Origin of the sequence: Clostridium sp. YIM B02500 (assembly GCF_022324665.1) — a bacterium.
Taxonomy (GTDB): Bacteria; Bacillota; Clostridia; order Clostridiales; family Clostridiaceae; genus Clostridium; species Clostridium beijerinckii.
On the sequence record NZ_JAKGTE010000021.1, the window covers coordinates 1 to 57671 of the forward strand.

The window sequence follows — 57671 nt, forward strand, 5'->3', positions numbered from 1 at the left end:
AACGATGGGACTCGAACCCACGACAACCAGTGCCACAAACTGGCGCTCTACCAACTGAACTACGTTCACCATATTTGACTACAAAAATTAAAATTCAACTTTTAATTTTTAAAGATTAAAGTATTACCAATATAGGTAAAAAATTTTTATTTGCTTGTTTATTATAAGTTACATATTGTTAATTGTCAACTATATAAATATAATTAATGTTAAGTACAGTACCAATCATATGTTAAAAACCATTATATTCAAAGCCTAAAGCCTCTTTATTCCACTGACATCTCAACATTTCTAGCTAAAAATACTCTTATCTAAAATAAATAGAATTATTCATTTAAATCATAATCTCATTATTTTCTGATTTTAAATAAGTTTAGAATCAGTTAAATAATTTTTAGGGGTGATAAAATCACCCCTATTATATGAAAATAATCATTGAAATATTTCTTTATTTAAATATCTTTACACGTTCTTCTAATGGTTTAAATTCTTTTGGGCCTGGATCCGCTGTTGGCTTTCCAAAAGGCATTTGCCCAATGAGTTTCCAATCATCAGATATTCCCCATTCTTTCTTTATGTCATTTTCAATAAGCTCATTATAATGTTGAAGCGATGCTCCAAATCCTTCAATTTCTAATGCAGTCCAAATAACAAACTGGTGCATTCCACTTGCTTGTTGAGACCAAATTGGGAAATTGTCTTTATAAAGTGAAAATTGTTGTTGAAGAGATTCTATCACGCTATTATCTTCAAAAAATAAAACTGTACCATAACCGCTTCTAAACGAATTTATTTTTTCTTGAGTTGGCTCAAATTTATCTTCAGGAACAATCTTTCTTAAAGCATTCTCTGTGATATCCCATAATCTATCATGATGATCTCCTAACAATAGTACTACTCTTGCACTTTGTGAATTGAATGATGATGGTGTATGCTTTACAGCATGTTCTATAATTTCCTTGATTCTATCATCAGAAACCACCTTTTCTTTACTAATTCCATAAAATGAACGTCTATCTGCTACAGCAGTAAAAAAATCTTTTGACATATAATCATTCCTCCTATCATATCTAAATTTATTTAAGTATTTATATTCTTTTCTTTTTAAATAATTACTTACAGTAATTTAAAATTATATCTAACTATAACTAGTACATCTTTTATATAAAAACAGTGAAGCCTAATAAATTCACTTCAATATTTTTAATTAGTTACTTACATTTAGTAAGTAACTTTAGATTAATTATTACATACTTATAACACTTAGTCAATAGTATTTTAAATATAAATTCATAATTTTTTTAATTTTCAAACAATAAAAAAATATAAAGAATCTCCATTGTAATTAAGAAAATTCTCTATATTTTTTGAATTGTCTTAGTTAATTCCATTTTTCTGCCCATTTTTGGATCTCATCCATGGCACTTTGAAGATCATGGCCTTTTTCTGTCAATTCATATTCTATGCGCACTGGAGTTTCCGGATAAACTTTTCTAATAATTATTCCTTCCTTTTCCAGCTCCTTAAATCGTTCTGTAAGCATACGAGCACTCATATTAGGAATAGCTTCTTCTATATCTGAAAATCGATTTTGTCCATTCAATAATGTTCTTATAATCAATCCGGTCCATCTTTTTCCTAGTAATTCAAAAGCATTTTCAAACCTTGGGCACATATGAAATTTTTCCATATTTAATCACCACCTGTTACTATTCTATCATAATCACTTAATTAAGATAAGCAACTTATGATATTATACTAAATATAATAATATTCATTGAATAAGTCAATATTCCGTAAAACTTATGTATTAACTTTGATCTTTATGGTAATATCTAATATTAATTAATTATTGAATCTAAAGGAGGATTTTATTATATGGTTAAACCTTTATTTTTAGCACACGGCTCTCCAATGATGGCCATTGAAGAAGATAATTATACTGAATTTCTAAATAATCTTGGAAAGAAATTAAACCCTAAAGCTATTGTTATCTTTACAGCACACTGGGATAGTGAAACACTAACTATATCATCTTCTGATTCCACATACGAAACAGTATATGATTTTTATGGATTTCCAGAAGAACTTTACAATGTAAAATATGAGGCGCAAGGTTCTAGTACAGTTGCAGCAAAAGTCGAAGAAAAACTTTCACACGAAGGCATAAAAGTTAAAAAAGACTTAAATAGGGGTCTAGATCACGGAGCTTGGACTCTTTTAAAACACCTTTATCCAGAAGTCAACATCCCCGTTGTTCAAGTTTCAATAGACCCCAAATTATCCATTGAAGAACAAATAAAAATAGGTAGCGCTCTAAAAACTTTAGGTGATGAAGATATCTTAGTTATCGGAAGCGGAAATACAGTTCATAATCTAAATTTAGTTGATTTTGAAGCTGTAAGCAATGATTCTTGGGCTGAAGAGTTTGATGACTGGTTAATTAACAGGTTAAAAGAAAATGATTTTAATTCACTTTACAATTATAGAGATCAAGCTCCAAATGCCGATTTGGCTGTTCCAAGCCCTGAGCATTTTGTTCCGCTATTTATAGCATTAGGCAGCAGTTCGCTACTAATTCCTAGAGTTATTTTTCGAGAGTATGAATTAGGAAATTTAAGCCGTCTTTGCCTTGAATTTTAGTAATCTAATATTTTAGCAGGATATGATATACTCAATCCTGCTTTAGTAAAAAATTTAATAGTATTTTTCCTTTACTTCTCTTGTGAATCCATAATCAATAATTACTGGCCTGCCATTAATTACTCCCCAACTACTTTGTCTATTCAAATCACTTAATAGTAAATTATAATTTTGAGAAATACTTTTTATCTGTTTTAAATCAAACATTTCTTTTTTACTTTTAACATCAAAATATCTCCATATTTCCGTAATATTATATACCTTATCCGCTCTCTCCATAATTAAGAACTCAAAGTTTTTTGAAACGTCTATAACCTTCGCAAACATGTTAGAATTGTCATAACGAGAAATATAATACTCTGTTTTATTTTGTGCAATTCCAGCTGCATTCTTTGCTATTTTTACTACATATCCATTCCCAAGATCAAATACTTCTCTACAAGAACCGGAACCAATATATCTGCAATATCCTCGTGTTATACTAAATATAATTCGATTAATATCCATTTAAACACCTGCTTTATGCTCATCTCTTTATATTCATTAGTAAAATTCTACATATTATATTATTCGCTCGATATAAAATTGGTTCGCTATGCTTTTACAACTTAATTAATTTCAAATAAAAATGTAGCTGAGGAATTTTATTTTTTCCTCAGCTACATTTATACTTTCTACTTATCCGGCTCAACATGAACCATTACCTGCGTTATATCTAGATCTTCTTTCAATTTATCTTCTATTTTTTCGGTAATGGAATGTCCTTCAACTAAAGACAACTCAGAACTGACACTAACTACCAAATCAAGTAAAATATTATTTCCATGAACGCGCGCTCTTATATTCTTAATTTGTTTAACACCAGGAACTTGGTTAATAGATTTAGTTATACCATCAAGCTTCTCTCTACTAAAACCATCTGATAGATTATGAGTTGCCTCCCTAAATATATCCCATCCTGTCTTTAATATTAAAGCACTTACAACTACAGCTGCAAGAGGATCTATCCAAGGAAAACCAAACTGAGAAGCAACAATACCTATGGTCGTACCAATACTTACCCATGCATCAGAAAGATTATCTTTTGCAGCAGCCATTAGCCCAGAGCTTTTTATCTTAACAGCAATCCTCATATTATAACGATATACCATGTAAATAGCCGCAGCACAAAAAATTGCAACTACAGCAGATACTAAATCAGGAGCCTTAGGGTTAAAAAAGATAACTGATTTAATCGCATTATAGAGCACATCAAGACCAACAGCCAGCATAATTAAAGATGCTATTAATGATGCTATTGTTTCTGCTCTAAGATGACCATAAGGATGATCATCATCAGCTGGCTTTCCCGATATTTTTAGCCCAATTAAAACTGCCACTGAAGCTATTATATCGGTAGTATTATTGATTCCGTCAGCTAATAATGCCTTAGATTGAGCAAAAAAGCCAACTCCGAGTTTTAATAATGATAATGTTATATACGCTATAATACTCACTCTAGCTCCACGTTCTGCTATTTTTAAATTATTATAACTGTTTTCCATACTTTCCACCCCTGACTATACTATTTTTCAATGCTATCTTAATAATTATCATTCTTAAATATATTTATGCAAAACATACTCTTCATTGAAGTAATTAACTTACAAGTACTTTACTATAAGGCAATTACAGCATATGGTTTGCTATAAAAATGTATTTTTCAATTAAAGATTACATAAAGTTAATTTTCCAAATAACATAAGTATTATTCGTTATTATATCTACATATTATATGCCACTAAATTTTATAGACATTATAATGCTTATAGATATATAGATTAAACTTAACAGCATTTAGCATTTGGGTAGTAGTCTCAGGTTAGCTAGTATAGCCATAAATTAAATATTATTATCAAACAGAAAGTAATTAAAGCGTTCATTTACAGATAAATTATTTTACTATGGAATTTTCTATATATTTATCAAGGTACCTTTCTAAGTCATCAATCTCTTCATTTTTAGGCAAACAGCTAATTAATGTTTTTAAAACTTCTCTCTCCTTTATATAGTTAAGAGAAAATGAAAAATTTAAATCAATTATCCAACTTAATTCATATATTTTTCTATCATTATAATTTTCCAGTGAATTATTACTAATTTTTTTGTTTGAACGAATGTCCTTAATAAGCTCTGAATTATAGCCTGATGTAAAAGGTAAATTATCAAGCGCCGGATTAGGATGATTTTTTCTTTCTCTCTCATATCCCATAATGATTCTGAAAATATCAAGTTTATCGGCATCTCTAATCAATTTGCAAAACAATGATTCTTCCTTATTCAAATCCATCGGAAGATCTTTTGCATTATGAAGATTTACAGCTTTAATAATAATCTTTCTTCTACTGTCATCTAAGTTTTTTAATGTTCCATTCTCTTCTAATATTTTAACGCCTAAAGCAGCATGATTTTCTGAAAAAGCATCCCTAAATGTCTTATACTTTTTAAATTGTTCAAACCTTCCTATATCATGGAATAATCCTATTATCTCCGCTGTATCAACTTCTTCTTGGGTGAAATTTAAAGATTTTGCAATATTTACAGCATGCTCTGCGACTTTTAGCGTATGTATTTCCTTAAGTTCAATATTCTGATTTATTAAGCTATCTTCCCCATAAAATTTTTTTACATAAGAGCTAAACCAATCATAATATTCTTTAACTAATATATTTTCCATTTTTATCTCCTTACTATATCTAAATATATATCTATTATACTCCTTTAGCATAAATTACTTAACTATAAAACTTCCTTCTATATGAGCATAGGTTTTAATTCACATTCATTACGAATCCTTAAAGAATAAAAATACCTTGACAATACTCATTTAATATTGCCAAGGCTTTATAATTTAGGATTTAATCATAAAAATTATATTTATTTTATGTTTATATTTTATTTTTCTTGTAAATAGTCATCTATTGCTTTTGCTGCTTTTTTACCAGCGCCCATAGCAAGTATTACTGTTGCTGCCCCTGTAACTGCGTCTCCACCAGCATAAACTGCTTCTTTAGTAGTAAGACCTGTTTCTTCTTCAGCTACGATACATCTTCTCTTATTAATTTCTAACCCTTGAGTTGTTGATGAAATTAATGGATTTGGTGATGTTCCAAGTGACATTATTACAGTGTCTACATCCATAACAAATTCTGAACCAAGAACTTCAACTGGACTTCTTCTTCCTGATGCATCTGGTTCTCCAAGTTCCATTCTTACACATTTCATTCCTTTAACCCATCCATTTTCATCTACTAAGATTTCTGTTGGATTAGTTAATACATCAAAGATTACTCCTTCTTCCTTAGCATGATGTACTTCTTCTACTCTTGCTGGAAGTTCTGATTCACCTCTTCTATAAACAATATGACTTTCAGATCCAAGTCTTAAGGCAGTTCTTGCTGCATCCATAGCAACATTTCCTCCACCTACTACTGCAACTTTTTTACCAGATCTAACTGGAGTGTCATATCCTTCTACCGCTGCTTTCATTAAGTTTACTCTTGTTAAAAATTCATTTGCTGAACATACTCCGTTTGCATTTTCTCCTGGTATTCCCATGAATCTTGGAAGTCCTGCACCTGAACCTATAAATACAGCTTTGAATCCTTCATCTTCAAACAATTGATCTATAGTTATAGTTCTGCCAACTATAACATTAGTTTCTATTTTAACACCAAGTTTCTTAATGTTTTCAACTTCATTTTTAACTACTTTTTCTTTTGGAAGTCTGAATTCTGGAATTCCATATTCTAAAACTCCGCCTGCTTTATGAAGTGCCTCAAATATAGTTACTTCATATCCTTTTTTAGCCAAATCTCCAGCACAAGTAAGTCCTGCAGGTCCACTTCCTATAACTGCAACTTTAATTCCATTCTTAGGTTCTGTTGCACTTAAATCAACATTATGTGATGCTGCCCAGTCTGCTGTAAATCTTTCAAGTTTACCAATAGATACTGAGTCACCCTTTATTCCTAAAACACATCTTCCTTCACATTGTCTTTCTTGTGGACATACTCTTCCACAAACTGCTGGAAGTGAGCTGTATTTTGAAATTTCTTTTGCAGCTTCTTCAAATTTTTCATCTTTAACATAAGAAATGAATCCAGGTATATTGATTGATACTGGACATCCTTCTACACACTTAGGATTCTTACAGTTTAAACATCTAGAAGCTTCTTTAGTTGCTTCTTCCTCGTTATATCCAAGACAAACTTCTTCAAAGTTTGCTGCTCTAACCTTTGGATCTTGCTCTCTTACTGGTATTCTAACTAATCTCTCATTCATGTCCATTATTTATCACCTCTGCAACCACAGCCACCGTGACTATGAGTATTTCCTTCTTCAACTTCTAACTGTGCTTTTCCTTCTTCTGTTTTATACATAGCTTGTCTTCTCATTGATTCATCGTAATTTACTAAATGTCCATCAAATTCTGGCCCGTCAACACAAGCAAACTTAACTTCTCCTCCAACGGTAACTCTACAAGCACCACACATACCTGTACCATCAACCATTATTGGGTTTAAGCTTACTGTTGTTGGAATTCCTAATTCCTTAGTTAGCATAGAAGTAAATTTCATCATTATCATTGGTCCAATAATAATTGCATGATCATATTTCTTACCTTTATTATTAACTAGCTCTTTAAGCATATCTGATCCAGTTCCCTTAAATTCATATGAACCATCATCAGTTGTTACATAAAGATTTCCAGCAGCATTCTTTAATTTTTCTTCATATATTAATAAATCTTTGTTTCTGCTTCCTAAAATAACATCCACTGCTATTCCATGTTCATGCATCCATTTTACTTGTGGGTAAACTGGTGCTGCACCAACTCCACCTGCTACAAAGATGAAATTCTTTTTCTTTAATTCTTCTATATCCTCATGTATAAATTCACTTGGTACACCTAATGGTCCAACAAAGTCAGCTACATGATCCCCTTCATTAAAAGCAGCTAACTGTTTTGTTCCTTTTCCTACAGTTTGAAAAACTATAGTTACTGTTCCTTTTTCCTGATCATAATCTGCTATAGTCAAAGGTATTCTTTCACCTTTTTCATCATTTTTTATGATAATAAATTGTCCAGGCTTTGCAGATTTTGCTACTCTTGGAGCTTCTATATCCATTGAGAATATATTATTTGTTAGCTCCTTTTTATTCACTATTTTATACATTTACGTTCCTCCTAATTTAACCAAGTAAACTTGATTCAGATGATTTTTTCTATTCATCTGAATCTTAGTATAATTTTTGTTCTTGCGAGAATATACTTTATCTATAAGTACTATTTAATATCTTTATTGCTAATTGCAAATTCTATATAGATTAAGATTTAGATACAAGTTCTTTGTCTGGAGATACTAATATCTTAACATGTTTCTTCTTTTCTGGACCTGTTAATGCTCCAAACCCTTCTTCAACTATATCATCTAAATGTATTTTCTTTGTTACATATCCTTCTGCTTTTATTCTTCCATCTTTCATTTGAGCCATAGTTGCTGGGAATTCATGTCTGTATGCTAATGTTCCAATGATTTTCTTCTCAGTGAATACTAATACATTAGGATTAAATTTAATATCATTTTCCCATATGCTAGTTACAACTAAAGTTCCTTCAAACTTTAAGCTATCTATACCTGTATCAAAACCTATTTGAGCTCCTGTAGTTTCAAACGCCACGTCAACTCCTAATCCGTTAGTAAGCTTCTTAACTTCCTCTGCTATATTTACTTCATTAGGATCTAATACTACATCTGCCCCTGCTCTTTTAGCATACTCTTGTCTTATAGATTTTCTTTGTAATACTATTATTAATTTTGCACCGGCTGCTTTTAAGCACTCAATAGTTGCTAGTCCTATTGGACCAGATCCTAGTACTAACGCAGTATCCCCTGTTCTAAAATTACCAATTCTAATTGAATGTAATGCTACTGCCATTGGCTCAACTAAAGCAGCTTGTTCGTAAGACATTTCATCTGGAATCTTATGTACGAATTCTTCTGGGAAAACTGTATATTCAGCAAGTCCTCCACCACTTCCGCAAAGTCCATGGAAACCTAATGATGAACATAAATTATATTTTCCTTCTAAGCATGCTGGACATTTTCCACATGCAACTATAGGTTCAACTATTACTCTATCTCCTGGTTTAAAATTCTTTACATTAGGACCAACTTCAACGACATCTCCTGAAAATTCATGTCCTAGAACTACTGGAGCAGTTGTACCACTTAATGGGTGAGGTTGTCCTACTGGTATAAATATAGGTCCTCCTAAATATTCATGTAAATCTGATCCACATATTCCACACCATTTTACTTTAATCTTTACACCATTAACTGTAACTTTAGGTTCTTCAATTTCCTCTACTCTAACGTCTTTCTTTGCATACCATAATGCTGCTTTCATCTTAAAACTCCTCCTTGGATAAATTGTTAATTAATTCACATATATTTATTAAGCAATTTTCATGCCAAGTTATGACTAAGATTATATTTTTTTGCGTTATTTAGGTTGTTTGCTTGATATAATTTTATTTTACCTATTATTTATATATGATTTTATATATAAACTATTGAACTACAAAAGAAAAATGTATCAAAACGATACATTTTATTTTCTCATTCTGATACACAGATTTTTCTTTTCTCATTTTGATACATCTATATGATATTTTTTTATCTTTCTATATAAAGTTGCTCTACCTATACTTAATAATTTAGATGTTAGTTGAAGATTTCCATCACATTTTTTTATAGCATCCCTTATAGCATTCTCTTCTAATAAATCAAGAGGAATTATTTCAATCTCCTCTTGATTTATAGGCTCTTGATGCAAAGTTTGTGTCATATTATTGTAATCTAAATTGTTTATATCTATATTCATCATTTCATCTTCACTCAAGTAATAATCTCGCTCAACAACATTCTTAAGTTCTCTTATATTTCCGTCCCAATCGTATTTCTTTAACTTATCAATATATTCCTTACTTACAGTTATAATCTTATTTTTGTTTTTTATGTTTAGCCTTTGAACAAAATCATTTACAAGTACATCTATATCATCTTTTCTTTCTCGTAATGGAATAGTCTTTATTTCCATTACACTTAACCTATAATATAAATCCTCCCTAAAATTTTTCCTTCTTATTTCATTTTTCAATATTCTATTAGTAGCACCAATAACTCTAACATTTAGCTGCTTCTCATAAGTCCCACCGACTCTAACGATCTTTCCATTATCTAAAACCCTAAGAAGCTTACTTTGAATATCTAATGGCAGCTCACCAATTTCATCGAGGAAAATTGTCCCTCCGTCTGCTAATTCAAACTTACCTGGATGCCCTTCTTTTGATGCTCCAGTAAAAGCACCCTTTTCGTATCCAAATAATTCACTTTCAACTAATTCGCTAGGTATTGATGCACAATTTACAGCGACAAACGGACCTCTAGCCCTATCACTATAATTGTGTATTGACTGAGAAATCAACTCTTTACCAGTACCGCTTTCTCCTTGTATTAGTATATTGCAGTCACTTTTTGAAGCCTTTTTAGCGAAGGCTATCATATTTGCCATCTCTTTGCTTGTTGTCATAATGTCTTTAAATTCATATTGTGCTTTATATCCCACAAACTTATTTACTAGTTTATGTACAATCTTAACTTCTGTAAAAGTTATTACCATACCACTACTCTTACCATTTTTATTTAATGGCAAGACATTTATAACACATTTTATTATGTCATTATTTATAGAAAAATCCCATTCTATATTATTTAAAGATTTATTTTTTTCTTGCAATAATTTGTGAAAGTCGACGCCATTTAGCACTTCATTAATATTCATATTCATTGCTTCTTCCAATGATATGTTTAAAATTTTTAAAGCTCGTCCATTTATTCTTTTAACTTTCATATACTCATTAATAACTATCATGCCTTCTGATATAGAATCAAATGTTACATTAAGTAACTTATACGAAATAGCGAGTGCCATTTGCTTCTGTATTGATTGTGCCGCAGCAGTTACTATACCTAACGTATGAGAATGTGCATTATAATAATTTCCAGACATATTTATACATCCAATTAAATTATCATCTTCATCATAAATAGGAGATGCAGAACAAGTCCAAGAGTGTTGATTTACCCCATAATGTTCTGCTCCTATAGTCTGCACTGGTTTACCAAGGTATAAGGCAGTCCCTATAGCATTAGTTCCAACTACATTTTCTGACCATAATTCACCCTTAAGAAAGTTTAATTCCTCAATTCTCTTCATTATATCGTTATCGCCTATTACATCTACTATATATCCATCTTTATCCGTTAAAAATAATGCAAATCCTGATCCTCGAACCATGCTATAAATACTTTCCATAACAGGCCTAGCTACAGATATGAGTTCATTATTTTTATTAATTAATTCATTTATATTAGAATGTTTAACATGACCCTTACCATCATAAGGATTAACACCATAGTTCATGCATCTTATCCATGAATCACCAATTTCACTTCTAACCTTAGGATTGACATTTCCTGTAGAAATAAAGTCTTTCCAAGCCTTATTAATAAAATCCACATAATTCTCCATATATTTCTCCTATGCTTACACAAAGATAAATTTATCATTTATTATATCTTATATGATAAACTTATTAAATATATATGTCGAATTTAATAATATTTAAATTTGATGTTAGTTTTTGAACAATATAAATATATCACTCTCAACTTACTCTAAAATTTGAAAATCATTTAATATCCATCCATAATTCTAATCCAAAATAACGCTTATGCTCATCATCAATAAATTTTAAAGGTCCATTATAAAGTATTGTTCCTGCATATTTTCCCTTCGTTATAACAATAAAATTATTCAAATTATGGTCTGATGATCTTAAATTAAATTGAAATTCCCTAAGTTCTTTTTGAATAGTTTTAGTATCCAATTTCATCATCCCAAGTTCTGTAATTTCATCATCTGATAACTTTTTATCGTTATCCATATCCCCGATTTTAATTAAAGCTGTCGCTAAGTCTGTTCTAATTTCACTAGCATCAACTATTTTGCCATCAGATCCAAAATGATTTATTTGAAGATTCTCATTTGATGTTCTTTCCGTCTCAATAATATTCACCGTTTCACTCAGCATACTGATATCACTTTTAAAGTTATCAACTGCGAGGCTACTACTATTTGTACATTCAATAGAATTATAGAACCTTACTATACTTGTCAAAAAAATAATTAACAATAACAGGAGAAAAAGCATTTTTATTAGATTAATTTTTCTTATAACCATGCTATCTATATTAGACTTATAATTATAAGACAGTAAATTTCTAGTATACATTCTTTCACCTATCCTTTAAAATCTATTTATTTACATTATTAAGTGTAATACTCTATTATTAATTAAAACTTGTTTACGTGTAAAAAGCATGTTAAAAATCCTTCTATTCTTACTGATTTTATATAGATAATTCAACTAAGACCTTAACTTATGCATATAGCTCGCCGAAATGAATAATAAGGCTTAGAAATGCAATTTAATAACATTTCTAAGCCTTATTTTAAAATAAATATTATTCACTAATCTATTCCTATTAATTTAACTATTTTTTTGTTTATGTACTTTATATTATATATATTCTATTTATCTGATTTTTTATTCTTTTTTTCCGTATCTTTGTTGTGTACCTTATGGTTCAACTTATTATCATCACTATCTATCTTAATTTTCACCTCTTCGGTTTCAGAAGCTTCTACTTTATCATTAGCATCTATATCTTCTTTGCTTAATTTTATTTTATCACTATCCTTAACTTTTAAAGTACCACACTTAGTATCCTTTTTAGCTTTTATATCTTCGCTATCTATTATTTCTATCACTGAATCCTCAAGTATACGGGTTTGGCATGCCAATCTATATCCATCATCAATTTTTTCTTTTCCTAAAACTTTTAATTCTTCTTTAGTTGGTTCAGAAAGTTTTCCCTCTATAACTTTAATAACACACTTTCCACATTTTCCTTTTCCTTCACATGAGTCATTAATTTTTACCTTAGCATTTTTAGCAGCTTTTAAAACCTTTTTCTCATCTTTAACTTCTACTTCACTTATAAACTTAACCCTTACTGACATTCTTTCCCTCTCCTTTAAATCTTATATTGATAATTTTAAATTGACAGTTGTAACTTTAGTAAATCTACCCTCTAAAAATTCTATGATTGTTTAGATCTACAACTTCCCAATTAAAACTAAAATCCAAAATTATTACTCTAAATACTTATCTTTATTAAAATTATATACTTTAAATCATGATACTATACAAAACCTACTGGGTTCTATGCCTCAATAGCGCAATATTACTATTTTCAAGTTTCCCTCTATATTTCTTTGCACTAACAATGACATAAATAGCAAACCAAGGTACTTATTTTAAATGACATATAAATGACAAATAGAGTCACCTTTTGTTGGTAACTCTATTTATTATATAATCCATATACTCGATCTATATTTAAATCATTACCATCTACATCCTCCAACTCTAACACTCCAGTTCCTCATTTTCTTTGCAGTTTGATCACTTTGATAAGCCTTAATCTCATTCTCAGCTTTCTTTCTTCTTTTAATTATATCCTTAACTGTTTTTTGAGTTAGTTCTTTTGGAGTCATATTATCCCACCATCCTTTTTATTTTTGAAATCAAATTTCATCATTACATAAAGTCAATGGTAAATATATTAAGGTTGTACACATTAATTAATTTGTATAGTATTAAAATCACATCATTTATTCTATAAAACGCTGTACTTAAAATTTATTTATCTTTTACTGTAATTATACATCACATTTCTAATTTTTCACCATAATGCGTATAAATTATATTTAATATAAGCATTAAATTAGTAAATTGTTTTAAATACAACCTTTCTAAATCTATATGCTCATATCATACAACAAAATTGTTAAATTTCTGCACGTAAAATTTTAAGATAATGTTAAAAATTCCATATTAATAACTATCATAAACTAACATTATTTTATTATTCATAAAAGTAACACAACATTAACATACCTTTAATGCTATCTTAGCTTTTTATAAATATACTATATCTATAAAGAATTTAACCATTCTTTGCTTCCTCAATTAAGAATAACCCTGTGGAAGTTTTCTAATATCAATAATTAATAAAGGAGATGTAAATAAAATGAATACTTTAAATATCTGTATTGATATCGACGGAACGATAACTAAGGCTTATGACTGGCTAGATATGGCGAATAAATATTTTAAGAAGAATATAACGGAAGATCAGGTAACAGAATATGAAATTCATGAAGTTATGGGTATAAAAAGGCAAGAATATGACGATTTCTATAATAGAAATAAATTCAAACTCCACTCAGATCAAAAACTAAGAGATGGTGCTAAACTTGTTATAACTGCATTGCATCAATTTCATAATATATATTTTGTGACAGCTAGAGATTTAGAGCTAAAAACACTGACTCATCTATTTTTAAGAAACAATGAAATACCTTATGATAACTTATTTGTTTTAGGTAGCCACTACAAGGTTGACAAAGCACACGAATTAGATTGTAATGTTTTTATTGAAGATAACTACAATAATGCAATTCAGTTATCGGAGGCAGGATTCAACGTTCTTCTTATGGATACAAATTATAACAGGAAACCTATAAATGATAAAATAACTAGAGTTAATAACTGGAATGAAATATTCTTAATTATAACAGAACTATCTTCACAAATTAAAGCTGTTTAAAAAAAAGCCTCTCCTTAAAAGAATTAGGATAAGCTTTTATCTTAATAACTAATCATCTATCAGCCTGTATCCAACACCAACTTCTGTATAAATATATTGTGGCTGTGCTGGATTCTTCTCTATTTTCCTTCTAAGGCTTGCCATAAAAACTCTAAGTGATTGAGTTTCATTACCTAAAGCTGCACCCCAAATTTCATTAATTATGAAATTATGGGTTAATACTTTTCCTGCATATTTACAAAGTAGTGCCATTATTTTATATTCTATAGGGGTTAGATGTATATCCTCGTCATCTATACTAACTTTTCTTTTATTAAAATCAACAACCAATCCCTTGACCTTAAATATTTCTGTATTTTTATTTTCAGATGTATTTATTACACTGTGCCTTAAAGAAACTCTAATCCTCGCTAATAATTCTCCAATTCCAAAAGGCTTAGTCAAATAATCATCTGCTCCTTTGTCTAAAGCCTCTATTTTCTGTCTTTCATTTTCTCTTGCTGAAACTATTATTATAGGTATTTTAGACCATTCTCTTACCTTTGCGATAACATTGATTCCATCAATATCTGGAAGCCCTAAATCCAATATTATCAAGTCTGGCTTATGAGACATAGAAAGCGCAATGGCTTCAATTCCTTTCTCTGTTTCTATATAATTAAATCCTTGTGCTTTTAATGATGCTGTTATGAAATTTCTTATGGGCCTGTCATCTTCCACTACAAGAATATATGGCTTATTATCCATCTATCTTTCCCTCCTTTGGAATGTTAAATCTAAAAATTGCGCCTCCTTCATCTTTGTTCTGGGCGCTGATTTTCCCACCATGTCCTTCAACTATAGATTTACAAATTGCGAGCCCAAGCCCAACACCTCTTCTTGAATCAGATATTTTATCTCCATTTGTAAAAAATCTATCAAATATATGTGGTAATATTTCTTCTAATATTCCTATCCCATCATCTATTACCTCAAATATAACATCGCCTACTTCCTCATATACTTTAACCTCAATTAAAGCTTCCTTAGGAGTAAACTTAATAGCATTATCAAAAAGATTTATAAGAACTTGCTCAATTAAATTTCCATCCATAGATAACATTATAACATCTTCTGGAACTGTCACCTTTATCTCATGATCTTTCAAGCGTTTTGAAGTTCTTTGAACTGCTTCATATACAACTTCTTCTACGAGTTCAAGGTTCTTTTTAATTTTCATGTTCCCCCCTTCAAATCTAGTCATGCTGAGTAAATTTTCTACCAATCTTATAAGCCATTCAGTATCATCATAAATTCCTTGGAAAAGTTCATCTTTAGTATCTTTAGATAGAAGTTCTCCTGTTTCAATGATAGTACTTATTGCTCCTTTTATCCCTGCAAGTGGACTTCTTAAATCATGGGAAATTGATCTTAAAAGATTACTTCTTAATCTCTCACTTTCAATTTCTAACTTTGAATTCTTCTGAGTTTCAGCGAGAATTTCTCTATCTAAAGCAATATATATTTGACTAGCTACAGTCTCGAAAATGAATTTTTGTTCTGGTTTTAAGTTTCCAGTGATACAAGAGACACCTAACACGCCTAATACTTTATTATGACTTTTAAGAGGCATATAATATCCTTTTGCTCCATAGAAAGTATTAGTTCCCGCACCTGACTCTTTATCATTTAATAATGTCCAATATGCAACAGCTTCTTCCTCTTTATTTAGCAATGTCCGATCTTTCTCACCTTTAGTAGCCGTATAAATAAAAGGTGTTGTTAATTTATTTTCTTGAACTAAGTAGCAAATAACTGTTCTTTCTAGTAATCTAGATAAATATTTTATCCCTATTCCCACAACATCAGCTGTACCTGTTGCACTTAGTAACTTTCTACTTACTCTATATAAAATTTGTGTTGTATTCTCTCTTGCTAAAGAATTTTGTGCCTCCCTTTGTATCTTGCTTGTGAGAGTACCAATTGTAAATGTCACTATTAACATTATTGGGAAAGTAACTAAGTAGCTTTTATCATAAACTTCAAGAGAATATCTTGGATCAGTAAAAAGAAAATTAAATAAGAATATACTTATGATTGAACATATAAATCCTAAAAGATACCCTCTAGTTTTCATATTTACTATAATTACACCCAGAATAAAAATCATGATGACATTTGCTTCACGAAATCCTATGTAGTCTATAAATAATGAAATCATTGTAGATATAATCATTATTAAACTAGCTGTTAAAATTTCTTTCCATGAAATACTGACCCTTACTTTTTTTCTTTTTATAATGTTTTCTTTTTCTTTATTAAAAGTTGAATTCGGTATAACATAAACGTCTATATATGAATTAGACTCCATTAATTTATCAACTATATCTCTAGCATAAATTCTAAAAAAATTATTTGGTTTTTTATGATTTTTTCCTATTATAATCTTTGTGACATTTCTAAATTTTGCATATTGAATTATTTGTTCAACTATATCATCGCTATATACAGTTACTATCTCTCCACCCAACTCTTCTGCCAACTTAAAATTTGCACTCAAACTCTCCTTATCTTTTTTACTTAAGTTTCTCGACTTTGTTGTTTCCACATAAAATGCTATCCATTTTGAATGATGTGCTTCTGCCATTCTCCTTGCTGTTCTTATAACCCTTGAAGAAGATGGTGATGAAGAAATGCAGGCTAATATTGCATCTACTGTTGGCATTACGGTAATTTGCCCTTTTGACAACCTTACGCTTTCCACTTCATAATTTACTCTATCAGCAGTTCTTCTTAATGCAATTTCTCTAAGTGCAAATAAATTATTTTTAGTAAAAAAATTATTAAATGCTTTTGTCGCTTGTTCCTTATCATACACTTTTCCATCACTAAATCTTTTCAAAAGTTCATCTGGTTCAATATCAATTAATTCTACTTTATCAGCCTCATCAAATATTTTGTCCGGAATTCTTTCTCTAACTGAAATATGGGTTATACTTTCAACTATATCATTTAAACTTTCTATATGCTGAACATTTAAAGTGGTATAAACATTTATTCCTGCTTCTAAAAGTTCCTGAATATCCTGCCATCTCTTTCTGTGCCTTTGCTCACTAGCATTTGTATGAGCTAGTTCGTCTACTAGCATAATTTCAGGTTTTCTAATAAGAGCCATATCCAGGTCAAATTCTTTTAAGGTTATCCCCTTATACTCAATAATCCTATTTTCTATACTCTCAAGTCCATTTAGCAATGCCATAGTTTCTGGCCTTGCATGTGGTTCTATATAACCTATCACTACATCGTAGCCCAATTTCTTCATATCATGTGCTTCCATAAGCATTGCATAACTCTTACCAACACCAGCAGCATAGCCAAAAAATATTTTCAATTTTCCTCTTGAGGACACATTTTCTTCTTTTTTTATTTGATTTAAAAGATACTGTGGATCTGGCCTTTCATTTATATCTATTTAAATCACTCCTAACATTTCTTTAATTTTATCTTAGGCACATAAAAGAAACTAATAGTAAGACATACTGTTTTATTATTTCTTTGATTGCGCCTTCTGTCTAATGAAATTATATATCCTCTAATAATAATATAAAAGTACTTTCACCACTCTACTTTAGAATAAGTAGACTTTTTTCCTAAGTAATCATAAAATTCTATATCACTTCCTTTAACTTCTCCATTTAAAGATTTAACTCTCATATAGTTTTGTTTATCCTCATCAAAAGTTATTTCTATTTTATTATCATTTATAGTATACTTACCATACGTATAAAATACATCCTTATAAGAATTGTTTATTACCTTGCATTTACCATTCGAATTAAGCTCTAAAATAGTATTATCAGATGTTTTATATTCTCCAGCATATGGATTATTATTACACCCCGCTATGGAAATGATTATGATAATAGCTAAAAGCCCTAAAAATACTCTTTTCATAGTAATCCCTCTCATTCTATAAAAGTAAAATGAACTAGAATCCCAAATTACTTTATATTTAAAAGTGAAGCTATTTCCATATTGACTTTTAGAACATTTACTCTTGGTTCACCAAATACCCCAAGTGTTCTACCTTCAGTATATTTATCAACTATTTTTTGAAGATCTGCTTCACTTATTCCTGATGCTTTTGAAACTGCTGGAATTTGAATTTCTGCCGCCTTTGGACTTATATCAGGATCTAACCCGGAACCAGAACTTGTAAGCAAGTCTGTTGGTATATCTTCTTTCTTAACTCCAGGATTAGCAGCTAAAAATTCATTTATATCTTTTTCAACTCTTTCTCTAAGGATTTCATTGGAAGGCGCTAAATTTTGTGACCCTGAGCCCACTCCACTATATACTGCCTTTCCGCTTTCATCTGGTACAGTATCTGCTTCTGTATAAGTGTTATAATTTACAGCTGAAATTCTTCCTCTAAAGAACCTTGGATCTGTGAAATTTTGTCCTATAAGTTCTGATCCAACTTCATTTCCATTAACAGTTATCATACTTCCATTAGCTTTTTTATTAAAAACCAGCTGGCTTATTCCAGTCATTAAAAGAGGATATATAAGCCCACAAAGTACCATAAAAGTAATACTTAACAGAATAGATTTTTTGATTATTTTCATATAAAAATCTCCTTTTCTTATTGAGGTGCATAATTTTTTCTTAGCCAATAATCTTCATTATCTAAGTTAGCCAATATTAAGAATTCTGACTAACGGAGTAATAATCATGTCAATTACCTTTATTCCTATGAATGGAACAATTACTCCACCGCCTCCATAAATAAGCATATTTCTAAGCAACATCATCTCTGCTTTCATCGGTTTATATTTTACGCCTCTCATTGCTACTGGAATAAGTAGTGGTATTATTATTGCATTAAATATAAGAGCCGATAGTATAGCACTATATGGTGTTGAAAGTCTCATTATATTCATAATCTGCATTTCAGGTATAGCTACTGTAAATATTGCAGGTATAATAGCAAAATACTTTGCTACATCGTTAGCAATACTGAAAGTAGTTAAAGCCCCCCTTGTAATCAATAATTGTTTTCCTATTTCAACTACCTCAAGAATTTTTGTTGGATCCGAATCTAAATCTACCATATTAGCTGCTTCTTTAGCCGCTGTGGTTCCACTATTCATGGCAAGCCCTACATCTGCCTGTGCTAGAGCTGGTGCATCATTGGTTCCATCTCCAGTCATGGCTACAAGTTTACCTTGTTCTTGCTCTCTTTTAATTGCATCAATTTTATCTTCTGGTTTACATTCAGCTATAAATTCATCTACACCAGCTTCTTTAGCAATAGTTGCAGCAGTTAATGGATTATCACCAGTACACATAACTGTTTTAATCCCGATTTCTCTGAGTCTTTGAAATCTTTCAACAAGACCTGGCTTAACAGTATCTTTAAGATATATAACTCCGTATATTTTATTGTTTACGCAAACTACAAGAGGTGTTCCTCCAAGTTTCGATACTCTGTTAACAGCTTCATCTAAATCATCTGGAATAATTCCTCCCATTTCTTTTATTCTGTTTCTTATAGAATCAGAAGCTCCCTTTCTTATATCAGTACCATCAGGCAAGTCCACTCCACTCATTCTTGTTTGAGCTGTAAACTCAATAAAATCTAAATTTTTATACTCTTCTTCATTAACTGTTGCTTCGCTTCTTCTAGCAAGATCAACTATTGATTTTCCTTCTGGTGTATCATCTTTTATTGAACAGATTACTGAATAATTTATTAAATCTAATTTCCTTACGTTGTCAACTGGTATAAAATCCGAAGCTAATCTATTACCAAATGTTATAGTACCTGTCTTATCAAGAAGCATTGTATCAATATCACCGCAGGCTTCTACAGCTTTTCCTGACATAGCTATAACATTGAATTTAGTAACTCTATCCATACCCGCAATCCCAATAGCTGATAATAGACCACCAATTGTTGTTGGTATTAAACAAACAAGAAGTGCTATTAAAGTTGAAATATAAATTGAAACACCCGAGTAATTAGCCATTGGATAAAGTGCAACTATAACTATAAGAAATATAATTGTTAAGCTAACAAGTACAGTATTAAGCGCAATTTCATTTGGAGTTTTTTGTCTTGATGCTCCCTCTACAAGAGATATCATTTTATCCAAAAATGACTCACCTGGTGTTGCTGTTATCTCGATCTTTAGCCAGTCACTTACAACCTTTGTTCCTCCTGTAACTGATGCAAAATCTCCTCCACGTTCTTTCATAACAGGTGCTGACTCACCAGTTATTGCAGATTCATCAACAGAGGCTATTCCTTCTACAACTTCACCATCATTAGGAATTATATCTCCTTTTTCAACTAAAACTATATCTCCTTTTTTTAATTCATTTGCATTTATGACTTTAGTTGTTCCATCAGGATTCAACAATTTTGCTACAGTATCTTTACGCATTTTCTTTAAATTCTCAGCTTGAGCCTTTCCTCTACCCTCAGCTACGGCTTCCGCAAAATTTGCAAAAAGTACTGTTATAAACAATATTAGAGCTACAATAAAATTATATATTCTTAAATTACTTCCTTTATCTCCAAATAAGCTTGGATAAAATGTAAGCAATAAAGTTATAACAAAACCCACTTCAACAACAAACATAACTGGATTCTTTATCATATATTTAGGGTTTAATTTCTTAAATGACTCTATAATCGATTCTCTTAATATATCTCTTGTAATAAATTTAGACTTTTTTCTTTTATCACTCATATTATTTTTCTCCTTGCTTTCTACTTCATAATAATCAATTCCACAATGTTAAATGTTCTGCTATTGGTCCAAGCGCCAAAGCAGGTAAAAATGTTAATGCTCCAATTATTAAAACAATTGCAATTAGAGTTAATGCAAACATTGTATTATCTGTTCTAAAAGTTCCTATTGTTGTTGGAATTGTTCTTTTGGCGGCTAAAGAGCCAGCTACTGAAAGAAGAATTATAATTGATAAATATCTTCCATAAAACATCACTATACCTGTCGTAGTATTCCAAAACAGAGTATTATCTCCTAACCCTTCAAATCCAGAACCATTATTTGCTGCTGAGGATGTAAATTGATAAACTATTTGAGTTAACCCATGAAATCCTGAATTTGATATTCCTGCAATTCCCTCTGGCGATATTAATGCCAAAGTTGAAAACATCAATATTAGTAATGGGTGAATTATTATAGCTAATGCTATAAGCTTAATTTCTTTACCTTCAATTTTCTTTGATAAAAATTCTGGTGTTCTTCCAACCATAAGTCCACATAAAAAGACAGTAAGAATAGCATACATCATCATATTCATAAAGCCTACGCCCTTACCTCCGAATACAACATTAAGCATCATATTCATAAGAGCAACTGCTCCACCTATAGGTGTTAAGGAATCATGCATATTATTAACTGTTCCTGTTGTGAAGGACGTAGTTACTGTCGTAAATAATGCAGATTGTCCTACTCCAAATCTCACTTCTTTCCCTTCCATATTCCCCATAAGTTGATTTAGTCCCACATGTGCTAATGCTGGATTTCCAGCCTTTTCTGCATAATAACATATTGGAAGTGCTATTATAAATATTCCAGCCATTGCTCCAAATATGGTCCAGCCTTGTTTTTTATTTCTAAGCATTAACCCAAAAGTATAAACTAGTGCTCCTGGAAGTATCATCATAGATAGTATTTCAATTAAATTTGATATAGGTGTTGGATTTTCAAATGGGTGAGCCGAATTTGCCCCGAAGAAACCTCCGCCGTTTGTACCTATATGCTTAATTGATTCAAGAGCTGCTACCGGGCCAATTGCTATATCTTGCATTTTACCTTCTATTGTAGTAACTGTTTTAGTTCCAGATAAAGTTTGTGGTACGCCTTGACTTACCAAAAGAATTCCCACTATTATTGATAGTGGCAATAAAACTCTTGTTGTAACTCTTGTCATATCTACAAAAAAGTTTCCCATTAACTTTCTTCCAATTATTCCTCTAATAAAAGCAATAGCTGCTGAAAAGCCTGTTGCTGCTGATGTAAACATCATAAAAATAATCACTATCATTTGACTAAAATTAGAAAGTCCTGATTCTCCACTATAATCTTGAAGATTTGTATTAGTCATAAAACTTATAATTGTATTAAAAGATAGACTTTGTTCCATTCCATTTATTTTATTTGGATTAAAAAATAAGAATCCTTGAGCTCTAAGCATTATATAACCTATAAATACCATTACAGCATTCACTGCTATAATAGAAAAAATATATTCTTTCCAATCCATTTCGTCATCTTTACTTATTCCACATATCTTGTAGATAAAGTTATCGATTTTATCAAATAGCTTGTCTCCAATGATTTTATGACCAGTGCTAACATAATATAGATACTTTCCAACTGGTACTACTATTATCATAAAAAGTAGTAAAGTTATTATTATTTGTAACCACTCCATAACTATTCCTCCTAGTTCCACTACTAATAATTTTAAAATTTCTCTGGATTAAATAATGCATACCCTAAATATCCAAAAAGTAAAATTATAATTACAACTAAACTTAGCATTTATATTCCCCCATTTATTTTCTTTTACTTGTTAGTTTGTTTTCCACACCAATTAGCAAACAGTATGATAGAAAAAAATCCTACAAATAATGATGTCAAAAAAATAAAATCTAGCATCATCATATTTCTCCTTTCGTCATTCATATCTCATATATAAATATTACTAGCTATAATATAAAGATTGGATTAAGACTTTTTTCTTCTGCATAAAGATTGTATAAAGATTTCGTTTATAGAATTTTATATTTAATATCTTCCATGTCCATAATTTAATATAAATTATTACTAAATGTACGGCTTATCAGAAATATGTATACTTTTCCTCAGTTTTCAAATAATAAATGAGATAAATAAATTATGATTTTCTATAAAAATAGAAGAGGAGGATTAGCCTAATGCAAAAAGTCACAAAAACAATGGACGGAAATCAAGCCGCAGCATATGCTTCCTATAATTTTACTGAAGTAGCTGCAATATATCCTATAACTCCTTCTACACCTATGGCCGAGGGGGTTGATGAATGGTCTGCTCACGGAAAGAAAAATATGTTTAATCAGCCAATTAAGGTTGCTGAAATGCAATCCGAAGCTGGTGCAGCTGGCGCAGTACACGGATCACTTCAAGCTGGTGCACTAACTACTACATATACAGCATCACAAGGCTTGCTGCTTATGATACCAAACATGTATAAGATTGCTGGAGAACTTTTGCCTGCAGTATTTCATGTAACTGCTCGTGCAATTGCAACTCACGCACTATCAATTTTCGGAGATCACCAAGATGTTATGGCAACTAGACAGACTGGATTTGCTATGCTTGCATCAAGCAGTGTTCAAGAGGTAATGGATTTAGCCTGTATAGCCCATTTAAGTGCAATTAAAGGAAGAGTTCCATTTACTCATTTCTTTGATGGATTTAGAACATCACATGAATACCAAAAAATTGAGGTACCTGATTTTGGAGAAGTAACTAAACTCGTAGATAAAGCTGCATTAAAAGCCTTTAGAGATAGAGCTTTAAATCCAGAACATCCAGTTGCCAGAGGCACAGCTCAAAATCCTGATATATACTTCCAAGGAAGAGAAGTTCAAAATCCTTTCTTTGATGCTGTACCTGATATAGTAGAAAATTACATGAAAGAATTAAAAAATATTACTGGAAGAGAATATCACCCATTTGACTACTATGGAGATCCTGAAGCTGAAAGAGTTATAGTAGCCATAGGTTCAGTGTGTGACACTATAAGCGAAGTTGTAGACTACTTAAGAGAAAAAGGCGAAAAAGTAGGTATGATAAAGGTTCATTTATACAGACCTTTCTGTGATAAGTACTTCTTTAACGTTTTACCTAAGTCTGTTAAGAAAATAGCAGTATTAGACAGAACAAAAGAACCTGGCGCACCTGCTGAGCCATTATATTTAGACGTTACTAAGCTTTTCTATAACGAAGACAACAAACCAGTGATAGTTGGTGGAAGATATGGTTTAGCATCTAAAGATACAAGACCATCACAAATTATTTCTGTTTTTGGTAATTTAAATTCAGATAAGCCAAAAGATAATTTCACTGTTGGTATAGTTGATGATATTACTAACACTTCTCTGCCTGAAGGAGAAATAATTGATACTACACCACAAGGAACTATAAGCTGTAAATTCTGGGGGTTAGGATCAGATGGTACAGTTGGAGCAAATAAGAGTGCTGTTAAAATTATAGGTGATAATACGAATTTATATGCTCAAGCATATTTTTCTTATGATAGTAAAAAATCTGGTGGTACTACAGTGTCCCATTTAAGATTTGGAAAGAGCCCTATAAAATCTCCTTATTTAGTTTATAATGCAGATTATGTTGCTTGTCACAACAAATCCTTTATCTATAATTTTGATGTGTTAAAGGGACTAAAAAATAATGGAACTTTTGTACTTAACTGCCCATGGAATAAGGATGAAATTGAAAATAAATTACCTGCCGCATATAAGAGATATATGGCAAAAAATAATATTAAATTCTATACTATAGATGCAATTGCTATTGCTGGCGAAATAGGTCTTGGAAATAGAATTAATATGATAATGCAATCTGCATTCTTTAAACTTGCTAATGTTATTCCTGTTGAAGATGCAGTTAAATATTTAAAAGATTCAATTTCCCACTTGTATGGTAAAAAAGGTGATAAAATAGTAAAAATGAATCATGATGCTGTTGATAGAGGAGTAGATTCATTGAACGAAATTAGTATACCTGAATCTTGGGCCAATGCTAAAGATAGTGATAAACCAGTTAAAGACGAACCAGACTTTGTTAAAAATATTCAACGTCCTATGGCAAGACTTGAAGGTGATGAATTACCAACAAGTACATTTAAAGGAATGGAAGATGGTACTTTCCCTCTTGGAACTACAGCCTATGAAAAACGTGGTATAGCTGTTAATGTTCCTGAATGGCAAACAGATAAGTGTATACAATGTGGTCAATGTGCATTCATATGCCCTCATGCTACAGTACGCCAATTCTTAGTTGATGAAAGCGAAATGAAGAATGCTCCTGAGGACTTCATTACAAAGAAGGCTGCTGGAAAAGGTCTAGAAAACTACGGTTATAGAATACAAATAGCTCCTCTAGACTGCACAGGCTGCGGCAACTGCGCTGATGTATGTCCTGCTCCTGGTAAAGCTCTTATAATGAAACCGGCTGAAGAACAAATATTAGAGCAAGCTGAAAACTGGGAATACGCAATGAAGCTTACACCTAAGGAAGACTTGATTGATAGAAATACCTTAAAAGGCAGCCAATTAGTTAGACCTCTCCTAGAATTCAACGGTGCTTGCCCTGGATGTGGAGAGACTCCATATATAAGACTTCTAACACAACTTTTTGGTGAAAGAATGATAATTGCTAATGCAACTGGATGTTCATCTATATGGGGTGCAAGTGCTCCTTCTATAGCTTATACCACAAATGCTGAAGGAAAAGGTCCAGCTTGGGCAAATTCATTATTTGAAGACAATGCCGAATTTGGATATGGTATTTTCCTAGGTGTTAAACAAATAAGAGAAAAGCTAGCAGATTTAATGAATGAAGGTTTAGAATCATCTGACTTTAATGACGAGATTAAGAATGCTTTCCGCGATTGGCTTGATAACTTCAATGATGGAAACGGATCAAAAACAGCTTCTTCTAAAGTTTTAGAAGTTCTAAAAAATTCTAATAATGAAATTGCAGAAGAGATATTAGAAAGAAAAGATTATTTAGTTAAAAAGTCTCACTGGATACTCGGTGGAGACGGATGGGCTTACGATATAGGCTACGGTGGAGTGGATCAAGTGCTTGCTATGGGTGATGATGTAAACATATTTGTAATGGACACAGAAATCTACTCTAATACTGGAGGGCAGGCTTCAAAATCTACTCAAACTGCTCAAGTTGCTAAATTCGCAGCAGCAGGTAAGAAAACTAGAAAGAAAGATTTAGGACTTATGGCTATGAGTTATGGCTACGTGTATGTTGCTCAAATAGCTATGGGTGCAAACATGAATCATGCCATTAAGGTAATAGCTGAAGCTGAAAAATATCCAGGACCATCAATCATTATAGCTTATGCTCCATGTATAAGCCATGGTATAAAAGTTGGTATGGGTAACAGTATAAAAGAAGAAAAGAAAGCTGTTGAGTCTGGATATTGGCATCTATATAGATATAACCCATTATTAAAAGATGAAGGTAAAAACCCATTCTTACTTGAATCAAAAGAACCTTCTGCTCCATATAAAGACTTCTTAAATGGAGAAATACGTTACTCATCATTAATGAACGTATTCCCAGAGGTAGCCGATAAATTATTTGATGAAGCAGAAAAGAATGCAAAAGAAAGATATGAAACTTATAAGCGCTTAGCTGATATGCAATATTAGTAAAAAGCTCCAAATAACATACATGTAAATAGTAACCAAAATAAAAAATCCCCGATTTTCCGGGGATTTTTCTATAAATACCTCAATTTCAAGTTACATTTATAGTTTAAAATATATTCCACACCAGAAATGGCAGGTACTCTTTTGTGCAGCGTTGCATTTAGAATAGAGTCGTAGCAATTTCTTCAGCAAAAGTTGTTCCATTCTCGCTTGTCCTTAGCACGTCTAAGGAGCATGCGTAAATGGCTACAACTTTTGCTGTTAGAAATTCACAACTCTATTCTATAGCAACCGAAGCAACAGAGTACCTGTCATTTCGGTCGACTAAATCTTAAACTATAGCTCTTACTTTTGATTTGTATCTACATATTCTTTTGCATTCCTAACTTGTACTTCGCTAGGAATGTTCACATTAGATACAGGTTGTGCGTCTTCCATATTAGCCCATGCTGCTGCATCATGCTTTTCTATTGGCATTCCAACGAACTTTTCTTTAAATTTATTTGTCATGTGTAAACCTCCTTTTACTATCCAAAATTATTCTAATAAATTTAGATCAGTAATAGTATTTGCTTAAAAATGAAAAGTATGACTAGAGTTGATTTGCAACATCACAATTATTTAATTACACATTGGGTTAAACTGTAAATGAATTTGAAATACAATCTTCAGAAATAATACAAGTTCTGATATGAGACTTTATTATTATATATAAAGAAAATTTTCCTAATTAAATACTCATATTTTTTATTTTAATATTTCCATATGTGTTTTCGGAAGTCTTATAAATAGATTTCTCACACTATATTCAATACAGTTTTTCTCCATGCTGACTTCATCTTTTTCTTTTAAATCTAGGTTCATTCTATAACTTCGGCTAATAATATTAAATGTACCAAGTAAATCAAAAAATCCATACCCTATTTCCCTATTAGGATATCTATATGTCGAGTTACTTCTATCAGCACCCAAAATCAAATATGCTATAACTTTCGCTGAAAACATGGTTTTGTCATTTCCATTAACAACTCCCCACTGCAACAAAAGTGCGCAAGCCCCAGAAATTATCGCAGCAGCCACTGAGCTACCAGAAACAGTTGTAGTTCCCCCTCCTACTTTTGTAGTTAATACATCTATCCCTAAAGTCGCTAAATCTGGGTTATTTATATCTACATTAACATTCGGACCTTTTCCAGATGCTGCGATCAACGCATTATCATTTCCATAATAAGCTATTGTGGCTACTCTCCTGGCTGTAGATGGTACTGTTAGTGTAGTAAATGGGTCTGCTTGAAGAAATCTTGTATTCTCTGGTAATGTTTTCTGCGGCGGCAGCCAAATGTGATATCTTCCATCAGTTATATAATCTCCTCGTAACTGCAATGTCCATATTCCAGCTTTTATGCTATCAAAATTTATGGCTATTGCTTCATGGCCTGTAAAATATTCCGGAACATAATATTTCACAGTCATTCGAGTCTTAAAAAATACAAAATTAACATTTTGTATTTCATTGGCTTTCGCTTTAATGAATTTAGATGATTCTCCATTAGGCGAAATTACATTTATAGATGCCCTATTAGGTTTTATTACCCAAATTGTAAAGGAAAAATATTTCATTTCTTTTGATATCCTCAATTCAATAGAAACTATATCTCCTGTTTGCTTTATAATTCCAGAAGCATGACCTTCCGAAGCGCCTTCATTCCCAACACCAGCAACTGTAATTAGTCCTCTAAGCCTTCCTAGAGATGATATATACCTTGAAATTAAATTATTACCATCATGACTACCTTCTGTTGTTCCAACTCCAATATATATAACCATTGGTCTATTAAGACTTACTGAAGCATTTCTTAAATAATCTATTGCTGCTAATACCTCTGAATCATTATATACTGGTGTATATGGAATACCATTTGCTATGAGCTCTTCCCTGAATTCCATGGACTCATAAAGTTTTACAACCACAAACTCACTTCCAGAAGCTATCCCTTGAACATCGGCATTATACCCCCTTGCTCCAATGATACCGGCCATTTGAGTTCCATGCCCAACTTCATCTCTTGAAGGTACAATTAAATATGGATCCTGTTTATTTCTATAAGCCTTGACTGCATTAGTAATCTCTTCATTATTAAAGGTTTTTCCTATGTAAACTGAGGTATCATCAGAATCAGGAATAGTTTGATCCCAAAGACTTATTATTCTTGAAGTATCATCTTCCCTTATAAATTCTTCATTTAAATAATCTATTCCAGTGTCAACCATGCCTATAAGGACACCTCTACCATTTAAGTCCAAGTAAGGATTAATTTTAATTGCATTTATATTATCTACACTTGACGGAGATATATCTTGTAATACGTACTTACTTCTAGGATCTATGTAAAGAATCGATGGTACATCCTTAGCCAATCTAACTAAATCTTCTGGTGAAGCAGATACAACCGCGATAGTATCAGTAATTACATCTCCACACGCATAAGATACTTTGTCTATTTGACCTCTAAAATCTCCTCTATATTGAACTAAATAATTAGGCATTCCTCCATAATATAAACTACATTTCTTAAAACTAGGCACAGCAGACTCCTTAGTATTACTTATATTTAATAGTATTTAGATAAAGTACAAATTATTCATTATGAAAATATAAATATAATTAAATGGCCCTATTATATTTATAAAAATGCGACCCATACTAATATTTATAAATATTAGTATGGGTCATAAATTTATTAAAAGTATAGATAAGACAATCATAGACTATACTTAGACTATGAAATATCTTCCAACCAGAAATGAGTAATATACTTTTGTGGAATGTTTCATTGGTAATTTTGATGGATGTGATTCTTTGGCTATAAGTTGTTCCAAATGTGCTAGTTCAAAGCTTGTTCTTTGAGGCTAGCACTTTGGATGCAACTTTATAGCCTTAGAATCACCCATCAGAATTGTCCAGAAACTGTAACAAAAGTATGTTATTCATTTCGGTGAGTTATACGCATAAGTATAGATTATAATTAGTTTATTTATATATGTTAATTAGCTAGATTATCACTATTTCTAAATAAAAACTTTACATTAAGCATTTTATGAATTCTACTTAATCCAAGTACCATTAGATCCTAATCTATACCCACCAATAGTGGTATTGTATGCCATAGCTCCATTACTATATAAGTAATAATACTTTCCAGACACATCCTTAATCCATCCTGTTTGCATTCTTCCTTCCGAATCCATATAGTACCAATTACCATTAACTAATTGCCAGCCTGCTTTTTTTGCTCCGTCGCCACCTAAATAATACCATGTACCTCCATAGTTTAACCACCCTGTGGCCATGTTTCCATCTGATTGTAAGTAGTAATTACGTATCCAATTATTTTTTACTGGATTACCCATAGAATCGTTGTATTGCCATCTTCCATTGACCTGTACCCATTGATTTGTCTTAATATTCTTAGTTGGCAATTGTGTACCACTGCTATTAGAATTATTGCTACTTCCACCTCTATAAATGTTCAATGTATATGTTCTCTTATCATCATCATTTTTAACAGTTATCTTTATATCATTCTTTCCTTTATTTAAAGATACTGTTTTTCTAAATTTATCACTTTCATCAACAGTACTTCCATCTATTCTTACTTCATAATCGTCATACTCATCGCTATCACAATCTGGCTTTGCGGTTATTTTAATTTCATCAACAGATCCAGAAACATTCACACTATAATCAGAAGTATTTTTAGAAAAACTCAAATCCCCGTCGCTAAGTGAAATGCTCTTCAAATACACATCTTTATTATCATCTTCATCATCACTAGAAGAACTTGCTGTACACTTCACCCTAATAGTGTATTGACTAGAATATGAATTATCACTGTATTTGACCGTTCCTGGATTATCGTTATATGTTCTTATTGTAAGAACTGTTGTTGATCCTTTGGATAGTTCAATAGTACTGCTTGTTTTTACACCTTTAGTAGAACTTGTTCTTCCTTTAAAGATTCTAACATTACTTGAGTCAGCGCCATTTACACTTATTTTTATTTTACTAGATGAAGTCTTAGCGTAATAAGTTTCATTATTTTTCAACTCATCGTCATCAACTTCATTTTTACTTTTATAATTATCATCACTATAAGTCTTTATTGTGCTTCCGCCTGATGTCTTTAATTTAATGCTTGATAAATCACCTGTTGACGCATAAGCTGTTGTAGTTAAAGTTAAGCTTGTTGCTGGTACAATTGCACTAAAGGCAGTTGCCGCAATTGTTAATGCAACTATTCTTTTAATATTTCTATTCATATTATATCCCCCTAAATTATTGTATTAGCACCAAACAATGCTATTCACTATATAATACAATATCAAATACCATTTATAGTACCTTTTAGTTGGTAAAATAGGATTTTTTTCTTTATATTACATATTTTCTTATTTCAATATGCAATTTTAAACAAATGTATTGTTTTTTAACATTTATATTTCTTTAGGAATTCTTATAAATAATGCTTTTACACTGTATTCAATATACTTATCCCCTTTTTTACAATCTGCCCTTGACTTATTTTCTAGGCCTAGGTCCATTCTATAGCTTCTGCTTATTATATTAAAAGTACCTAGTAAATCAAAAAATCCATATCCAATTTCTCTAGTAGGGTATCTATAAGCCAAATTGCTCCTATCTGCACCAAGCACTAAATAAGCTATGATTTTTGCTGCAAACATAGTTCTATCATTTCCATTAACAATCCCCCATTGCAATAAAAGCGCACAAGCTCCTGCTATTATAGCAGCTGCTACTGAACTGCCAGAAACAGTAGTAGTCTTGCCTCCTATATTCGTTGCTAATATATCTGCCCCCAAAGTAGCTATATCCGGGTTTTCTACATATGTATTAACATTAGGGCCCTTTCCAGATGCTGCAACCAAAGCATTGTCATTTCCATAATAAGCTGTTGTGACTACACTTCGCGCCGTAGATGGTATTGTCAATGTAGTAAATGGATCTGCTTGAAGAAATCTCGTGTTTTCTGGCAATGTTTTTTGTGGTGGAAGCCATATATGATATCTACCATCTGTTATATAATCTCCCCTTAACTGAAAGGTCCATATTCCAGCCTTTATGCTATCAAAGCTAATTGATATGGCTTCATGGCCTGTGAAATATTCAGGAACATAATATTTTACAGTCATTTGAGTTTTAAAAAATACAAAATTAACATTCTGTATTTCATTTGCCTTCGCTTTAATAAATTTTGATGATTCTCCATTAGGCGAAACCACATTTATAGATGCTCTATTAGGTTTTATCAACCAGATTGTGAAAGAAAAATATTTCATCTCTCTAGGTATTCTTAATTCAATAGAAGCCACATCCCCAGTTTGTTTTATGATTCCAGAAGTATGACCTTCTGACGCTCCTTCATTTCCGACACCAGTAACTGTAACAATACCTCTAAGTTTTCCAATAGAAGTTAAATACCTTGAGAGCAGATTATTACCATCATGACTGCCTTCGGTTGTACCTACACCCAGATATATAACCATAGGTCTATTCAGTCTTACTGCAACACTTTGCAAATAATATATTGCTGCTAAAACTTCTGAATCATTATATACTGGTGTATAAGGAATGCCATTTGCCTGAAGCTCGTTTCTAAAATTGATAGATTCAAAAAGCTTAACAATTACAAATTCGCATCCTGATGCAACGCCTTGAACATCAGCATTATATCCTCTTGCACCAATAATACCAGCCATCTGTGTTCCATGTCCAACTTCATCCTTTGATGGGACAATTAGATATGGATCTTGATTATTTCTATAAGCTTTGATTGCATTAGTAATTTCTTCATTGCTAAATGTTCTTCCAATATACACTGATGTATCGGTAGAATCTGGTACTGTCTGATCCCAGAGACTTACAATCCTTGAAGTATCATCCTCTCTTATAAATTCTTCATTTAAATATTCTATTCCGCTGTCAACCATACCTATAAGCACGCCTCTTCCATTTAAGTCTAAGTATGGATTAATTTTGATTGCATTGATATTATCTACACTTGATGGCGAAACCTCTTGTAGTACGTATTTACTTCTAGGATTTACATAAAGAATTGATGGAACATCCTTCATTAAACGGTTTAAATCTTCTGGTGCTATAGAGATTACTGCAATTGTATCAGTAATTTTGTCGCCACAGGCATATGATATGTTATCAATTTGTCCCTGAAAATCTCCTCTATACTGCACTAAATAATTAGGAAATCCAGCATAATATAAATTACATTTTTTAAAACTAGGCACATTAAACTCCTTAGTATTGCTATATCTAATAATATTTCCGTAAAATATAATTTATTCATTTAGTACACATTAATAAAACACAAGCGAATGCATGCTAACCTATACTATTTAAATTTATTTCACTTTCACAAATAAAGTAAAAGGGAGAATTTATAATATATAATTGATTAATTAATATTTATATTTGCATAATAATGCACATTGACTTATACATATATTGACTCAAATATTTAAAAATGATATGTTTATATATAAGATATTAATAATTACAAAATGATATATGTAACGCTTAATCACTTTGAACGGGAGAACCATTTTTTGGGGTGAATCTTATTACACGATAATAAGTAGGGTTAATTTTCTTCAATCCGAATCCGTCAGCTAATCTCGTAAGCGTAGAAGAGAAGTTTTGGTATACTTTGATATTTTTTATGTATGCCTATAAATATTATTGCTTTATAAGCTATAGAGACTTCTCTATAGCTTATTATTTTTTTTATAATTATAAACTTAAACTTAGGACAAACTTTTGAGGCTGGAAAAATATCTTATAGTTAAGAAACTTTTTCCTAACTTCAAGTAATACATTATGATAAAAGGAGAAAGCAATTTAATGAGAGCAAGTAGATGTGAATTAAATAATACTTTTTACGCAAAAATAGATCGGACTAAAATATTAGTAGATTTACCTAACAAGCGAATAAAAATAATTGACTTTAATGCCATATCAATGCAAAACTTGAAAAGAATAATTCACTTTGCATCAAAACAACATTTAAGTAAAATTATTTGTAATTGTGATACTAAATCATTTGAAACTTTTATTAATGCGGGATTCAATTCCGAAGGCAAGATCAATGGATATTTTAAAGGTAACGATGCTTTTTGTATGTCATACTTTATTAATAGCGATAGAAAAGTTTGCAGCAATTTTGCAAGAAAAGAACTATTAATAAAAGAATGTCAGAATGTTAGGAACACATATGCGCATCAAAAAAATAATTTAGGATACCTTATTCGAAACGCAAATAAAAATGATATAAAAGAAATGATAGATTTGTTTTCCACCGTTTTTTTAACTTATCAATCACCTATTTATGATGAAGAATATTTAAAACAAACAATGAATGATAAAGTTCTATACAAAGTTGCCGTATATAATGGAAAAATAATCAGCATAGCTTCAGCGGATATGAATAAAGAAAATTTGAATGCTGAAATAACTGACTGTGCTACTCATCCATCCTATAGAGGCATAGGCATATTATCAAACATTATTTATTCTTTAGAATCAGACTTAAAAACTAAGGGTTTTCTCTGTTTATATAGTTTATCTAGATCAATAAATCCTAGCATTAACTTTGTTCTAAGTAAGCATAATTATAATTTTGCTGGCAGACTAGTAAACAATTGTAATATATGCGGTACCTTTGAAGACATGAACCTTTGGGTAAAAAACATAAATAGTACAAGCTTTTAAATTAGTTTTATTATAGTAAAAAATATTATTTATTTGCATGAAGCAAATAAACAATATTTTTTAATCCCCTCTTTTATCATGCTATTTTGCATATTCATTCAAAATATTATAAGCATATTCTATAATTTCATCACAAGTTATACCTTTTTTCTTAAGCTCAATACACTCAAGAGTACCATACTTCTCTTTAACTTTATTTATAATTTCTCTAGTTAATACTCTTGAATTATTTTTTTCTTCATTGCTATTTCTTCCTTTTAATGCGCCTATCGCCATTAAAGTTCCAGTGATTGCTCCGCATGTACTTCCAATAGTCATGCCTCCTCCAAAAGGACTTGCTATTGCAATTGGAATTTCAGATCCTGTATCCTCATTAAATGCTTTAAGTATAGATTCTGCACAATTATATCCTTCTTTATGAAATTCAATAACTTTCTTCATGTTATATCCCCTCAATCTAGCAAAATAATTATTATTTATAAAATAATAATAATACTACTTAGTATTATGTACTTTATTTTCTTTTGTTTCCTATATAAGAGCCCATTCCTCCTGCAACATTTATAACCTTGAAACCCTGATTTCTTAGATTGTTGCACGTTCTTGCACTTCTTCCTCCTGATTGGCACATTATATAGTATTCTTTGCTTTTATTTAAGTATTTCTCTGGTTCATCTAAAAGTTCTCCCATAGGAATATTTTGGGCACTTTTTATACTTCCACCTTTATACTCATATTCTTCTCTTATATCAATCAATTCAACTTTTCCTATTAGATCATCAATTTCATTTACATTAATAACTCTTCCATCATCTTTTTTTAAAAATTCAAACACTATAACTTCCTCCTAAAATACTTTCCTAATTTCTTATCTCTAATTATCTTTTAATATTTTATTTAAATCCTTAAGTATGATTATTTTGCCTCTTTCTAATTTTATATACCCAAGCTTTTCTAAATTCTTTAGCTTTCTACTTATAACTTCACGAACTGAATCAATTTCAAAAGCCAATTCACTATGAGTCGCATAAATTATTTTGCTTTTCTTGCTTATTAGCAATTTTATAAGCCTTGTTTCAAGGGATTCATGAATAATTTCTTCTTTATTCCCTATGATAGTATTAAACTTATTATACAAATCTTTATATATATATAATAAGAAGTCATTATCACTAATAAAATATTTTTTAACCACTTCAAAAGGAATTATGCATACCTTAGAATCTTGAATTGCCTTACCTGTTATATTTAATGATTCCAAATCTGATAAGCAGCTTAAGGCTTCATGACAAAATTCACCTTGGCTTATATTATAAAGGTTAGTTTCTTCACCATTCTTATTAATTTTTTGTATTTTTATTACACCTTTTATAACAAATAATATCCCTTTACACGCTTTCTCTGTAGCTTCTACATATTCATCAGCATATAAAGTTTTAAAATTAGCTTGTTCGTTTATTACTTCATTATTCTTTTTATTAATCTCATATAACACCGGATATACCTTATATAGAGATTTTATATATTCCAACCTATTCCCACTTGATATTTCAATTCTATTATTCACTTCATCCCTCCTTTATTGTATTATATTCTTTTTTTTAATAAATTTGTGTGACTTAGTCACATAAGAAAAAAATTTGCATTTAAAAAGTGTAGTCATAGCAATATTATGACTACACCAATCTATAACTATATATTATCTACTTTCATAGCTCTCATAGCATTTAAGACTGCAAGCAGTGCAACTCCAACATCACCAAATACCGCTTCCCACATAGTGCCCATACCTACAGCTACAAGCGCCAATATTATCAATTTAATACCTAATGCGAAAACTATATTTTGCATTACTATAGTTCTAGTCTTCTTTGCAATCTTTATAGCTGAAGCTATTTTTGATGGTTCATCTGTCATTATAACTACATCAGCAGCTTCAATTGCTGCATCTGAGCCAACACCGCCCATTGCTATACCTATATCAGCCCTCGCTAGAACTGGCGCATCATTTATTCCATCTCCAACAAATACTATCTTGCCTCTAGGTGATTTTTCCTTAAACAATAGCTCTAGCTCTTCTACTTTTTGATCTGGTAATAGTTCAGCATGAACTTCATCCAAACCTAATTCTTTAGCAATTTTACTTCCAACAGTTTTATTATCACCTGTAAGCATTACTGTCTTCTTAATACCTATTTCTTTTAAAGCTTTTATAGCCTTTAATGAATCTTCTTTTACTTCATCTGAAATAACAATATAACCTGCATATTTCTTTTCTATAGCAATATGGACTACAGTTCCTATTTCATCTACTTTGTTATAAGATATATTCTCCTTATCCATTAACTTGTAGTTTCCAGCAAATACCTCTTTTCCATCTAGAACAACTTTTACGCCGTGCCCTGATATTTCTTCATAACCTTTTATCTTATCTGTAATTATCTCTTTATCATAAGCTCTTAATATAGAAGTTGCTATTGGATGATTTGAGTAATTTTCTGCATAAGCCGCACAAGCTATGAGTTCATCTTTTGAAATATTATTTTCTGGCCTTATTTCTGTCACTTTAAATATTCCTTTTGTAAGAGTTCCTGTTTTATCAAACACAACTGTTTCAACATTATTTAATGCTTCAAGGTAATTCCCACCTTTAACGAGTATCCCATTTTTTGATGCTCCACCTATTCCTCCAAAAAATCCTAGAGGTATAGATACAACTAATGCACATGGACAAGATACAACTAAGAATGCTAATGCTCTATAAATCCACTGTGAGAATGTTGCTCCCTCAATAACAATTGGTGGTATTACAGCTAGTGCTAAAGCTGCAAAAACAACAGCAGGAGTATAATATCTAGCAAACTTTGTTATAAAATTTTCTGTCGGAGCCTTTTTTCCACTTGCATTTTGAACTAAATCCAGTATCTTAGCAACAGTAGAATCTCCAAATTCTTTTTCTACCTTTATTGTTAAAAGTCCATTTTTATTAATTACTCCACTTAAAATACTGTCTCCTACCCCTACTTCTCTAGGAACAGACTCACCTGTCAATGCAGCAGTATCAACCATAGAGTTTCCTTCAATTATTTCACCATCTAATGGCACTTTTTCGCCTGGTTTAACTAATATAATATCTCCAAGCTTAACTTCTTCTGGATCTACTTTTTTGAAATCATTATTTATTTTTAAATTAGCAAAATCCGGTCTTATATCCATAAGTGATGTGATGGATTTTCTAGAGCGATTAACAGCCATATCTTGAAACATTTCTCCTATTTGGTAGAAAAGCATAACTGCAACTCCTTCTGGATATTCGCCTATTGCAAAAGCACCAATAGTTGCTATAGTCATCAAGAAATTCTCATCAAATACTTGACCTTTAGCTATATTTTTTAGAGCTCTTAAGACCACTTCTCCACCTATAAGAATATAGCTTATTAGATATAATAATAATTCTATATAATTTGAAAATTTAAAAATAGTAGCGGCTCCAAAAATTATAGCACCAATAGCTAATCTTATAATTTCCAACTTATCATTATCCTCTTCAACTTTTTCATTCTTGCTCATAGCTCTTCTATCTATTCCATCAATTTCAACAACATTAACATCTGGTTCTATTCTTTTGACAATTCGTTTAACATTATCAATAATGGCATTTTCTTTTGCTGGGTCTTCCATCTCTATAATAAGCTTTGTTGATATAAAGTCCACTAGTGCAGATTTCACACCATCTATATTATTTGATTCCCTTTCGATTTTTGCAGCACAGTTACCACAGCATAATCCTTCAAGTAAAATTTCTTTTTTCAAAATTTTTTCTGTTACCTTTTCTACAACTTTAACATGAGATTCAATATTAGTTACAATGTTAGTTACTGCTCCTATCAGCTCTTCTAATTTATTAACTTCATTTGTTTCTAATATTAAAGTTTTAGTAAGAAAATTTACATTGGCAAAATTAACTCCATCTAATTCATTTATTTTTTGTTCTATTTTAGCTGCACAATTGGCACATCCAAGCCCTTCTAATATAAATTCTTTCTTTACTTTTTTTATATTATCTTTCTTTGATAATTTTGCGTTAACAGGACCACTAGCTATTTTTATATTGCTTGCCATAATGTTTCCCCCAATCTAAAACTTATTTTTTCTCAGATATATGAATCAACCCTTGATCAAAAATACTTTTAACATGTTCATCATCTAGTGAATAGTAGACTACCTTACCATTTCTTTTATATTTCACTAATCTTGCTTGTTTTAAAACTCTTAATTGATGTGAAATAGCAGATTGAGTCATGCCAAGCAATGCTGCTATATCACAGACGCACATTTCAGCCTCAAATAATGCACATAATACTTTTATTCTTGTTGAATCCCCAAGCACTTTAAATAAATCTGCTAAATCATAAAGTGTTTCTTCCTCTGGTATAGATTCCTTAACCTTATTAATTATATCTTCATGAATTATAGTGCAGTTACAAACTTCAATATTATTATTTTCCATACTCTTCACCTCTTCGTTTGAACATATGAATATCTGTTCATATGTTTATTATATTCGACATTACTTTATTTTGTCAATAGAAATGAGAATAATTTTCAGCCTTTCCAATAAAAAAATCACAGGCGACTGTGGAAACAGAGATTTTATTCTTTTTAAAATACCAAAACTATTTAATCAACCTTTTTAAGTCATCCACAGATTTCACTGAAATATAAATTCCTAAAGAATAAAAAAACAATAAGCTCAATACTTATTGTTTACATACTATGCCGAAGTTATATAAAATTATATACTCATATATATCGCAATTTACAATGCTCATTTCACAATTCACAATTACTGCTAAGATTCTTACAATATCTTTAGAATTATGATGACGAATTATTTTTGCAATATATATAATTATTAAAAATTAAATTTATCATTAATAAAGGAACTCGTTGCTAAAGTAAAATTTTGCTTTTTACATTGAATGTATGTAATCTAAATAACAGATGTACTGAGAATAAACTCAGTACATCTGCTTTTATTTATCTTCTATAGTCCTTGTTCATAGCTTTCTATCATTCTTTTTACCATTTCTCCACCAACGCTACCGTTTTGTCTTGAAGAAAGGTTTCCTTTATCCATGCTTTCATAATTGCTTAATCCAACTTCTGAAGCAACCTCTGTTTTTAATCTGTTTAATCCTTGCTTTGCTTCTGGTACCAATGTTCTGTTTGTTCCACTATTTTTTGAAGCCATATAAATCTACCTCCCTTAAATTTTTGATTTTGTTTGGCAGTAATATCTTAACCACTATCACAAAATATAACCTATAAAAATCTTAACAAAACTAGCACAGATGGCTTGTATTACAAATCTTTAACTATTCTTCCTTTGTCTTTATTCTTAGAAAAATAAGTTTTAATTTTTCATGAAATTTATACTACACTCGTTCTTCATTTTTAAATTTTATTATTTTAAATATTGCAGCTCCAAATGCAGCAGATAAAATAGAGGCGATTATAATACTTATTTTAGCCATGGATAAAGCACTTTCCTCTGTAAATGACAAGGATGAAACAAAAAGTGACATAGTAAATCCAATTCCGCCAAGTACACTTGCTCCATATAAATGCCTCTTAGTTACTTTAGATGGCAATTTTGCAATTTTTAATTTCACTAAAATATACGAAGCCCCAAAAATACCAATTTGTTTTCCTATAAATAATCCAAAAATTATACCTAGACTGACTGGATTCATTATTGCTGCTGATAAACTATTAATATCTATAGTTATGCCTGAATTCGCCAATGCAAATATTGGCATAATTATAAATGAAGATAATGGCGTTAGAACATGCTCAAATCTATATAAAATTGATGTTCTAAATCCCTCCATATTTTTTCCTATAGGTAATCCCATTCCAAGTAATACTCCAGCAATTGTCGCATGTACTCCAGATTTTAAGAAACAAATCCATAACGCAATTCCAAAAATAATATATAGCCATTTATTCTTAACATTAAGTTTATTAGCCAAGATAATCGCTAAAAAAATAATCAAACCTAAGATTAATGCAATCCATGAAATTTCACTTGTATAAAATATAGCAATTACTATAATAGCTCCCAAATCATCAACTATAGCTAATGCTGTAAGAAAAATTATTATTCCTTTTGGTGCCTTTTTACCAACCAAAGAAAGTATTCCTAATGCAAACGCAATATCTGTAGCCATTGGAATTCCCCATCCTATTATAGTCGGTTGGTTAAAATTGAATAGCACATAGATTATAGCTGGCACGACCATTCCACCTATAGCTGCTGATACAGGCAATATAGTTTTCTTAAAAGACTTGAGTTCTCCAAATACTATTTCTCTCTTTATCTCCATTCCAACTACCAAAAAAAATATAGCCATCAACCCATCATTAATCCAATGCAAAATTGACATAGATAAAGAAAAATCCTTATACCCAATAGTTATATAAGTATGAATTATATTATTATACATACTAGAAAAATTTGAATTTGCAATTATTATTGCAATAATTGCACAAAACATCAGCACTATTCCACTCGAAGACTCATTCTTAAAGAATTGCAAGAATGGATTTTTAATTTTGTTTTTCATACTTTACTCTCCTTCACATAATTATTTATTCCCCAAAATCAGCAAAAATAAGATATTAATTTAGTCTCTTATTTAACCATTAATTTATTAAAAATCTATACAAAAAAGAGGTGGGAATACTCAAAAAGAGTTTCCCACCCCAGAAACTAAAATTGCTTGAAAGCAAATTATAAAATTTGCCCAACCGTACAACTTAATATATTCATTTATTTCTTATTAATAATTATATCATATATTACTATAATACTCAAGAATGGTAACTAAAATCCACATTTTCTTACTTTAACTAAATTATACTAATATGAACTTTTAATCTGTTACTTAGAAAATGCACCTTTAATTGAACTTAAAAAATCAGAGAACATTTTTTCTAACTTATCAAAAAAACCTTGTGCTTCTTTGCTTGTTAGCTTATCTTTTAATTGATTCGTTACATCGTCCATCTGCGCTTTTAAATTATTATAGTTAAGGTCTAATGAATTTATTTTACTCATTACATCTTTAATTTTAGCTATATCATCATCTGATAAATTGCCTTTATAGTCTTTAACAGCCTTATCTACTATCTTATTTAATTCTTCATCTGTTTTTGGTTTTTCCTTTACTACATCTTTTTTTATGTCATTCATTAAATTACTAGCATCATTTTGCCCTATCTTCTCTGCGATATCTCCTGTAGTAACCAATTCTTCATTAGCTGCTTCTTTTTTATTTTCATCAATCTTTTTTCCTGTACTGCTGTTTTCAAAGCCTTTTAATATTCCTGTAAGTGCAGCAGTTCCTGACACTTTAAATGGCGCAGATGCTTTTACATTGGCATTTTCTACTCCTGCTGTAATCAACGCATTTTTTATCATGCCGTCATTAACCCAAGTAAGATTGTTTGTAGTAACATTTATTCCTCCTTTTTCAGTCGGTTCCACATAAGAACATGATATTGCTTTATTACCAAGTTGAGCTTCTGTTGCAACTTTACCTAAATATGAATGTTCTTCCTTTGATGTTACCTCTAATACATTAGCATCACTTTTTGTTACTTCAAAATATTTTAACATTTCTGCCTTTTGAGCATCGCTTAAATCAGCTCCTAACGTAACAGATTTAAATGAATCTGCAAACGCCTGTCTTCCTGTAACTGAAGTAAAAAACAAACTCAAAGTTAAAGATGAAATAATTGCTTTTGATATAAATGATTTGAATTTCATATTTTCTATTCTCCTTATATTATTATGCTATAAATTATGTCCAAAGATTAAATTCCTTTATTCCCGTCCATTATAGCACAAAAATAATTAAGTTTTATTTATTATTATATTACTTTTATATTAATATTTTAGTATGCAATAAAGAATTCTCTCCAGGTCTTTTGGAGAGAATTCCATTATATTTATTCAATTTTATACCGTAAGCATATTACCTTTACTAAACTTCAAGAATAAGTACTTGATATCCTTGCAATATGATTTTATTCTTATCTTTCTTTATTTCTTCACAATTATTGATTAACACTTTAACATATTGTTTATCTAACTCAATAATCCGCTCTTCCTTTTGGTAATTTGCAAGTATCATTAATTTCTTAGATTCTCCTTGTCTATAAAAAGCAAACAAGTTATCATATTCTTCAAATGTCGGTACGAATTCTCCGTATACTAGGGCATCTTTAAATTCTTCTGACTTTCTTAAATTTATGAGCTTCTTATAAAAATTTAATACTGATTCCTCATCTTCAATTTGTGAATTTGCATTAATAACTTTATAATTTTCATTAACTTTAAGCCAAGGCCTGCCAGTTGTAAAGCCTGCATTTTCACTTCCACTCCACTGGAACGGTGTTCTAGCATTGTCTCTGCTAAATATATTTATAATTTCTAGTGCTTCTTCATTACTATATCCTTTTTCAATAGCTACATTATATTGATCTATTGTTGCAATATCGTCAAATTCTTTTATGGAATTGAATTTGTTATTTGTCATTCCAATCTCTTGCCCCTGATAAATAAACGGTATTCCTCTAAGCATAAGCGATATTGCCCCAAGCATTTTCTTGCTTCTATCATTTAAGTCTTGTTCAGGAATATATCTACTTACGCCTCTCGGCTCATCATGATTTTCAATAATATTAGCCTTAAAGCCTACTCCACTTGCCTCTAATTGACTGTTAAAAATAGCTTTTCTTAACTCGTTAATTGAAAAAGGTTTATTATCATACCAACCAAATTCACTTTTTCCCAAGACTTCCATCTCAAAATCGAAAATAGAAGAGAAGTATCCGTCTTCACCTATAAATTTATCAAGTTCTCCTTCTTTTCTGTTGAAAACTTCTCCAACTGTAAATGCATCAAATTTTTCGAAGGTTTTCTCTTTTAACTCATGTAACATGTTCCCTACGCCTTCTGCTGCTTCTAGCATTCTATCTATACTGCAAAGTCCATCTTCTCTATCAGCTGGAAAGTCTTGAAATCTTAAATCCTTTTTTATGTTAATAATGGCATCAATTCTGAAACCTGCTAATCCTTTTTCAAGCCACCAGTTAACCATCTTAAATATTTCATTTTTTAGTTTCGGATTTTCCCAATTTAAGTCTGGCTGCTCTTTTGCAAATAAATGCAGATAATATTTATTGGTATTAGGTATCTTTTCCCATACGCTTCCGCCAAAGTAAGAGCGCCAATTACAAGGAGGATTATCACCTTTACCTTCACGAATATAGAAATAATCTGCATATTCTCCTTCTGGATCATCCAATGATTTCTTAAACCACTCATGCTTATCTGAGCAGTGGTTGACTACTAAATCCATTAATATATACATGTTTCTTTTTTTTGCTTGCCTTAGAAGTTCATCCATATCCTCCATAGTTCCAAACCTTGGATCAATATTATAATAATCAGATATATCATAACCTTGATCTACTAAAGGAGAACAATAAATTGGTGATAGCCAAATTATATCCACTCCCAGGTCTTTTAAATAATCAAGCTTACTGATAATCCCCTTTAAATCACCTATTCCATCTCCATTTGAATCACAAAAACTTTTTGGATATATTTGATATGCTACCTTGTCATGCCACCATTTCTTCATAACGTAAAACCTCCTAAATTAGTATTGAATATATTTATCTTGCTGGATTAGCTATAAACGCCTTGCCATTTATAACTTCCACTGTTTCTCCATTTATGACTAACGTTTTCTTATTTAAATTGTGAACGATGAATTCTATATTTTCATATTTGTCATCATATCTATAATTTATCAAGTCAATTTTTATTTCGATTTTCTCCTTATTGACTACTTTAATTTTATAATTATTAAATTCTCCTAATTCATATTTAAAACTTTCTCCATCATCAACATAGTGATTATATTCGGTATCAGAATTATCATTAGATAGATAAACTTCTATAGTTAATGAATTAGACTGTTTTTCACCAATATAATTTTGTACTTGCCCTACTGGAATTGATGTTCCTCCTTTAATAAATATCGGACATAGGTCTAACGGAGTTTTTTTAATTATATATTGTCCACCTTTATATTCTTCTTTTGTCCAATAATCTATCCAATTCTCCCCTTCAGGAAGATATATGCTTCTAGCTTTTAATCCTTGCTCAACAACTGGTGCAACTAAAATATTATCTCCACAAAGGAACTCATCATTAATTTCATAAGTATTTTTATCACTCTGATAATTAAATAAAAGCGGCCTTATAAGTGGTGCTCCATTCTTACTACACTCCCACATCATGTCGTATATATATGGAATTAGCTTATATCGTAATTTTATATACTTCTTATTGATTTCCTCAGTATCTTTATCAAATGCCCAGGGTTCTTGATCTCTTGTTCCCATAGAAGAATGATTTCTAAAAAGTGGAGTAAATGCTCCAACTTGAACCCATCGACTTAATAATTCTCCAGTACAATCGTATCCAAATCCTCCTACATCAGTTCCACAAAAAGCCATCCCACTAAGTCCTAGATTCATAAGCATTGGAATTGACATTCTTAAGTGCTCCCATGTACTTTGATTGTCTCCTGTCCACACAGTTGAGTATTTTTGAGTTCCTGCATAACACGCTCTTGTTACTACAAAAGGTCTCTTCCCAGTTGCTTTTTTAACTCCATCATAAGTAGCCTTAGCCATCATATGGCCATATACATTATGAGCTTCTTTATGATTAACTGTAATTCCATCATTATTAAACATGACATCATCTGGTAACGGCCCTCTAAAGCTTGCAGGTTCATTCATGTCATTCCAGATTCCACTCACACCTGAATCTATCATTATCTTTTGATTTCCTGACCACCAATCTCTAACCTTTGAATTTAAAAAATCAGGATAAACAGCATCTCCTGGCCAAACTTCATTTACATATGTTATACCTGATTTGTCTGTTGCAAAATACCCTTTTCTGAGCCCTTCGTCATAGATCTTATATCCTTTATCAACTTTAACTCCTGGGTCTATTATAGTTACCACTTTAAATCCCATGTTATTTAATTTTTTAATCATTACTTCTGGATTCTGAAATTTTTCATTATCCCACGTAAATACCCTATAGCCATCCATATAATCTATATCTAAATATAATGTATCGCAAGGTATCTCCTTTTCTCTAAGAGTGCTTGCAATTTCCATGAGTCTTTCTTCTGAGTCATAAGACCATCTGCATTGCTGATAACCAAGAGTCCATATTTGTGGTAAAGGAATATTCCCAGTAATTTCAGTATATCCTTTGATAACATTTTTAACTGATGGACCATAAATAAAATAATAATCTAAATTCCCATCAACTGCAGCGAAATAATAATATTCAGAATTATCTTTTCCCATGTCAAAATGAGTCTCAAAATGGTTGTCAAAAAATATTCCAAATGCATTATCTTTACTCAACCCAACAAAAAATGGAATTGACTTATAAAGCCTATCAAATGTTTCTCCATGGGGCTTTGGATTATCTGTATTCCAATTTACATAATGATATCCTTTCTTATTTAAATGCCCTGTCTTCTCTCCAAAACCATAGAAATACATTTCTTCTTCCATTCTTTTTGAAACATATACCTTGTAATCAGATTCTTCCCTAAGAGAATGCCCTTCTGATTCTGCAAGCATATAATCACCATATCTTCTTTTAAAAGGCTTACTTTCACCTCTATAATCTGCGCAGAGCAATGTTCCTTTCTTGTCATAAATATCTACTTTAAATTCATCATAAATCTTGCAAACTAATTTTTCTGTGGTTACCTGAATTCCATTTGTTATATTTTCAACCTGAAAATCATAATAATCATCTTTTAAATTTTCAACTGCTTTAGAATTTCTTTCCTCCCTATGTAAAGGCACAAAGAAATTAATTATATACGAATTCAATACTTTTATAAAAACAGCTTTCTCTTGGAATCTAATATTGATTACGTTATTTTCGATTTTATGATTTAGCATTTTACCAAATTTCATTTTTTCTTCCTGATATTTTCCCATACACTAGTACCTCCATTGTTTCAACATTTTCTAAAAATGCTTTTATTCCCAAAAATCCACTTAAGATTTTCATTAATAATATCTTTTACTTCGACTATCTATTATTTTATAAATTTATTACTTATTTAATTGCGCCATCTACTATACCTTTAATTATCTGCTTTTGAGCAAATAAGAATAAGATGATAATTGGTATCATTGCTAAAAATGCAGCTGAAAGAATTAAGTCCCATTGCTTTACGTAGGATCCTACAAAGGCACTTACTGCTACTGGAAGAGTTTTTATTTTACCATTTAACCCAAGCATTAATGATGGTAATAGATAATCATTCCATATCCAAATTCCATTTAAAATCAAAATTGTCATTTGAACCGGCTTTAATAGAGGAAAAATGATTCTAAAGAAAGTTCCTTCTGGGCTGCAGCCATCAATCCATGCTGCTTCTTCTAATTCACGTGGAATTCCTTTTATAAAACCATGAAGTATAAATACGGACATGCTTCCACCAAATCCTAGGTAAGCAAATATGACACCTTGATAACTTTGCAGCATTTGAATTCCCAGAAAATTAGATATATTTCTGAATGTGGAAAGTAAAGGGAGCATAACAACTTGGAAAGGTATAACCATAGCTGCCACAAGAAGCATAAAAATAAATCCAGACCATTTTCTCTTATTTCGGCAAAGTACCCATGCTGTCATGGATGAAAAAAGAGACAATAGAGCCAACGAAACGATTGTAATAAATAATGAACTAAAAAAAGATTTCCAATAATTAAAGCTATCGTTGTGTATTACATTTTTAAAGTTTGTTAACATCTGTCCCCATTTATTAGGAATAGAAAGAGGGCTGATTACAATATCTGCACTTGTTTTAGCTGAATTTAAAATCACTAAAATAAATGGTGAAAGAATTATAAGAGCAAGTATAATTCCAATAATCTCTCCAATCATACTTCTTGTTTTTATCGACTTCATTATACTTCTACCTCCTTCTTCTTACTTATATATACCTGAGTTAATGATACAACTGCCAATATAATAAAGAATACAACCGCCTTAGTTTGTCCAAGAGCATATTGATTTTTGCCAATTGCAGTATTATAAATATTAAGAGCTAAAAACTCTGTTGATTGAACAATATTTCCATTTAAAATTCTACTAGGAGCACCATTAGTTATTGCTAAATTTAAATCAAACTGCTTAAACGAATTAACCAATGTTAGAAATATACAAACTGTAAATGTATTAGCAATCATTGGAATCTTAATTTTAAACAGTGTAACCCAGCCGCTTGCACCATCTACACTAGATGCCTCAAGAATATCTTGAGGAACATTTTGTAATCCTGTAACATAAATCATCATAATGTACCCTGCATATTGCCAAGTGCTAACTATTAAAATTGCCATCAATGCTAAATTAGGGTTTGTAAGCATAGACGCACTACCATTTATTACGACTGTGAATACCTTATTAAAAATAAACTGCCACACATAACCAAGTACAATTCCTCCAATTAAATTTGGTATAAAGAAAGCTGCACGATAAAAATTCTTTCCTTTTACTTTTGATGTGCAAAATAATGCTAATGCAAACGCTGCCGAATTTACAAGAATCATATTAACAACTGTAAAAATAAAAGTTACTATAAATGAATATACGTAGTCCTCAGATTTAAACATACTGATATAATTGCCTAATCCAACAAATTCCGTAAACTTAATCCCATTCCAGTTAGTAAAGGAATAAAAAACACCGCATACAAATGGTATTAACACAGTTATAAAAAATGCAAATAGCAATGGAAATAGAAATAGCATATTAATTATCATTCTATGCTTCTTAGTTGGAAAACTATATAAGCCTAAAATCACTAATAAAGCACCTACAATTAATATAGTTCCACGTATCGTGTTTTTACTACCCATAATATCTAGATATAGTGCAAAAGCCATGGCTAAAATGCCAAACAACATTACTCCGATTGAAAGCAATCTTTTTATATTTGTATTCATGCTTTTTCCTCCTAAACTTGAATGATTATTATAATCATTGTTGTAATTGCCCATACTTTGCGCTTATGCTTTCCCCCCTTTTAATATTTCACCTGTACGAAAAATAGAATTAATATAGGCTACTCTATTTGCAAGTAACCTATATAATTTATACTACAGTTATTATTTTGCCATATAATCTGCAACTGCTTTCTTCATTGCTTTTGTAAATCCATCTTTATCTAATTGGCCTTTAGCATATAATTCAAAAACAGGTCCTGTAGAATTCATTGCAATACCATCTTTCATATGTGTCCAATCCCATGCATAAGTTTGATTATTTTTAATATAATTGCTCTCGCTCTTTGCTAAAGGTAAGTCTGGTTCAATAGTGCTTGTCTTAAATGGTGAAACCATTCCACTATCTTTTATCAAACATTTTTGCCCTTCTTCTGTAGAGACAAAAGCTTTAAGAAATTCTTTGCACGCATCTATTTTTTTACTATCTTTATAAATCCCCCAATAAGCTGGCGCATCTGCTAAAATACCTGGGGTATCTTTTGTAGTAAATGCTGGTGGCGCAATTCCGCAATCAAACTTCACATCATATGTTGCTAAAGAAGGATCTATCCAATTTCCTTGAGTAATAAAAGCTGTTTTTCCCTTTGCCCATAATGCTAACTGATCATCGTAAGTACCTGATATTAAAACAGTCTTGTCTGCATAATCAAATAATAATTTTACATAATCCGCAAATTCCCCAAAACGATCATCGTCTAATTGTCCTTTATTCAACATATCAATATATTTTTTATCTTTTCTATCTAGTCCTTCTGATAAATAAGCCCCCATGATATGATTACCAGTTGACCAATACATTTGTCCTGATTCTGCTGCTACTGATGCAACCGCTTGAATACCTAGCTGATCTTTCATTCCATCAATTTTTTTGAACGCTTCTTTATAAGCATTGATGTTTGTTAAAGTCTTTGGATCAATCCCAGCCTTCTTCAATATATCCGCATTATACACTAATCCAATACCTTCAATTGCAAATGGAAATCCATATACCTTACCGTCATCACCCTTAAATGCAAAATCAGTATCTTTTATCCATGCTTGATCACTTAAGTCTGTTAAATAATCTTTAAATGAAACATACGAATCTGGTCCAAACGCATATATATCTGGCATATTTCCTGCTGCTAAATAATTCTTTAACTGTCCATTAACATCTACTCCACCTCCAAGAGATTCAATATCTACCTCTTGTCCAGTTTTCTCCTGATATTTTTTTGCAAATTCTTTTAGTGGCTTATCAATCTCAATTTTAGTATTTACGAAGCGAATTGCTTCACTATTCCCAGTTGATGTTTTAGAATCAGAACTAGCTTGACTCGAGCTACTTCCACAGCCTGATAAAGAACCAATTACCATAGTACTTGCAAGTAATGCTGCTAACACTTTTTTCCTCATATCTTTTCACCTCATATACATTTATTTAGATTAATATGATTTATATTTATATTATTATGCCTATCTTCGAGTCATTATGTTTAGCGCTAAACTATATGATAAGATTAACATTGTTTCTTTTTTCTGTCAATCGTTTTCATAGGCATTTTTACCTCAATTATCTACATTTTTTATATTTAATACTATATATAGCTAATTTAATAGCTTAAGAATTCTTAGTACTTTTCTTTTGTTTATTCAAGCATTTAACATTTCGTAAACCTACTGTTTAAACCTACTCTAAATACTTTACTTTTCTTATACTTAAAGGTCATGAAGTATCTTTTCCATACGTTAATTCTTATTATTAATGCATATGCTCTCATTGCAATAATATGTAATATATATTAATATTATCTATATACACTTATCTTCATAATAGTATATCGGTAAACTAGGAGGCAATTATGGTTACACTAAAAGATATCGCAGCTGAAGCTGGTGTCAGTATCATGACAGTATCAAATGTAATAAATGGAAATCATTCAAAAGTATCAAAAAAGACTATAGAAAAAATAGAAACGATAATACAAAAATATAATTATGTTCCTAATCTAACTGCACGAAGCTTGACAGCTAAATCCTCTAAAATTATAGGAGTTATAGTTCCCATTAAGGGTTCATTTAATAATTTGTTTAAAGATCCTTATATTAGTGAATTATTTGGTATTATACAAAATGTAGTTCGTGAAAACGGATACTATTTAATGGTTCGCTCAGTTAAGGATGTTTCAGATATATCTGCATTGCTTAAAAATTGGAATATGGATGGTGCTATATTTTTAATGCCTGACTATGACAATCTTATCTATTCAATATTAAAGGAAAATAAACTTCCAATGGTCTTTCTAGATAGTTATTCAGAAATTGATAACATAATAAGTGTAGGTATAAATGATTATAAAGGCGGCTATATAGCTACTCGCTATCTTATAAACAATGGACATAGGAAAATTCTATTTGCAGGGCCATGTCATAAAGATGATATTCCAATTCCTCAGATTATAAAAAGACTTGAAGGATATAAAGATGCCTTATTAGAATCTAATATTGAGTTTAATGAAAATCTCATAGTCGATGTTGAGCCTAACTACGAAGTTGGTATCAATTTAGGCAGGTCTATATGTAATAAAGACTTTGATGTTACTGCTGTATTTACAACGGCCGATATTATGGGAATTGGTATAATTGAAGGAGCTAAATTGAACGGAAAAATTGTTCCTAATGATTTATCAGTTATTGGTTTTGATAATCTTCTACCATCCGTTTATGTCACACCAAAGCTTACTACAATTTCTCAGGATATAGAGTCCAAGGCAACAAAAGCTGTAAATCTACTCATAGAGTATATAGAAAATGGTTCTGTATCCAACAACAAAATAACTTTAGATGTGGAACTAGTCGAACGTCAATCCGTGGGACAATTATCTAATTTAAAATAGCTGACAAACTTAGAAAACATCAAATAGTTCACGTTAAACTATTTATTTAGCTCATTTTTTAAATAAATCTGATGGTTATAATGATTTTTGAAAATATAGATATTTGTAGAATCCTGCATTATGCTTATTAGTACAAATGGCAATTGTTCTTATCAAACAATTGCCTACACAATATTATAAATGCACATGTTTCTAACAAAGTTATATATTTTATCTATTAGGCTTCTTCTTTAAGTATATCTCTAATAAGGATAGTAAGGGTACGGATAATAAGGATAAGGTACTGGTGGAGCGATATAAGGCAACAAAGCTACTTCTGCCAAAGCAGAAAGTGGGAAATTTCTACGTCTGTAACGTCTAAATCTAGGGTTATAGCCATATCTTCCATATTGCCGTTGCTGATTAGAATTTCCCTCATTCTCTTTATCTATTACGTCTTCACCAATTAATACCCAAACATTATCTCCATCTACATTTTCAATGATTCCATCAAATGTACTTCCATCTGTCATTATTAAAGTTGCTCCGTAATACATGTATTTTTTGCAATTATCATATAGGCCTCTTAAATCTCTGTAGTTATCTTTTTCTACATCCATTCTTTAAACCATCTCCTTCCAAATATTATTTTATTCAAAACCAAGAAGGATTGTGATAATTTATAGCCCAAAATTATAGTATTTCGTCTACATTAACTTTTCTATAGCCCAAATTCCTCCATTCAAATATATAATCCTTGTCATATATAGAATCATGTTTTATATTTTCATTCATATCTTGCATACCATTATTTATTATCATATTTTCTTTATCAGCATTCATAACATTATCTTTCATTTTCCCCGTCATACCTTCCATATTTTCATTATCCATCATGTGCTGATCAATAGAAAGCATTCCTTCAATCATTTTTTGTGCTTTATAACTTATATTTGAAACATCCCCTAATATAAAACCGTGCATAAATGGAGGCTTTGGCATTCCTTTGGGCTGTATAGGTTTAATTAAGTTAATATATCTATTTACCACTTCTGGTATTTTATCTTTTTCAATTAAAAGAAGCGGAGTATGTTTTCCCATATGAGCAAATACTACACTAGCAATAATTTTCATTGGCTCATTAAGTTGTCCAAACGTAAAAGCATGACCTCCTCTATAATTTCGTCCCCACCCAAAATCAGTTTTCGTATCATTATATCTAGAAAAATTAACTGCTATTTCGTATGGATTTTCCCCCCCAATTCTGTCTACCTTTTTAACATTATCTAATCCCGACAAATAGTATTCAACATCTTTTGATATTGTTTTAGTTGAACCAATTATATAAATATTGATATCATTCATTTTCTTGATTATATCAATAGTACAATTAGGAATTCTGTTTCTTTGTACAAATAGAATAGGATCTCCATGATGTGCCGACCAATAACCCGTAATAATTCCTTCTGAATAATCTTCCCCTGAAATTATAAGAATATTATTAAATTCTTTTCTTATTCTAGATATTATACATGCAGTCTCGTAATAATTGCGACCCGATATATGCTTTGTTCTATAACCATGATCGTTTAATGCAAAAGATACATTTTTAGAAATATTACCGACTAAAATTACTTGTACTCCATTATATCCCTTAGGGGATAATCTCTCAATTTCTCCTAAGGTTTTTTCATTTAAACTATTACCATCAGTAAATAAAAGTGATGCATTAATTGGAAAATGTACTAAGGATGTTGCTGCAATTCCATCAAAAACTTCATCTTTATTGACTAAAATGACAGCATTTGGTCTCATATTATTAAAACCAATTTTAGATATTTCTATAGAAGTATCTAATTCATCATCAGCACAAATTCTAGTAGTATTTAGTGTAAAAGGACAACTTTTCAAAGCATCATTCATTGATTTTTCTCCTAAAACTTTTTAATATATAGTATGATTACAAGTTATATTTTGTCATAAAACAAAAAAGAAGCTAACCATTATATAAATTATTGATTAACTTCTTTAAAATTAACTTCATCTATATTACTTTTCTAATTGCTTCACTTTTTTGATAGCATTATACGCATCTATAAGTCCATATCCTGATTGCTTATCCCTACCTTTGGACATAATATCCTTAGTAGTACTATCTAAAACATCTTCAATCTGGCTTGGAGATAAATTAGGATCTTCTGCTTTAACCATAGCTGCTATTCCTGTTGCTACTGGTGCTGCCATACTCGTTCCATCCCATGCCTCGTAGCCACCTGGAACCGTGCTTAATATCTCTACTCCTGGCGCTGAAACTTTTATACAATTACCATAATCAGAAAACGAGGCCTTTTTATAATTATAACTCATTGCAGCTACTGTAAAAGCTCCGTCTCCAGCTGGACTGATATTATCACTATCTTCATTATCATTACCAGCCGCAGCTACAACAAATGCTCCTTTACTCTTAGCATAACTTATTGCTTCTGCAATTAATTTACTCTTCTCATTAGCTCCAAAACTCAAATTGATTATATCAGCTCCGTTGTCTGCAGCATACTTAATCCCCTTAACTATATCATTTATCTCCCCTTCCCCATTACTATCTAATACTTTTATCGGAATTATTTTTACATTTAATGTCCCATCAATTCCTGCTATACCAATATTGTCATTAGCATTTGCAGCTATTATTCCTGATACATGAGTACCATGACCATTGTCATCCATAGTATCAGAATTATTATCTACAAAATTATACCCCTTGCTCTTTAATACTCTATTTTTTAAATCTGGATGTGTGTAATCTACTCCTGTATCTAAAACCGCTACATTAATTTCTCTTTTTTGTTTTATTAGAGGCCATGCTTTATCCGCCTCTGTATAGCTTATATCCCACTCATACTTATATCCAGGATCATTTACAGCTTTATTAGTATTTTCATTTATCTCGCCTAATTTAAAATCATTTTTTACCGGAGTCTTCTGTATTGGCTTTATTATTTTTATAATTTTAGGCTCATTGATTATTTTAATCCCTTTTATATCACCAATTTCATTTAAAATGTATTGTTCTAGATCTTTTGGTGACACTAAGTTATATTTATTATTATTATTTTTATCAACACTTATTATATCTTTCACACTACTTAGAAGGCTATCTAAATCACCGCTTCTTAGTGATTTTACAAAATTGCTTACACTATTACTCGTACTATTCATGCCATTATTTCTAGGTAAGTAATCCGAAACAGAAACTAATGTAAATATTGAAGCTGCAATTATTATAAATCTAGCTAACTTACTTCTCATAAAAAACCTCCTTTAATCATAGTTACTTGCTAATATCTTTAATTATGAACAATAATACCTTTTATAAACTGTATTTATCTAATTGTTAAATAATAATACATTATAATTGTGTTGCTTTTGTGAAATTCTTTATTTTTCATTGTATATATATTCCACAAATAATTCTTCATCATAACTCTAAAAATATTGCAAGAATTTTAGCTGTAATTGTGAATTGCAACATATATTATCTGCTTATAATAAATATCTTTAATACATATCTTAACTAAACGAAAAAAAGGCTGATATACATTAACTTGCTATATACCAGCCCTAATTCTCATTTATTCTTTATTCATTTATAAGTTTCTTACGAACTTCATCTAAATTTACAGTTTTTAATGAATCTGTAACTTCTATTCCCATTGCAACTACATTGTCTTTAACAATTACGTATGTTCCACTCTTGTCTATATTAAATTCCACATTTACTACATCTTTTCTACCTGTAAAAGTAGTTACCTCGTCTCCACTATCTGCATTATATATTATGAAAACTCCATCAGCCTTATCAAAGGAATTAAGATCTACAGAAAGTTTAGTCTTTATGCCTTTTTGTAGAACTGCTACAAGTGGTTCAAATTCATAACCAGTTCCCTTTATACTTAGATTTTGGGTGTCTCCTGAAATATTAGCTTTTTTAATTAACCTATCAGTAGAAACTTTACTTAAATCATTGCCATATATACTTGGAGCTTGAGGAGTATTACTTGCTGATGTTCCTGTACAACAACTCATACCACTACTAGGAGCCGGAATTGATGAATCTGCTTTCGATGTATCCACTGAATCAAGATTATCTGTAACTTTAATTATCCCTCTTATCATTCCCATCCAACAGCTAAAGTTTATGTCCCCGTCTTTAGGTGTAAATTCTATAACATTTTCTCCAGATTTTAATGTTTTTTGGATGTTAAGTGATGGCACTACTACTGCATTATTACAAGAATTTATTTGATTTCCTGTAATTATCCACTTAACAGGCATATCTTTTTGTACGTAAAATGCATTAGGAGTATATCCATTATTATCTGCTGTCATTCTAATTACTTGAACTCCATTTTCTATCGTCGCCTTACCTATATTGGATTGCGCGGCTTGAGCTCCATCTCCAGAAAAATTTTGTGCTAGTGTACTAGCATTTGGAATTCCAACTCCAGCAAGAGCTAATCCCCTATTCCCCATTATTAATCCAAGTACTACTACTAAAATCCCACTAAATTTTAAAAGTTGTTTCGTATATCCCTTACTTAAAAAACCTGATACAGCACCAAATATAAGCATCAAAGGAACTGTTCCGAGTGAAAATAAAAACATTGATATTGCTCCATTTATGGCACTACCGGTACCTAATGCATAAAGCTGCATTGTCTGAAGTGGACCGCATGGCATTAACCCATTTAACATACCAACTAAAAACGGAGCCTTAGGTTTATTTTTAATTTTGCAAGATGACCATGGCAGCTTAATATTAAGCTTTCTAAATAAAGAAAAGCCTGTCATATTTAATCCCATTATTACCATAAATAATCCTGCAAATATTTGCAATCCAGCTTTTACATTAAGTGATAGCGATAAAACAGAGCCTAATGCACCTACAATACCTCCTATAATTGTATATGAGGTTACTCTTCCAGCATTATATAAAATTGAAGGCTTTAAAGCTTTAAATTTATTCTCTTTCTCGTCTATAATACTATTTTTAGATAAACTTTGTGTAAGCATTATTCCACCACACATACCAACACAATGTATAGATGTAAGCATTCCAACAATAAATAACACTACATAAGACGCATTATTTAACTTAGCACTCATATCAAATCCTGCCGTTGAATTCCCAAGAAGTAAGACTGCTGCTGCTATAACTAAAAAGCCTGCAAATTTTAAGCTAACCGAATTTTTTGTACTATAACCCGCCTTATTAATAGCTTCTTTTAATTGTTCCATACTACAAAGCCTGCTATCATATTCAACCGTTACCTGCTGTGCACTATAGCTAGCCATAGCATTTAAAACTCCATCAATTTTCATTAAAGCTCTTTCCACTCTATTTTCGCAAGACGTACATGTCATATCATAAACTTTAATATTCTCCCTCTTAATACTACTCATAATCTCCTCCTAATAAATCGCTGCTTATTATAGACAGTGATGCATTTTAAACCATAACTCAAATTACATATATAGATTATAATATAAAGTTATGAAGATTTTATGAGGATATAAAAAAAAGTACAGAAATTCTTCTGCACACTTTTATAAATATATTTGAATAAACTCCTTATCCTTATCTTTCAAAATATGCCTTAAAAACTTCTGATACACTTTTTTCATCTTCAATTACTAAAATATTATACATAATTTTTACCCCATATAATTTCTCACTAATATTGCATTATCATGTATTTAATAAATTAACATAAACTTATAAATTTTATGTGTAAAAAATAATCTACCATTTGATAAATTTATTAAGATAAATTTCCAGTATAACT

44 protein-coding genes, 1 riboswitch and 1 other annotated feature are annotated in these 57671 nt (G+C 30.8%); of the genes, 5 read left to right on the forward strand and 39 right to left on the reverse strand.

Features of this window, described 5'->3' with window-relative positions; translation table 11 throughout:
- Positions 1-448 precede the first annotated feature (448 nt).
- Positions 449-1048 carry a nitroreductase family protein gene (locus L1S46_RS16665; RefSeq protein ID WP_011968802.1) on the reverse strand — a complete coding sequence of 200 codons (600 nt, stop codon included), beginning with the start codon at positions 1046-1048 and terminating at the stop codon, positions 449-451.
- A gap of 333 nt (positions 1049-1381) precedes the next feature.
- Positions 1382-1690, reverse strand: coding sequence for a helix-turn-helix domain-containing protein (locus tag L1S46_RS16670; RefSeq protein WP_238900463.1), 309 nt, complete (start codon positions 1688-1690; stop codon positions 1382-1384).
- A 188-nt stretch (positions 1691-1878) separates the two neighbouring features.
- Here L1S46_RS16670 and L1S46_RS16675 point away from each other — a divergent pair, with 188 nt between their 5' ends.
- Positions 1879-2643, forward strand: a complete 765-nt coding sequence (locus L1S46_RS16675) for a class III extradiol ring-cleavage dioxygenase (protein ID WP_238900464.1) — start codon at positions 1879-1881, stop codon at positions 2641-2643.
- Positions 2644-2697: 54 nt separating this feature from the next.
- Here the strand turns inward: L1S46_RS16675 and L1S46_RS16680 are convergent, their stop codons facing one another.
- The 10 genes from L1S46_RS16680 to L1S46_RS16725 form a co-directional block, all read right to left on the reverse strand.
- A complete protein-coding gene (locus L1S46_RS16680) occupies positions 2698-3150 on the reverse strand; it encodes a hypothetical protein (protein WP_238900465.1) in 453 nt (150 codons plus the stop codon).
- Between the two features lie 167 nt (positions 3151-3317).
- Positions 3318-4187, reverse strand: coding sequence for a cation diffusion facilitator family transporter (locus tag L1S46_RS16685; protein ID WP_011968798.1), 870 nt, complete (start codon positions 4185-4187; stop codon positions 3318-3320).
- 389 nt (positions 4188-4576) lie between these two features.
- A complete protein-coding gene (locus L1S46_RS16690; RefSeq protein ID WP_077831713.1) occupies positions 4577-5359 on the reverse strand; it encodes an HD domain-containing protein in 783 nt (260 codons plus the stop codon).
- Between the two features lie 218 nt (positions 5360-5577).
- On the reverse strand, positions 5578-6972 hold the full coding sequence (gltA, locus tag L1S46_RS16695) for an NADPH-dependent glutamate synthase (protein WP_238900466.1): 1395 nt from the start codon (positions 6970-6972) through the stop codon (positions 5578-5580).
- Entirely contained in the window at positions 6972-7862 is an 891-nt protein-coding gene (locus L1S46_RS16700) for a sulfide/dihydroorotate dehydrogenase-like FAD/NAD-binding protein (protein WP_238900467.1), read from the reverse strand. The genes gltA and L1S46_RS16700 overlap by 1 nt, the downstream gene beginning before the upstream one ends.
- A 151-nt stretch (positions 7863-8013) precedes the next feature.
- Positions 8014-9096, reverse strand: a complete 1083-nt coding sequence (locus L1S46_RS16705) for a 2,3-butanediol dehydrogenase (RefSeq protein WP_238900468.1) — start codon at positions 9094-9096, stop codon at positions 8014-8016.
- Positions 9097-9336: 240 nt separating this feature from the next.
- Positions 9337-11283, reverse strand: a complete 1947-nt coding sequence (locus L1S46_RS16710) for a sigma-54-dependent Fis family transcriptional regulator (protein ID WP_238900469.1) — start codon at positions 11281-11283, stop codon at positions 9337-9339.
- A 160-nt stretch (positions 11284-11443) separates the two neighbouring features.
- Complete coding sequence (locus tag L1S46_RS16715; RefSeq protein WP_238900470.1) at positions 11444-11932, reverse strand: hypothetical protein; 489 nt, start codon at positions 11930-11932, stop codon at positions 11444-11446.
- A gap of 413 nt (positions 11933-12345) precedes the next feature.
- Positions 12346-12837, reverse strand: coding sequence for a 2Fe-2S iron-sulfur cluster binding domain-containing protein (locus L1S46_RS16720; protein WP_238900471.1), 492 nt, complete (start codon positions 12835-12837; stop codon positions 12346-12348).
- A 387-nt stretch (positions 12838-13224) separates the two neighbouring features.
- Positions 13225-13374 (reverse strand): hypothetical protein, encoded by a 150-nt coding sequence (locus tag L1S46_RS16725; RefSeq protein ID WP_017211431.1) that lies wholly within the window; start codon positions 13372-13374, stop codon positions 13225-13227.
- A 536-nt stretch (positions 13375-13910) separates the two neighbouring features.
- On the opposite strand from L1S46_RS16725, the gene L1S46_RS16730 reads away from it, so the two are divergent.
- Positions 13911-14489, forward strand: a complete 579-nt coding sequence (locus L1S46_RS16730) for a nucleotidase (RefSeq protein WP_023976864.1) — start codon at positions 13911-13913, stop codon at positions 14487-14489.
- A gap of 48 nt (positions 14490-14537) precedes the next feature.
- Here the strand turns inward: L1S46_RS16730 and L1S46_RS16735 are convergent, their stop codons facing one another.
- The 6 genes from L1S46_RS16735 to kdpA form a co-directional block, all read right to left on the reverse strand.
- Entirely contained in the window at positions 14538-15236 is a 699-nt protein-coding gene (locus tag L1S46_RS16735; protein WP_238900472.1) for a response regulator, read from the reverse strand.
- Complete coding sequence (locus L1S46_RS16740; protein ID WP_238900495.1) at positions 15229-17940, reverse strand: sensor histidine kinase KdpD; 2712 nt, start codon at positions 17938-17940, stop codon at positions 15229-15231. Before L1S46_RS16740 ends, L1S46_RS16735 begins: the two co-directional genes overlap by 8 nt.
- Before the next feature lie 143 nt (positions 17941-18083).
- Complete coding sequence (locus L1S46_RS16745; RefSeq protein WP_238900473.1) at positions 18084-18422, reverse strand: hypothetical protein; 339 nt, start codon at positions 18420-18422, stop codon at positions 18084-18086.
- 47 nt (positions 18423-18469) lie between these two features.
- Complete coding sequence (locus L1S46_RS16750; protein WP_238900474.1) at positions 18470-19096, reverse strand: K(+)-transporting ATPase subunit C; 627 nt, start codon at positions 19094-19096, stop codon at positions 18470-18472.
- Between the two features lie 66 nt (positions 19097-19162).
- The gene (gene kdpB, locus L1S46_RS16755) at positions 19163-21226 is read right to left on the reverse strand and encodes a potassium-transporting ATPase subunit KdpB (RefSeq protein ID WP_238900475.1); all 2064 of its coding nucleotides are present in this window, start codon (positions 21224-21226) and stop codon (positions 19163-19165) included.
- Positions 21227-21260: 34 nt separating this feature from the next.
- A complete protein-coding gene (gene kdpA, locus L1S46_RS16760; RefSeq protein ID WP_238900476.1) occupies positions 21261-22940 on the reverse strand; it encodes a potassium-transporting ATPase subunit KdpA in 1680 nt (559 codons plus the stop codon).
- A 505-nt stretch (positions 22941-23445) separates the two neighbouring features.
- On the opposite strand from kdpA, the gene nifJ reads away from it, so the two are divergent.
- Entirely contained in the window at positions 23446-26964 is a 3519-nt protein-coding gene (nifJ, locus tag L1S46_RS16765; RefSeq protein WP_238900477.1) for a pyruvate:ferredoxin (flavodoxin) oxidoreductase, read from the forward strand.
- A 345-nt stretch (positions 26965-27309) separates the two neighbouring features.
- Here the strand turns inward: nifJ and L1S46_RS16770 are convergent, their stop codons facing one another.
- The 4 genes from L1S46_RS16770 to L1S46_RS16785 form a co-directional block, all read right to left on the reverse strand.
- Positions 27310-27474 (reverse strand): DUF3787 domain-containing protein, encoded by a 165-nt coding sequence (locus tag L1S46_RS16770; protein WP_011968789.1) that lies wholly within the window; start codon positions 27472-27474, stop codon positions 27310-27312.
- A 237-nt stretch (positions 27475-27711) separates the two neighbouring features.
- Positions 27712-29550 carry a S8 family peptidase gene (locus tag L1S46_RS16775; protein ID WP_238900478.1) on the reverse strand — a complete coding sequence of 613 codons (1839 nt, stop codon included), beginning with the start codon at positions 29548-29550 and terminating at the stop codon, positions 27712-27714.
- A 519-nt stretch (positions 29551-30069) separates the two neighbouring features.
- Positions 30070-31284, reverse strand: a complete 1215-nt coding sequence (locus tag L1S46_RS16780) for a cadherin-like beta sandwich domain-containing protein (RefSeq protein WP_238900479.1) — start codon at positions 31282-31284, stop codon at positions 30070-30072.
- Positions 31285-31458: 174 nt separating this feature from the next.
- Positions 31459-33288, reverse strand: coding sequence for a S8 family peptidase (locus tag L1S46_RS16785; RefSeq protein ID WP_077831486.1), 1830 nt, complete (start codon positions 33286-33288; stop codon positions 31459-31461).
- A 276-nt stretch (positions 33289-33564) separates the two neighbouring features.
- Positions 33565-33699, forward strand: a riboswitch (cyclic di-AMP (ydaO/yuaA leader).
- 202 nt (positions 33700-33901) lie between these two features.
- Between L1S46_RS16785 and ablB the strand changes: the two genes are divergently transcribed.
- Positions 33902-34768 carry a putative beta-lysine N-acetyltransferase gene (ablB, locus tag L1S46_RS16790; protein WP_023976251.1) on the forward strand — a complete coding sequence of 289 codons (867 nt, stop codon included), beginning with the start codon at positions 33902-33904 and terminating at the stop codon, positions 34766-34768.
- 81 nt (positions 34769-34849) lie between these two features.
- Here the strand turns inward: ablB and L1S46_RS16795 are convergent, their stop codons facing one another.
- The 13 genes from L1S46_RS16795 to L1S46_RS16855 form a co-directional block, all read right to left on the reverse strand.
- Positions 34850-35209, reverse strand: coding sequence for a C-GCAxxG-C-C family protein (locus L1S46_RS16795; protein WP_077831485.1), 360 nt, complete (start codon positions 35207-35209; stop codon positions 34850-34852).
- Positions 35210-35282: 73 nt separating this feature from the next.
- A complete protein-coding gene (locus tag L1S46_RS16800; RefSeq protein WP_011968783.1) occupies positions 35283-35603 on the reverse strand; it encodes a rhodanese-like domain-containing protein in 321 nt (106 codons plus the stop codon).
- A gap of 39 nt (positions 35604-35642) precedes the next feature.
- A complete protein-coding gene (locus L1S46_RS16805; protein ID WP_011968782.1) occupies positions 35643-36335 on the reverse strand; it encodes a Crp/Fnr family transcriptional regulator in 693 nt (230 codons plus the stop codon).
- A 125-nt stretch (positions 36336-36460) separates the two neighbouring features.
- The gene (locus L1S46_RS16810; RefSeq protein ID WP_238900480.1) at positions 36461-38890 is read right to left on the reverse strand and encodes a heavy metal translocating P-type ATPase; all 2430 of its coding nucleotides are present in this window, start codon (positions 38888-38890) and stop codon (positions 36461-36463) included.
- A gap of 22 nt (positions 38891-38912) precedes the next feature.
- The gene (locus L1S46_RS16815) at positions 38913-39278 is read right to left on the reverse strand and encodes a metalloregulator ArsR/SmtB family transcription factor (RefSeq protein WP_011968780.1); all 366 of its coding nucleotides are present in this window, start codon (positions 39276-39278) and stop codon (positions 38913-38915) included.
- 537 nt (positions 39279-39815) lie between these two features.
- Entirely contained in the window at positions 39816-40022 is a 207-nt protein-coding gene (locus L1S46_RS16820) for an alpha/beta-type small acid-soluble spore protein (RefSeq protein WP_011968779.1), read from the reverse strand.
- 184 nt (positions 40023-40206) lie between these two features.
- The gene (gene nhaA / locus L1S46_RS16825) at positions 40207-41397 is read right to left on the reverse strand and encodes a Na+/H+ antiporter NhaA (protein WP_238900481.1); all 1191 of its coding nucleotides are present in this window, start codon (positions 41395-41397) and stop codon (positions 40207-40209) included.
- Positions 41398-41525: 128 nt separating this feature from the next.
- Positions 41526-41583 (reverse strand) — a sequence feature (sodium ion sensor (DUF1646 type); this cis-regulatory element may regulate processes involved in with the transportation of sodium ions).
- 131 nt (positions 41584-41714) lie between these two features.
- Positions 41715-42602 carry a DUF1002 domain-containing protein gene (locus L1S46_RS16830; RefSeq protein WP_017211448.1) on the reverse strand — a complete coding sequence of 296 codons (888 nt, stop codon included), beginning with the start codon at positions 42600-42602 and terminating at the stop codon, positions 41715-41717.
- A gap of 217 nt (positions 42603-42819) precedes the next feature.
- Complete coding sequence (locus L1S46_RS16835; protein ID WP_238900482.1) at positions 42820-44484, reverse strand: alpha-glucosidase; 1665 nt, start codon at positions 44482-44484, stop codon at positions 42820-42822.
- Between the two features lie 34 nt (positions 44485-44518).
- Complete coding sequence (locus L1S46_RS16840) at positions 44519-46891, reverse strand: glycoside hydrolase family 31 protein (RefSeq protein WP_238900483.1); 2373 nt, start codon at positions 46889-46891, stop codon at positions 44519-44521.
- A gap of 121 nt (positions 46892-47012) precedes the next feature.
- Positions 47013-47870 carry a carbohydrate ABC transporter permease gene (locus L1S46_RS16845; RefSeq protein ID WP_077868650.1) on the reverse strand — a complete coding sequence of 286 codons (858 nt, stop codon included), beginning with the start codon at positions 47868-47870 and terminating at the stop codon, positions 47013-47015.
- Entirely contained in the window at positions 47870-48910 is a 1041-nt protein-coding gene (locus tag L1S46_RS16850; RefSeq protein WP_238900484.1) for a sugar ABC transporter permease, read from the reverse strand. Before L1S46_RS16850 ends, L1S46_RS16845 begins: the two co-directional genes overlap by 1 nt.
- Positions 48911-49072: 162 nt before the next feature.
- Positions 49073-50365 (reverse strand): extracellular solute-binding protein, encoded by a 1293-nt coding sequence (locus L1S46_RS16855; protein ID WP_238900485.1) that lies wholly within the window; start codon positions 50363-50365, stop codon positions 49073-49075.
- A 446-nt stretch (positions 50366-50811) separates the two neighbouring features.
- On the opposite strand from L1S46_RS16855, the gene L1S46_RS16860 reads away from it, so the two are divergent.
- Positions 50812-51846, forward strand: a complete 1035-nt coding sequence (locus L1S46_RS16860) for a LacI family DNA-binding transcriptional regulator (protein ID WP_077830467.1) — start codon at positions 50812-50814, stop codon at positions 51844-51846.
- Positions 51847-52088: 242 nt separating this feature from the next.
- Here the strand turns inward: L1S46_RS16860 and L1S46_RS16865 are convergent, their stop codons facing one another.
- The 4 genes from L1S46_RS16865 to L1S46_RS16880 form a co-directional block, all read right to left on the reverse strand.
- Positions 52089-52445, reverse strand: coding sequence for a hypothetical protein (locus L1S46_RS16865; RefSeq protein WP_065415882.1), 357 nt, complete (start codon positions 52443-52445; stop codon positions 52089-52091).
- A 73-nt stretch (positions 52446-52518) separates the two neighbouring features.
- Positions 52519-53748, reverse strand: a complete 1230-nt coding sequence (locus tag L1S46_RS16870) for a cell wall-binding repeat-containing protein (protein ID WP_077830466.1) — start codon at positions 53746-53748, stop codon at positions 52519-52521.
- 126 nt (positions 53749-53874) lie between these two features.
- Positions 53875-55134 (reverse strand): S8 family peptidase, encoded by a 1260-nt coding sequence (locus tag L1S46_RS16875; RefSeq protein ID WP_238900486.1) that lies wholly within the window; start codon positions 55132-55134, stop codon positions 53875-53877.
- 330 nt (positions 55135-55464) lie between these two features.
- Positions 55465-57288 (reverse strand): sulfite exporter TauE/SafE family protein, encoded by a 1824-nt coding sequence (locus L1S46_RS16880; protein WP_171788631.1) that lies wholly within the window; start codon positions 57286-57288, stop codon positions 55465-55467.
- Positions 57289-57671 lie beyond the last annotated feature (383 nt).

Coding starts and splice junctions, on each gene's coding strand:
- L1S46_RS16665 (WP_011968802.1), bottom strand. CDS start 1,048: ATGTCAAAAGATTTTTTTACTGCTGTAGCAGATAGACGTTCATTTTAT.
- L1S46_RS16670 (WP_238900463.1), bottom strand. CDS start 1,690: ATGGAAAAATTTCATATGTGCCCAAGGTTTGAAAATGCTTTTGAATTA.
- L1S46_RS16675 (WP_238900464.1), top strand. CDS start 1,879: ATGGTTAAACCTTTATTTTTAGCACACGGCTCTCCAATGATGGCCATT.
- L1S46_RS16680 (WP_238900465.1), bottom strand. CDS start 3,150: ATGGATATTAATCGAATTATATTTAGTATAACACGAGGATATTGCAGA.
- L1S46_RS16685 (WP_011968798.1), bottom strand. CDS start 4,187: ATGGAAAACAGTTATAATAATTTAAAAATAGCAGAACGTGGAGCTAGA.
- L1S46_RS16690 (WP_077831713.1), bottom strand. CDS start 5,359: ATGGAAAATATATTAGTTAAAGAATATTATGATTGGTTTAGCTCTTAT.
- gltA (WP_238900466.1), bottom strand. CDS start 6,972: ATGGACATGAATGAGAGATTAGTTAGAATACCAGTAAGAGAGCAAGAT.
- L1S46_RS16700 (WP_238900467.1), bottom strand. CDS start 7,862: ATGTATAAAATAGTGAATAAAAAGGAGCTAACAAATAATATATTCTCA.
- L1S46_RS16705 (WP_238900468.1), bottom strand. CDS start 9,096: ATGAAAGCAGCATTATGGTATGCAAAGAAAGACGTTAGAGTAGAGGAA.
- L1S46_RS16710 (WP_238900469.1), bottom strand. CDS start 11,283: ATGGAGAATTATGTGGATTTTATTAATAAGGCTTGGAAAGACTTTATT.
- L1S46_RS16720 (WP_238900471.1), bottom strand. CDS start 12,837: ATGTCAGTAAGGGTTAAGTTTATAAGTGAAGTAGAAGTTAAAGATGAG.
- L1S46_RS16725 (WP_017211431.1), bottom strand. CDS start 13,374: ATGACTCCAAAAGAACTAACTCAAAAAACAGTTAAGGATATAATTAAA.
- L1S46_RS16730 (WP_023976864.1), top strand. CDS start 13,911: ATGAATACTTTAAATATCTGTATTGATATCGACGGAACGATAACTAAG.
- L1S46_RS16735 (WP_238900472.1), bottom strand. CDS start 15,236: ATGGATAATAAGCCATATATTCTTGTAGTGGAAGATGACAGGCCCATA.
- L1S46_RS16745 (WP_238900473.1), bottom strand. CDS start 18,422: ATGAAAAGAGTATTTTTAGGGCTTTTAGCTATTATCATAATCATTTCC.
- L1S46_RS16750 (WP_238900474.1), bottom strand. CDS start 19,096: ATGAAAATAATCAAAAAATCTATTCTGTTAAGTATTACTTTTATGGTA.
- kdpB (WP_238900475.1), bottom strand. CDS start 21,226: ATGAGTGATAAAAGAAAAAAGTCTAAATTTATTACAAGAGATATATTA.
- kdpA (WP_238900476.1), bottom strand. CDS start 22,940: ATGGAGTGGTTACAAATAATAATAACTTTACTACTTTTTATGATAATA.
- nifJ (WP_238900477.1), top strand. CDS start 23,446: ATGCAAAAAGTCACAAAAACAATGGACGGAAATCAAGCCGCAGCATAT.
- L1S46_RS16770 (WP_011968789.1), bottom strand. CDS start 27,474: ATGACAAATAAATTTAAAGAAAAGTTCGTTGGAATGCCAATAGAAAAG.
- L1S46_RS16780 (WP_238900479.1), bottom strand. CDS start 31,284: ATGAATAGAAATATTAAAAGAATAGTTGCATTAACAATTGCGGCAACT.
- ablB (WP_023976251.1), top strand. CDS start 33,902: ATGAGAGCAAGTAGATGTGAATTAAATAATACTTTTTACGCAAAAATA.
- L1S46_RS16795 (WP_077831485.1), bottom strand. CDS start 35,209: ATGAAGAAAGTTATTGAATTTCATAAAGAAGGATATAATTGTGCAGAA.
- L1S46_RS16810 (WP_238900480.1), bottom strand. CDS start 38,890: ATGGCAAGCAATATAAAAATAGCTAGTGGTCCTGTTAACGCAAAATTA.
- L1S46_RS16815 (WP_011968780.1), bottom strand. CDS start 39,278: ATGGAAAATAATAATATTGAAGTTTGTAACTGCACTATAATTCATGAA.
- L1S46_RS16820 (WP_011968779.1), bottom strand. CDS start 40,022: ATGGCTTCAAAAAATAGTGGAACAAACAGAACATTGGTACCAGAAGCA.
- nhaA (WP_238900481.1), bottom strand. CDS start 41,397: ATGAAAAACAAAATTAAAAATCCATTCTTGCAATTCTTTAAGAATGAG.
- L1S46_RS16830 (WP_017211448.1), bottom strand. CDS start 42,602: ATGAAATTCAAATCATTTATATCAAAAGCAATTATTTCATCTTTAACT.
- L1S46_RS16835 (WP_238900482.1), bottom strand. CDS start 44,484: ATGAAGAAATGGTGGCATGACAAGGTAGCATATCAAATATATCCAAAA.
- L1S46_RS16840 (WP_238900483.1), bottom strand. CDS start 46,891: ATGGGAAAATATCAGGAAGAAAAAATGAAATTTGGTAAAATGCTAAAT.
- L1S46_RS16845 (WP_077868650.1), bottom strand. CDS start 47,870: ATGAAGTCGATAAAAACAAGAAGTATGATTGGAGAGATTATTGGAATT.
- L1S46_RS16850 (WP_238900484.1), bottom strand. CDS start 48,910: ATGAATACAAATATAAAAAGATTGCTTTCAATCGGAGTAATGTTGTTT.
- L1S46_RS16855 (WP_238900485.1), bottom strand. CDS start 50,365: ATGAGGAAAAAAGTGTTAGCAGCATTACTTGCAAGTACTATGGTAATT.
- L1S46_RS16860 (WP_077830467.1), top strand. CDS start 50,812: ATGGTTACACTAAAAGATATCGCAGCTGAAGCTGGTGTCAGTATCATG.
- L1S46_RS16865 (WP_065415882.1), bottom strand. CDS start 52,445: ATGGATGTAGAAAAAGATAACTACAGAGATTTAAGAGGCCTATATGAT.
- L1S46_RS16870 (WP_077830466.1), bottom strand. CDS start 53,748: ATGAATGATGCTTTGAAAAGTTGTCCTTTTACACTAAATACTACTAGA.
- L1S46_RS16875 (WP_238900486.1), bottom strand. CDS start 55,134: ATGAGAAGTAAGTTAGCTAGATTTATAATAATTGCAGCTTCAATATTT.
- L1S46_RS16880 (WP_171788631.1), bottom strand. CDS start 57,288: ATGAGTAGTATTAAGAGGGAGAATATTAAAGTTTATGATATGACATGT.